The following is a 57,671-nucleotide window of genomic DNA, read 5'->3' as shown; positions in this document are numbered from 1 at the left end:
CGGCGACGGGAATGCGTAACCCCAACAACCTGATTGCCGCTATTTTGTTCGGCGTTCAGCGTAAAACCGCAGACGGTGACGTCCTGATGCCGGGTTTTAGCTCGCCTTCTTACGTTGATAAGCTGACAGATCAACAAATCGCAGAAATCAGTAACTTTGTCCTGCACAATTATGGAAATGCTGAGGTTCGCGTAACGGCAGGTGATGTCGCCTGGATTCGCAAAGGTGGGCATCCACCGGTACTGGCACAAGCACAGCCGTGGATTTTGCCGGGCATTATCGTCGCTATGGTGGTGCTACTCGTGGTTATCGTGCTTTGGCGACGAGGCCGAGGCAGCAACATTAAATAAACTAAAGGTGTTTTCATGCCTCATTCTGACGAGGCATGAAACGCACTATTAAGATGCCAGACGAGCAGGCAAGGGCGTATCCGCACGTAAAATATCTACGCATTGATTCACAATTTGGCTGAGTGAAGGTGCGATATTTATCGATATGACGTCGTTCTCCTCCTCATCTGGCGCTTCTAACGTGGCAAACTGACTTAAAAGTAACGCTTCAGGCATGAAATGACCTTGTCTGCATTTCAGGCGTTCAAGCACACATTCATAGTCGCCGTTAAGCCAGATAAAGCGCAGATTCGGGTTTCCCGTACGGAGTTTATTGCGATAGCGTTTTTTCAACGCAGAACAGACCAGGACACCCGATTCACTTTTCTGGTCAAGGCTAAAAATGACATCAGAGAGCCGCTCAAGCCAAGGCATACGATCATCATCATTTAATGCTTCGCCTGCTGCCATTTTCACGATATTAAAACGCGGGTGAAGATCATCACCGTCAATAAACTTGGCATGGACTGCTTCTGCCAGCGCCATACCCACAGTTGATTTACCTGTACCGGAAACGCCCATCACGATAATGCATTGTCCTGCCATCTCAGTTTCTCCTTAATAAGATCACACTGCCGCCAACATGCCGCCATCTACAAATAACAGATGGCCGTTAACAAAATCAGAGGCTTTTGATGAGAGGAAAACGGCAGCGCCAACCAGTTCTTCAGGATTACCCCAACGTGCTGCTGGCGTACGTTTACAGAGCCATTCTGAGAATTCAGCGTTATCGACCAGTGCTTGCGTCATCGGCGTTTGGAAATAGCCGGGTGCGATGCCATTCACCTGAATATTATGGCGAGCCAGCTCGACGCACATGCCGCGCGTTAACATTTTTACCGCACCTTTTGCTGCTGCATAAGGCGTAATGGTGTCTCTGCCTAATTCACTTTGCATTGAGCAGATATTAACAATTTTGCCTTTTTTACGTGCCACCATTCTTTTGGCTACACATTGCGAAACAATGAATACGCCGGTTTGATTGGTGGCAATAATATCGTTCCATTCGTTCAGCGGAAATTCAGTAAAGGGATGTCGCCGCTGGATGCCGGCATTGTTAAACAATACGTCAATCGGCCCAATATCATTTTCAATCTGCGTAATGGCCTGCTCAACGGCTGCTTCATCGGCAACATTAAACAACGAAATATGGGCAGTGAATCCCTCATCGCGTAATTTCATTGCCGCGTTTTCAGCACGCTCAGCATGGGTGCCATTAATAATCACCTCCGCCCCTTGTTCAGCTAAACCGCGCGCCATAACAAAGCCGATCCCCTGCGCTGAACCAGTCAGCAAAATACGTTTACCTACCAGACTGAAAAGTGTATTCATCGAAAACTCGCCTTGATTGCGAAATTGATGATGCTATCTCACGGTTTTACAGCTAACAAAACTGTGATGTAGATCACTTTAAATGATGTTACAAAACTCAGTTACACTTGCTGTGAGGCATCGCGTATTTTGCAGTTAAATCGCCGCATTACGCGGCTTCCAGGGATTCAATATTGCTGTTTCGCCGGGCATACTAAGCAGACGGGATGGACGTTCAACGGAAAGAGTCAATGAAAATGCAGCGCATTACGTTACACGATATCGCAACGCTAGCGGGTGTAACAAAAATGACGGTAAGTCGTTATTTACGTACCCCAGAGAAAGTGAAAGCTGAAACGGCTGAACGCATCGCCAGCGTTATTGAAGAAGTCGGGTATCAACCGGATGCTGATAATCCTGCCATGGCAAGTCAGGCTATGCCGCGCATTGGCGTATTAATTCCCTCTTTTCATAACCAGATATTTGCTGATTTATTAGCGGGCATAGAATCGGTTACGGCGACGCAAGGCTACCAGACATTGGTGGTTAATTATGATTACGATAGCCAGCGTGAAGAAGAACAAATTGCGACGGTATTAGCTTTCAATGTTAAAGCACTTTTGTTAACTGAATCGGCACATACCGTACGCGCAGAAAAATATTTAAAAGCCGCTAACATTCCGGTGGCAGAAGTGATGGGGCTGAGTCAAACCCCGGGACGTATCAATGTGGGTTTTGATAATTATCGCGCCGGGTTTGATATGACCAACATGTTGATTGGTAGCGGCAAAAAGCGCGTTATCTATTTTGGCTCGATGTCAGATATTCGTGATGAGCAGCGTTACGCAGGCTACCGTGCAGCGATGAGCGCTGCAGCGTTACCTGATGGCCGCATTGTGCCGAATAAAGTCTCTTCGGTGTCGATTGGAACCGGCATGATGACCCTGGCCCGCCAGATGTATCCTGATATGGACGCCATTCTTTGTACCAATGATGACTTAGCCGTAGGTGTGTTACAGGAGTGCCGGGCAGCAGGCATCAACGTGCCTGAAAAAATGGCAATTGCGGGTTTTCATGGTTTAGAAATTGGTCAGGTAACAACGCCAAAGCTGGCGAGCGTGATTACTCCACGTTTTGAAATGGGCAAGATTGCGACAGAGATTCTGATTAAAAAACTGCGTCACCAGCCAACCATTGAGCAGGTTGATCTGCATTATCGGTTATCGATGGGTGCGACGATCTGAACCCTTCCAACTACCTGAATAGTCAGCAAGATCACGACATCGGTAACACGAATTAGTAACACTATTTGACGTGACCTTAGTCACAATAAAAAGCTCAAAATCGCCTTTAATAGAGGTCATCTGCCGAACGTAACTGTTATGAGGAATGCTAATGACTTCATCTACCCGACACACTGTTTTATTAATCGCACCTGTTCTTGACTCACTGTTGGAAAAGCTGAGCAATAGCTTTGAGGTCTTTCGCCTTTACGAACAAGCTGAGCCACTGGCATGGCTTAATCAACATGGCAGCACAGTCCGCGCGGTGGTTACGCGTGGCGATGTCGGCGTAAGTAACGCGGTGCTTGAGCACCTGCCTGATGTGGGTTTAATCGCTATTTTCGGTGTTGGAACGGATGGCGTAGATTTGAATTACACCCGTCAGCATAATATCGCTGTCACTATCACATCTGGCGTTTTGACCAATGATGTCGCGGATATGGCGCTCGGCCTGATTTTAAGCGGGGCGCGTAATCTGGTTGCCGGTGATAAGTTTGTACGACAAGGTCAGTGGATTACACAGGCTCCGCCACTCGGCACTCAGGTGAGTAATAAACGTATCGGTATTGTCGGGATGGGCAACATTGGGCGCGCTATTGCTAAGCGTGCTGCAGCCTTCGATATGGCAGTCAGTTATTTCAGTCGAAGCGCTAAACCCGCGTTGCCGTATGTATGCCGAGATAATTTAATTTCATTGGCTCAAGAAAGCGATTTCCTGGTGGTTGCTGCATCGGGCGGTGAAGAGACGCGTGGACTGATTGACGATTCTGTGATGGCTGCAATGCCGAAACATGCCTGGCTGATTAATATCGCTCGCGGATCTTTAGTGGATGAGAAGGCGTTAATCACTGCCTTGCAAAACCGATCAATAGCAGGCGCTGCTTTAGACGTTTTTGAAGATGAACCTCAGGTTCCAGCTGAGCTTATAGCGTTAGAGAATGTGGTTTTACAGCCGCATGTCGGCAGCGCTACCCATGAAACCCGACAAAAAATGCGCGACGTGGTTTACGCCAACGTTGATGCCTTCTTCAAGCAGCAAACTCTACCAAACGCAATTTAACTCACTCAATTTTGCAATAACGATGAGCTTCTGGCCCATCGTTAAGGCTGCGTATTGCTTAAAACAGAGGGCGTGATATGAACAATAAGATACCCGGAACACGCTGGCTGCGCGTGATAGCCCCGATTCTGATTACCTGCATCATCTCCTTTATGGATCGCGTAAATATCAGTTTTGCTTTACCCGGCGGCATGGAGCAGGACCTTGCCATTACCAGTCAGATGGCGGGCATTGCCAGCGGCATCTTTTTTATCGGTTATCTTTTTTTACAGGTGCCCGGTGGCCGTATTGCGGTAAATGGCAGTGGTAAACGTTTTATCGCCTGGTCGTTAATAGCCTGGATGGTGGTTTCAATAGCGACTGGATTTGTGACCAATCACTATCAACTGTTGGCGCTACGCTTTGTCTTGGGTGTTTCTGAAGGTGGGATGCTGCCAGTGGTATTAACCATGGTCAGCAACTGGTTCCCGGAAAAAGAGCTGGGCCGCGCCAACGCTTTTGTCATGATGTTTGCGCCGCTGGGTGGCATGTTAACGGCACCTGTTTCGGGCATGATCATCAACATGGCAGACTGGCGGTGGTTATTTATCATCGAAGGCTTACTCTCTGCCGTCGTGTTGTTGGTGTGGTTGTTAGTGATCAGTGACCGACCAGAAGAAGCTCGATGGTTACCGGAACGTGAACGAGAATATTTGATTGAAGCGCTTAGCCGTGAGCGTGCCGCACGCCAGTCCAAACAACCCGTTAGCAAAGCGCCGCTTAAAGATGTTTTTCGTAATAAAGGATTGATGAAGCTGGTCGCACTCAATTTCTTCTATCAAACCGGTGATTATGGCTACACCTTGTGGCTGCCGAGTATTTTGAAAAATCTGACAGGCGCAAATATGGCGAATGTAGGCTTGCTGGCGGTGCTGCCTTTTGTCGCGACCATGGTGGGTATTTACCTTATTTCTCTGTTCAGCGACCGCTCAGGTAAACGTCGGATGTGGGTAATGATTTCACTGTTTTGCTTTGCTGCCGCGCTGTTGGCATCAGTGATTTTACGCAACCACATCGTGGCTGCCTACATCGCGTTGGTGGTCTGTGGATTCTTCCTGAAAGCCGCAACCAGTCCATTCTGGTCTATTCCTGGACGTATTGCCTCGCCAGAAGTCGCGGGCAGCGCACGAGGCGTCATTAATGGATTAGGTAATTTAGGGGGATTTTGTGGTCCTTATCTGGTCGGCATCATGATTTATCTTTACGGACAAAATGTCGCCGTCTGCGCTTTAGCGGCTTCATTAGTAATTGCCGGATTGATCAGCCTATCTTTACCCGCGTCATGCGATCTTCATGAATCATCGAAACGTGAAAAACAGGATCGTCGTCAGCCGCATCAGGTTTAAAATATATAATTTAAAACAGAACTCTTATTGTTTTGCTGTAATAGTCGCTAGCGCAATACTCATTTCTATTGAGTAATATCACTAACGGAAAGAAAGTTAGCCTCTGTTTTATCATAAAACGTGAGAAAAAAAGGCGTTTGCCGCAGCCTGATCCTGGGCTGCGGCTGTAGCGCTGACCAATAACCCAAAAAATAGAGAGAAATTTATTATTGGATTTTAAGTCAAGATGGCAACACTCTGCTCGAATGCCAGTGCTATGAGGATGCTATTACATTATCCCGCTTGGCTTATTATTGAAATATAAAAACTAATGAACCATTTCCTGCATTAACTGTTGCGCAGTCAACTGTTAGTATTAGGTGATAACCGTCCTGGTTAAGCCTGTTTTGCAGAATAGTTTCGTGATGGCAGGAGACAGCATGCGTTGACATTTTCCAGAACGGAATAAAGAAACGTTAAATTTATTTCTGTTGAAACCGCGCTAGCTAAAGAGAATTAGCGATCGGAAGCGGTTGTATACGTTAGCTTTCCACCTTGAGCATAACGATTCGAATTTCTTATATTTAAAAAAATCATACTTCAACCTGAAAAGTCTCAAAAAATTACCCTATTTAAGTTAAATCTCGATAAACTGCTTTAACCCTACGTTGATGCTGTTAATTGATGAATTACTACTCACCTGATGACAACCATCTAAAGCTGCGTTCGACACGCTTTGTACGTCGCATGTTTGCTATGCGCCAACTGGGTACATTTTTGTGTTTTCTGCCCATTTTATCCGTCTTGATGGAGCAGGGAAAAAGCCTGGGTGCCTGTGGATTACTGTTCATCAATGCTTTTGCCTGGCCCTATATTGCCTACCGCTTAGCGTTGAATTCACAGGATACCACCGGGCGCGAACGCAACAATTTAACTCTCGATGCCGCTTTTGGTGGTATCTGGGTTGGGCTGATGGCGCTCAGTCCGCTGCCTTCATTTGTGATTATAGCGGTTCTGATTTCTGACCGTTATTCTGCCGGGGGCTGGTCACAGTTGATCGCTGCTGTTCAGGCTTTTTTGTTTGCTTTTGCCTTGGTCTGGGCTTTGGAAGGCGCCCCGATAGAAACGGAATTTTCGACGCGCACCGTATGGTTAACGTTGCCACTGGCAACCGGTTATTTACTGGCGCTGAGTGTGGTATCGCACAACCTTACGCTAAGTTTAAGGAAAAAAAATAGCGAACTGGAGCGCATCGCGTTAATGGATCCAGGCTTAAAAATTCCTAATCGACGCCTGTTTGAACACCGTCTCGAAAGCGAGTTTCTGCGCACCAAACGTGGCGAAGGTAATGCGTATCTAATGCTGCTGGATGTTGATCATTTCAAGCATGTTAACGACACGTTTGGCCATGAAGCGGGAGATTTCTTGTTGGCAGAGATTTCGGGATCGCTGCGTGACAACGTCGGAATGAAGGACGTGCCCGCACGTTTTGGCGGCGATGAGTTAGGTGTTATCGTTCGGGATGCAGATGATGTCACCATTATTGCCATGGCAGAGCGAATCAAAAATCAGATCGAACTGATCCGCTTACCCGCTTCCCCTGACTATCAATGTACCGTGAGCATCGGTATCGCTGCGGCACGAGAGGCGGGTTCGATCCATGAATGGTTGCGTTATACCGATGAAGCACTTTATCGGGTCAAACGCGCTGGACGCAATGGCATTCAGCTACGGCAATCCACATCACAGCACTAATCTTTAACGGAAGCGCTTACGGCGCTTCCGCCTTATTTTCTCAGAATCAAATGGCCGGATAATCGCCGGTTCCTTCAGGCCACGGCGTTAACAGGTCAAAACCGTCTTCGGTCACGGCAACGGTATGCTCCCATTGCGCGGAGAGTGAACGGTCTTTGGTCACTACTGTCCAGCCATCGGAAAGCAAACTGGTTCCGGCTTTGCCTGCATTGATCATCGGCTCGATAGTAAAAATCATCCCTGCTTTAAGCGGCATGCCTTCGCCTGGTGTGCCGTAATGCAGCACCTGAGGATCGGTGTGATAAATCTCGCCTACGCCGTGTCCGCAATATTCACGCACCACGGAAAAACCTGCGCCTTCCGCGACGCGTTGGATTGCAGCGCCAATATCCCCTAAGGTTGCGCCAGGACGAACAGTTTTAATGCCCGCAACCATGGATTGATAGGTGATTTCTACCAGACGTTTGGCGCGTACGGAAGGTTGCCCAACAAAGTACATACGGCTGGTGTCGCCATACCATCCGTCTTTGATGATCGCGACATCAATATTCACGATGTCGCCATCTTTGAGCTTTTTCGCAGCGGGAATGCCATGGCAAACCACATGATTAACCGAAGTACAGGTGGTACGGGTATAACCGTGATACCCAATGTTCGCGGGCGTAACTTTTAGTTCATTGACGATGTAATCATGGCAAATATCGTCAAGTTCTTCCGTCGTGATCCCGGGTTTGACGTGTGGAGTGATCATCTCCAGCACTTTAGCGGCAGCATGACCCGCTGAACGCGCCATTTCAATTTCCCGTGCCGTGTGAATTTTTACTGTGTTCATTACACATCTCCTTGTGAAGTGAGATTGTCGCTAACGACTAAGTTACGAATATCTGAACTGCCATCCAGTTCGGCGCGAATTAACATTTGCGCCAGTTCATGCTGATTCAGCTGTGGATAGAGTTCGGCCATCATGCCCAACTTCAACCAATGCTCTGCTTGAGAGTTAATGGAGCGACTCATCGCCTGACTGGCGATACGCAAATTCTCATGCATAAGGTCGGAAATTTTTACAATGCCCATATTATGCCTATATGAAACGTATATGCTTTGTATATTTGCATGCTGAGTGAAATTTTTCAAAGGAAATATAGGTGACGTTGTCACTAAAGGAGGGCGTGCTCTCTAGAATCATTATGTTCACAACCTAAATCTGAAAAGACCCACGCCAAACTCTACGAATCTTCCTGATAAAATCGACGACAAAAACACAGTAACACTTATCTAATTGTTTTAAATAAAAAAAGCGCCTCATAAAGAAGCGCTTTTTTGAGAATAGCCCGTAATCAGAAGGACATTGTTAAGCCAGCATAGTATGCGCGACCGGGCTCATTATAGGTTGAAGCACCTTCCGCTTCGCGATAAATACGCTTATCCAGCAGGTTGCTGATGCCGGCATTAGCCCGCAAATTTTTGGTCAGGTCGTAATTGAAGTTCAGACCGAAAACAGAATAGGCACCCACTTCTTTGGTCGATAATGAGCCTGCTTCGGTACGTGATTCTGCATATTCACGCGGCTTTTGACGACCATACATTGTCCAGTTCAGGTTACTGGAAAAATCTTGCGTAACCTGCCAGTCCAACATGGTGTTGATGGTGTACTCGGGAATGATCGAAAGCGGATTCCCCGTATCCTTGTCTTTTGACTGAATCATGTACGTTGCGTTAGTACGCCATTCCAACGTGTCACGAATGACCGGGATCGTCATGTTACCTTCCAGTCCTTCAACCACAGCTTTGCCGCCGTTGCTCCACTGCAGAATGTTATTACCATTCGAGGCATAGCCAATGATATCGGTACCGGCGACAATTTTGTTTTTGTAATCATTACGGAACCAGGTAATACCAGCGACGTAACCTTCATTGATGAACTCAATCCCCAACTCTTTGTTTACGCTAACTTCAGGATCCAGATCTTCGTTACCCAATAAATAGCAACTGCCGGTAGCGATACCGATTGGACAACCATTGCCGCGCGTTGAAAGGAGATAACCCTCTGTGGATTGATAAAGGTTGGGTGCTTTAAATGCACGTGCAATACCGGCCTTCAACGTGAAGTGATCGCCTAAGCCCTGTGAAATATTCAGGCTTGGGCTCCAGTTAGCACCAAAACTATCGTGATAATCAAAGCGCAAGCCGGGGATTACTTCTGTACTGTCAGTCGCAGCAATGTTGTCTTCAAAATAGAGTGAACTGATGGTTGCGGTGTTTTTACTGTTTCGGGCTGAAGCATCGCCGCTTACGTCACCAATGACAACACCGGATGCGTTGGTTGCCTGCATGGATGCCGGATCGTTAAGCTCATCACGATTCCATTCAGCACCGAGAGTAACCGTTTGATCCCGCAATAATTCCATCGGGAAACTGACTTCGCTGCCAGCGCGGTAACTTTCAAATCGGCTGGTGGTGTAAGTATTGCTGTTAATGCGGCCTTCACTGCTGCCGGTGGTTCCTTCCTGCAAACGCGTATTGTTGGTTTTTTCGTAGTTGAAAGTCAGTTTCGACTGTCCCCAATCCCAAATACCATTATGCGCGATGCCATAACTTTGGCGGTAAAGGCGATTGGTTTCATCACCTTGCAGAGATTCAATCAGCGCGTTGCCGCCACCGTTACTGTATTGCGTATCACCAGCGTAGATATTGCCTTGTCGGCTATAGCCATAACTAAAATCCAGAATTTGCTCTGGCGTCATTTTCCACGAAAGTACCGAGTTAATATCTTTGTTACGCACACCTTCGCGCCCAGCTGCGGCAGAACCATTTTCTGCGGTGTTGATGTCGAAAGCATCAGCATCGGTTTTATTGATGTTGCCGTACAAGCGCATCGTTAATGCGTCGCCTGCCAGCGGGCCGCTCAAATTAAAGTTGGCGCGTTTCGTTGCACCTTCTTTGTCATCTTCCGGTTGATTAGTGTAAAGCGATAACGATCCATGCCAGTCATTAGTGGGCCGTTTGGTAATAATGTTAACGACGCCGCCCGCTGCGCCAGAACCGTAACGTGCAGCAGCAGGACCGCGAATGACTTCAATACGTTCCACCATTTCTGGCGGCACCCAGTTAGTGTCGCCGCGGGAATCACGTTCGCCGCGCCAGCTATAACGTACAGAGTTGCGCGAAGAGGCGGGAACACCATCGATCAGGATCAAGGTATTTTCTGGTCCCATCCCGCGAATATCAATTTGGCGATTATTGCCGCGACTGCCGTTAGCCGTATTACCGGTAAGATTGACGCCAGGCATTTTGCGAATGATGTCGGAAAGGTCATTTACAGGCGGGCTTTTTTCAATATCCTGCGCCGTAATGGTTGAGACGCCAGGTTGTTGTTTTAATTCCTGTTCGGCGGTGACTAACATGGTTTCACCGTCAGCCAATTTATCCGTTTCTTCTTCATTAGCGCCGTAAGCAGAAGTGCTCAACAGTCCAGCCAGCAAAAGCGCGATGGGACGCTTCTGGACATGCGTAGTTACATTCACTTAATCAATCTCCCTAATACGTTAACGTTTGTAAGTAAATGCGTATGATAATGATAATAGTTATCATTGTATATATTGGCGTAGCACCTTTACATTCCTCCACAATTGGTTAAATAAACAGCAAAAAAACGCTGCTCCAATCTAATTTTGAGCCGGTAATCGGTCGATAAGGTGAATAAAATACGTTAAAACGCGTCTTTGTGACTCCAGACCTATTAAGTCTGGAGTCACAAGCAATTGGACAGTAAAATGCGTCGTTTAGCATCTGTGTAGCTGCGCGTTGGAAAGGGGAAAGTTTGCAAATGACACTGTCTTCATCACACGTTGGTCGTCATGTTTTGGTTTGGCTGGACGACATCAAAACCTCTTCACTTGGCCAACTCGATAATTTTGGTGATGAAGGCTCGGTAGAGCAGGTGATGAAAGTGTGGGTAAAACTTTCGTTACTGGTTACTCGACGTCGACCCGAGATCGCTATCTCATCTTTACTCAAACATGTGCTGCCGCAGATCGGCTCACTTCCGCTGAAAAGCATTACCCGGTTACGATTGAATCGCCTTTACAACATCCTGATCGCTGACGGTAAAAAAGAAGAAGCGCGGCGCGTTTTTGCCTTAACTAAACAGTTTTTAGCCTGGGCGGAAATTCAGGGTTATCTCGATCATTCGCCAATCGCCTCCATGAAAAAACGCGATGTGGCCGGGCGCGCTACGCCGCCTCGAACCCGACAATTATCTGACGCCGAAATCTGGGTTTTTTGGCATGGGCTTGATAACTGGGCGCTTTCTGAACAAGCGCGCTGGGCGCTGCGTTTGTGCCTGGCGAGTGCGCGGCGTCCAGATGAAATTATTCAGGCCCAGAAATCTGAGTTTGATCTGCAATTGGGTTTGTGGAAGCAGGGCACGCGTAACAAGTCGCAGCGCGAACACATTTTGCCGATTTCACCGCTGATGCGTCTTTGTATCGAACAGTTAATAAAATCATCGGATTCGCGATCGCCCTGGCTAGTTCCCGCGCCGCGTGATGCGCAGCAACCGCTATCGAAAGGCGCACTTAACCAGGCATTGCGGCGGATGATTCGGGCACCGCGCGGATTAGGGCTTGAGCCATTTTCACCGCGAGACCTGCGTCGAACCGCACGTTCGAAGTTATCTGCATTAGATACGCCAAACGATGTCGCTCGAAAAATCATGAACCATGCACTGGAAGGAATTGACCGCGTTTATGATACACATAATTATTTGGACCAAATGCGTGAGGCGCTAAATAACTATTCAGATGCTTTACTGCAAATTACGTCCTGTGAAAGTTATTATGCATTGCGGCATCGATTCGAAGGTGAAAAGTTAGCCTTGAGTGATATGTCACTCATGTTCATGTCATCATGACTATAATTAAAATAAGCAGTAAATAATAAATAAGCGTTAAGATTGATGTGAGTGACTTAAAATAGATTTTAAAGGTTATATCTAATAACTTAACGGAATACCTATAACGATATTGCTTTAATTCTTTAGAGCAATAAAGGGTTGATGCATCGCGATTAATCTTATGTCTGGCGGTTGGATTGATCGGCTGTTTTATGTCGAATTGCATCAAACTTATTGTATGTATTGATTTTTTTAGGCCGTCTTACCTGGCTTTACTGTTTGATTTAATTAATGACTATAAACACGACTTTCTCTTTTAAAAGTATAGGGTAATAACCCCCGGCATAGCTTTATTCCTAAATACCCTTCCTAAAGTCATTTTTAGCAAAAGCTTAGATGTTTTTCGCATTTGTTATAGATGCATATATTCACAGACAATGATCTGCGTCAGCGACAGCCAATGAATTGGCGGCGGTGTAACGTTATAAACGATTTACTTTGATGATGTTAATTCTCCCATTTTGGAGAATATTTGATGATTCTTATCAGGAGAAAGGTTCCAGTGAAATTAACTAAAGGAATGACCTTATTAGCGCTCGTAATGGCCACTCACTTCGCTAACGCTGCCGATGTTTCTGTTCCCACTGACAGTTCGCTGCATGTCGATGCCGATGCCAAACTAAAGAGCCTGCTGCCGCCAGATATTACTCAGCGCGGATATATCGTCGCTGGAACCAACCCTAATACGCCGCCAACCACCTTCTTTAAGGAAGACAATAAAACCCTGGCAGGCCGTGAAATCGACATCATGAATGCGGTGGGTGAACGTCTGGGTATCAAAGTGCAATGGCGCGATACCGGCGGTTTCGACAATATCATTCCGGGTTTAAAAACCGGTCGCTACGATGTTGCCTTATCTAACATCAATGCCACGCAAACGCGCCTGAAACAGGTCGATTTTGTTGGCTACTATAACGCCAGTCGCCTCGGCATAATTTCTCTGAAGTCTGCCAACATTGCCCCTTTTACCGCCTTTGATGCCGTATGCGGTAAAGAGGTCGGTGCAGGCGCGGGAACAACGCAAATCATGCGACTGGAACAAGCCAGCAAAGCCTGTGAAGCCGCTGGTAAGCAGCCGATCAAAGTGGCGGTATTTCCCGATCGTCCTGCTGGTGTTCAGGCTGTTGTAAGTGGTCGCGTGCCGATGTTTTTTGGCCCTTATGAGGGCCTGAGCTGGCAGACCAAGCTGATCAAACCTTTGGCGTTGAGCGGTGAAATCCATGTTGATGACGCGCCGGTTTCCGTTGCTTTCCCGAAAGATTCTCCGCTTGAACCTGCTGTCCAGACCGCGCTGAATTCTCTGATCAAAGATGGCAACTACCAAAAAATTCTCGATCATTGGGGCATTGGTTTCGGAGCAGTAACGGAAGCCAAACGTAACGAAGAGATTTTCAAATGAGTTCACATTCCGAACACACTGATGATTTACGCATCGTAAGTAAACGCTATTACGGTCGTTGGTTCAGCGCCTTGGTGGTGCTGTTCTGCGTAGTGGCAATGGCGCATTCGATGATGAACAACCCACGCTTTGAGTGGGGCGTTATCGCAGAGAGTTTTACTGAAGCGTCAATTCTGCAGGGCGTTTTGATGACGCTACAGCTCACCGCCATATCAGTCGTGCTCGGTTTTGCTTTCGGAACCGTACTGGCCTTGATGCGACTCTCATCCAATCCAGTATTGGTTGCGGTGAGCTGGGCTTACACCTGGTTCTTCCGCGGTGTGCCGATGCTGGTGCAACTGTTTCTGTGGTACAACATCGCGGCACTTTACCCCACAATTGCGCTCTCTTTGCCGGGAGTCGGTGAGCTTTGGAGTGCGCAATCTAACGCGTTAGTGAGTCCGTTCAGTGCAGCAGTGATCGCCTTAGTCATGCACCAATCTGCTTATGCGGCTGAAATTGTGCGAGCCGGCATCCAAAGCGTAGGAAATGGTCAGCTTGAAGCGGCCCGTGCGTTGGGTTATCGACCAGCACAAATTTTTCGTCATACCGTTTTACCGCAGGCGATGCGCGCCATTCTGCCGCCTGCGGGTAACGAAATTATCGGTCAGCTTAAAACGACCGCCGTGGTTTCAGTTATCTCACTTCAGGACGTTCTGTTCTCTGCGCAGATTATTTACCAGCGTACTTATGAAGTGATCCCGCTGCTGTTAGTTGCCACCTTGTGGTATCTGCTGATGACCTCGGTGTTGTCGATCGGACAATATTATGTTGAACGCTACTTCTCCCGTGGCGTCACGCGCCAGGAAAAGCGTGGTTGGCTGAGCATTATTACCGGTTTTACGCTGCCTAAAGCCGCAAGGAGTGTCAGCAATGGCTGAAGCAATTACGTTACGTAAAGTCACTAAGCGCTTTTCCGGTAACACGATTTTGGATGCGGTAAACCTTGATATTCCAGCGGGTTCGGTCACGGTGATCCTCGGCCCATCCGGTTCAGGCAAATCAACCCTGTTACGCTGCATTAACCATCTCGAAAAGCTCGATGGTGGCACCATCCGTATTGGGGGCGAAATGGTGGGATATAAGCAGAAGGGCCAGGCGCTGCACGAACTCAATAGCCGAGACGTAGCGCGGCAACGCAGTCAGATTGGTATGGTGTTTCAGCAGTTCAACCTTTTCCCGCACCGTACCGTGTTGCAGAACATTATTGATGCGCCCATGCGGGTGAAAAAACAGAGCCGTCAGCAAGCAACCGAGAAAGGCAGAAAATTGCTGCAACAGGTGGGACTGGCGGGGCGCGAAGATGAATGGCCGCAAAATCTGTCGGGTGGACAACAGCAGCGCGTGGCGATTGCCCGTGCCTTAGCGATGGATCCCGGCGTAATGCTGTTTGATGAACCCACTTCCGCGTTAGATCCAGAGCTGGTGGGGGAAGTACTCCAGGTCATTCAGCAACTGGCACACTCCGGCATCACTATGGTGATTGTTACACATGAAATCGGCTTTGCGCGTGAAGTGGCCGATAACATCGTGTTCATGGAGGCGGGGGCGATAGTGGCTGCAGGCCCAACCCAGCAGGTGCTGGATGATCCTGAAAATGGTCGCGTACGTAATTTCATTTCAACGGTGCTTTAGGCACCGTTTTAACTGGGAATATTATGTCCAGTATGCACAGTTCGCACTGGGGTGCTTTTCGCGCGCACCCTAACGGCAATTCGTTAATTATTGAGCCCTTCCGCGGCGATCCCGATCCCAGCCCGCTACTTAGCAACTTTACGCAGGTTCTCGATCATCCGGCGCGCGTGACGCAACCGATGATCCGTCGCGGCTGGCTGGAGAAGGGGCCTGGCGCAGACTCACGCCGTGGCGATGATGAGTTTGTGGCGGTGAGTTGGGATCACGCTTATTCCCTGATCGCCGCTGAGCTCACTCGCGTTAAAAACAGTTATGGGCCGGAAGGGATTTTCGGTGGATCGTATGGCTGGTCCAGCGCTGGCCGCTTTCACCATGCCCAAAGTCAGGTTCATCGCTTTCTGAACACCACCCTTGGCGGCTACGTTCGTTCGGTTAACAGCTACAGCTCAGGTTCCGCATCGGTGTTGTTGCCGCACATTGTGGGCGACATGAATGAAATTGCCCGGCGTGGGGTCAGCTGGCAAGAGATTGCCGAACACAGCGACATCGTCCTGGCATTCGGTGGCTTAGCATTAAAAAATTCACAGGTTGCCAGCGGTGGCGTCAGCGAACACACCGAGCGCGGCTACATGCAGCAGGCTTCCACACGTGGCGCACGCTTTGTTTCAGTTAGCCCGCTAAAAAGCGATCTCCCGGCTGAAGCCCAGGGTGAATGGATAGCGCTGAATCCCGGCACCGATGCGGCCTTTATCCTCGGTTTGCTTGCCGTGCTGATTGAACATCAGTTAACCGATGAAGCCTTTCTGGCGCGTTACTGTGTCGGTTGGGAGACAATGAAAGCGTATATCCTCGGTGAAGAGGATGGCGTGAAACGCGATGCAGAATGGGCAGCGCAGATTTGTGGTCTGTCAGCAGATCATATTAGGGATATTGCCCGCTCGTTACAGGGTCGACGCGTGCTTGTCACGGTGGCCCATGCGCTTCAGCGCGCAGAATTCGGTGAACAGCCGGTGTGGCTTGGATTAGTGTTAGCGGCGGCATTGGGCCAACCGGGTTTACCGGGCGGCGGCTATACCTATGCACTTGGCGCGCTGGGTCATTACGGTAAACAACATAATCTGGTGAGCTTCCCGGCGTTGCCGCAGGGTAAAAATGGTATTGATCGCTTTATTCCTGTGGCGCGCATCGTTGATATGTTGCTGCATCCAGGTGAAAAGTTTGATTATAACGGACGCCGTTTAACCTATCCCGACATCAAACTGGCCTACTGGGCAGGCGGCAATCCGTTTCATCATCATCAGGATTTAGCGCGTTTACGACGTGGATTCTGTCGGCTTGATACGTTGATCGTGCACGAAATTGCCTGGACCGCCACTGCTCGTCACGCAGACATTGTGTTGCCAGCGACCATGACGCTGGAGCGAGAAGATATTGGCGGCGCCCCAACCGATCGCCACTTGATTGCCATGCAACCGGTTGCCGCGCCTTATGCCCAGGCAAAAGATGATTATGTGATCTTCACCGAGCTGGCTAAACGTTTAGGCGGCGAGCAGGCGTTTACCGAAGGGCGCGATACACAAGGTTGGTTACGTCATCTCTATGGTCAAATGCAGGAAAAATTAGCGGCGCACCGCGTCAGCACCCCCGATTTTGATGACTTTTGGCAACAAGGTTTCTTAACGCTGCCGCAGTTGAACGATGCCGGACGCATGATCAACGCTTTTCGCGCCGATCCCGATGCTAAGCCGCTGCCTACGGCAAGCGGAAAAATCGAAATCTACTCGGCGACCATTGCCAGTTTCGGTTACGAGAGCTGTCCTGGACATCCGGTTTGGCGTGAGCCGCGTGAAAAACCGAATGCAGAATATCCGCTTTGGCTGATTGCCAATCAACCCGCAACGCGACTGCACAGCCAACTCGATTTTGGAGCCTACAGTCAAAGCGGTAAACAAAATGGACGTGAGGTGTGCAGCCTCAACCCGACAGATGCCAGTCGGCGCGGCATTAAACAGGGTGATGTTATTGAGCTGTTTAATCTACGCGGACACGTACTGGCCAGCGCTCGCGTGACCACAGATGTTATGCCTGGCGTTATTCAGCTTCCGACCGGCGCTTGGTATGACCCGGTAGATGTGCATGCAGCCCGGCCTTTGTGTCGTCACGGCAACCCGAATGTCTTAACCAACGATATTGGCACATCTTCGCTGGCGCAGGGGTGTACCGGCCAGATCACGGTGATAGAGGTGAGGAAATTTTTGGGCGATGCGCCTGACGTTCGCGCTTTTCTACCGCCTGAAGCGGCTATTTCAAAGCCGTTCGAGGCTTACCGGCACGTTTGAGACTTAGCGTTGAGTTTCAACAAATAAATAAGAGAGGCTCAGGCGCTATATCACGCCTGAGCCTCTTGTTTTCATTTTTTGATTTCAATGTAATGCGTTAAAAACGGCAGCGGTTAATTGGGTTAAATCAGCGTCATTGCGCAGTTCACAGGCTTTCAGCATGGCTTCACATTGTTCAGGTGATCCCGCTTCCAGCGCTCGCTGCAATTTACCCTCAACGTCAACCGGCGTGGCCAAAGATTGTTGACGTGTTTGTTGGCAACGTAACGTCTTTCCATCACTACGTTGAACAGCAACGTCATGAAATCTCAGCCCGGGGTTTAAGGCATCCGGCGGGGCGGTTTCGTCAGGACAGCGATGCACCTTTGCAGCCAATGCGAGCACGTCAGTATTCACGTCACCTTCGGCAAAGTCAGTCATGCGCAGCTCGTTATAAATCAGCATGGCAGCAATAACGTATTCGAGACTAAAACGCGCCTCGATACCATTTTTGGGCACGCGCACGGATGCAGCGATATCGCCGCCCGGAGGAAAGGCCACGTCAATCCGTTCAATTTTACGCAGAAAACTCTCCAGCGATTCACCGTTGGCAAGTCCTTGTTCGCGTATTGCACGTGCGGCCTCGGCTGCGCTGTGCGTGCCGCTACAGGTGGCAAAAGGTTTATATTCAAGCCCTGGCGAGCTGATCCGCCAGGGATTTCCCCAGTGAGTAATCAGGCGTTCAGGTTGATGCTGACCCTGGCTGCTACTGGCTATAAAGGCTTCCAGCACCGTACTGGCTTGCCCGTGGAATTCGGCCAGCGCCAGTTGCGTGGCACTCACGGCTCGTTCAGCGGCTAAGCCTGCGTGTAAAGGTTTAACTGCCGATCCAAATTGTGCTCGTAAGCCGCTGGCCTGCGTTGCCGCGATACCCAGCAGCACCGCGGTTTGGGCTTCGGTGGCTTCTGTTAATCGCGCCAGGGCAGCAGCAGCGGCCAGCGTGCCAAGCGACGCGGTATTGTGATAACCCAATGTGTAATGCTGTTGCGTAACGGCCAAACCGAGACGGCCTGCCACTTCAACACCCAAAATGTAAGCATCCAGAAAACGGTTCAGATCCACACTTTCAGCCTGGTATATCCATGCCATCAGTGCAGGCAGAATAACGGTGCTGGGGTGCCCACGGAAATCCGCATGAAAATCATCAAAATCCAGGGCATGTCCGGCGTATCCCAGCAACAGCGCGCGCGATCGCGGCTCTTTCACATCATAAAGAGTGCGTAGCGTAGGCAAACCGCTGTCAATTACGTGACGTTGTAACACCGGCCAGGCGACGGCGATAAAATCTTTCACGCCTCGTTTAGCAGCCTGATGTGCCTGCTCATCAGGCTGAGAATGCACAACTAAATGGGCTAAATCAGCGGTTAAATTCATGAAGCTTTTACCAGCGCTTTCACAGCAAGTTCAGACAGATAACGAGCGGTTGGCGCTAAAACATCATCATTTACACGAAAAGCGGGATGATGCAGCGCGTAGGGTTCGCCGGTGCCAATCATCATAAAAGCGCCAGGCAGCGCCTGTTGATAGAAAGCAAAGTCTTCACCAATGGGGCTGGCTTCCACTACACGTGCCTCGAAGCCGCTTTGGCTTGCCTGTTCCAGCGCAAACTCAACCCAGTTTGCATCATTGACCACCGAGGGTGGCCCCGCTTGCCAGTCAATCTCAACCTGAGCATTAAACGCAGCAGCAATGCCATTAATGATCTGATGAAAACGTTGAGAAAGTAATTCACGTGTTTCGGCTGAAAAGGAACGCACCGTTCCTTCGAGCCAGGCGCTATCCGGGATCACATTCCAGGTGGTGCCGCTGTGAATTTGCGTAACTGACACCACCGCATTGTCATTTGATGGCGCATTGCGGCTGATCAGCGTTTGCAGGGCCGTAACAATTTGCCCGGCGATGACAATGGGATCGATGCTTTCATGGGGACGCGCGGCGTGACTGCCGATGCCGCGAACCGTCACCTTGAAACGATCAACTGCGGCGGTCAGCGGGCCAGCCTTGCTGCCGATGACGCCTGGCGGCAAAGTCGGATCGTTGTGAATGCCAAAGATCACTGCGGCATCGTGTAATGCGCCGGTCGCCAACAAAACGGGTGCGCCCTGTCCGGTTTCTTCTGCTGCCTGGAATAAAATACGCACCCGCCCGGCTAACTGCGCTTCCTGCTGTTTTAGTAAGATAGCGGCACCCAACGCGGCGCAGCTGTGAAAATCATGACCACAAGCGTGCATCACGCCGGGGCGTTCAGAACGGAATGACACATCAGATTGTTCTTCAATTGGCAAAGCATCGATATCAGAACGCAGCACCACGAGCGGGCCTTCGCCTGAACCAATCTCTGCCACTAAACCCGTGGCTAAAGGCAAATCGAGAATTCGGATTTCATGGTGCTCCAACTGCGCCCGCAAGCGCGCAGTGGTTTCAAATTCCTCGTTGGAGAGCTCTGGGTAACGGTGCAATTCATGGCGAAATGCAATTAACGCCTGTTCATCGAGTGTGCTCATTTAGCGACGTCCTGTAATTGATGACTTTGACGCGAAAGCCATGTCTCGTGTAATGCGCTATTAAGCACTTTTTTCATATAAAGCGTGATGTGGCCTTTACCGAGATCGGTGGTGTGCATCGGCATAAAACCGCGCTTTAGGTACATCTCTTTTAACCAGGGATGGCGGGCGGCCGTGCCCAGAGAAACGGCAGGCGCGCGAAGTTGACCAATAAGGATATCCTGCTCGAGGTGCTGCAGAATTTGCTGACCAAATCCCTGCCCGGCGTAATCGGGATCTGCACCAAACCAGCCGATATGCGGTAAACCAAAAGGCCCCGGCAGCGGGCCCCACGGATAACGCACCGTCACGGATGAAACCATTACCTTGTCTTTATAAAGCGCGTAAACGCCATGACTTTGCAGATGGCGTAACGCTTTATCGCGATCGGCAGTGGCTGCATCGAAATGAATGCCTAACGCTTTGACTGCAGCATAAGCCGCGAGCATGAGAGATAAATATTCATCGACTTCATCTTCTTTAACCTGGCGAAAAGTAAGTGGCATAATCAATCCCGATTTAAATTTTAAACAGTTGTACTTTTTATTTGTTGGTCAGATTAACAGTAAACGTTTCGCGGGCTATATGTGAAAAGTGAATATAGTAATGCTTAAATGTGAAAAGCGATTTGTCGGTTTCAGATTGCGTAACGGCATATTTTACGTAATATGAAGCCATCGATGAAATTTAGCTAAGTGTCATTTATCCTATTGTTTATGTTAGTTATTTAAAACATAAAAATCACTCAGGACGTTTACGTGTTAGCGATCAAATCCCCGCAAGCTTATATCCAACAGTCCGGCATTCGAAAAAAATTAGGGGAATATCTTGCTCCTTACGGAAAAAACATTCGTATCTTGACGTCTGAAACAGCCTGGCATGTGGTTAATTCAGAATTAACGCAGGCGTTAAACAATGCTGATATTAAATGGCAGCTGGAATATTTAAACGGTGAATGTACCGATGCGGCGATTAATCGCTTTAAGAATAATGTTATTGAGCAGGACGCCACGGTTATTTTTGCTGTGGGTGGCGGTCGTGTATTGGATTGTGCAAAGGCAGCCGGAGATGCGTTAGACAATGTGGTGGTCATCAACTTTGCGACTGTCGCGGCAACATGTGCAGCCTGGTCACCGATCGCCATCATTTATAATGAGCAAGGCGGTCATTTACGCAGCCAGCCGTTACGCAAAATGCCAGTGCTGGTCTTGGTTGACAGCGAAGTCATCGCCCAAAGCGATGTGCGTTATTTAAAAGCGGGCATCGTTGATGCGCTGGCGAAGTGGTATGAATTCCGTCCTTATCAACGTCACAATCCAGAAAGCCTGGCGCTGGATCTCAAAGTCATGGCTGCGCAACGGGCGGTTGAGGCTTATCGCCAATGGGGCCAACAAGCGATTGAAGCCAATCAGCAAAAACAGATTACGCCCGCGCTGGAAAAAGTCATTGACGCCAATATTGTGTTGGCAGGCTTGGCTAACAGCATGCGCGATGATTTACCGACGCCGGGATTCGCTCACGCCATACATAATCAATTAACCCATCTACCCGAACTGCATCACTGGCTGCACGGAGAAAAGGTGGGTTTTAGTTTGCTGGTGCAGTCGATTATGGAACACGCAGAAGGTCAGCCAGACGCTGATTTGGTGGCGTTATTAACATGTTTTGACACGCCGTTAAGGCTGCCGGCGTTCCATCAGAATCGTCAGCAAGTCATACGTCAACTTGCACAGGCGATTCGCTTTCCTGCTGCCAGCGCTGCGCGTTTACCCTTTACCGTGTCGCCGGAAGCGTTAGAACAAGCACTGCTCGCCACCGACACCCTTTCTTAATTGCACATTTTTTTATCGCGGCTACGCGGTTTTACATCATTCAAGGGAAAAGTATGAGTAACCAAAACAGTAATACGCGTTTGCGCCTCGGGCTTTTTGTCCAGCCGGTGGGCCATCACGTTAGTGGCTGGCGCTTGACCGAACAGTTAGGAGCGCCTACGGATATCGACTGGCTGATTACGCTGGCAAAGAAAGCGGAAGCGGGTCGGTTTGATCTGTTTTTTGTCGGTGATGCCCTTGCAACAAGCATGTATCGCTTACCCTCAACCATGGCGCGGCTTGAGCCGCTCACGCTGCTTTCGGCATTGGCGACGCACACTAAGCGTATTGGCCTGGCAGCCACCGCATCAACGACGTTCAGCGATCCGTTCACGTTGGCTCGCGCATTTTCGTCACTTGACCATATCAGCCGTGGACGTGCTGCATGGAACGTTGTGACCTCGTTTTCAGCCGACGTAGCACGTAATTTCAGTCGTGAAGATATGCCAGATCACGCCGAACGTTATGGACGCGCACGCGAATTTTTAGACGTCGCGAATAAACTTTGGCAAGGCTGGGAAGAGGGCGCGGTGCAACCTGATAAAGCCAGCGGCCGCTACTTTGTGGATGAGAAGATTAAGTCAGTGAACCATCAAGGTGAGCATTTCCAGATTCAAGGCCCCCTGAATATTACCCGATCACCACAAGGACGCCCGGTGATTATCGAAGCAGGTTCTTCAACGGATGGTCAAAAACTGGCGGCTGAAACGGCCGAAGTGGTGTTCACCGCCGCGGCAAGCCTGGAAGAGGCTCAGCAGTTTTATCAGTCACAGAAAGCGCAGGTTGAAGCGGCCGGTCGTGATCCTGCACATGTGGTGATTATGCCTGGCGTAATGCCGATTGTCGGGCGCACGCGTGAAGACGCCAAAGCGCTGTGGAAAGAGCTCAACACGCTGGTCGATATCGATAACGGTTTGAAGCAACTTTCGCTGCGTTTCGGGCTGGATTTGTCAACCTATCCGCTGGATGGGCCTGTGCCTGAAGTTCCGCTGGGTGAAGGTAATCAAAGCCGGGTGAAATTACTGACCGAGATGGCAAAGCGTGAGAACCTTACTCTTCGTGAACTGGCAGCCATCGCCGCGGGATCACGCGGTCATCGTGTGATTGTGGGTACGGCAGAAGATATTGCAGACGATTTTCAGCTATGGCTGGAGCAGGGCGGCGCGGATGGATTCAACATCATGCCTGCCATTATGCCGGAACAGCTCGACTTGTTTGTTGAGCTGGTAATACCTGAATTGCGCCGCCGGGGCTTATTCCCAGAAGATTACGCTTATCCTACTTTGCGTGAAAACCTCGGTTTACCGGTGGCGTAACGCCTTGGCCCGCGTTGTGAATGTGCAACGCGGGTATTGATTCAAGGTTGTCAGTAACCGGTGCCGCGTGCTGAAATCAGAGTTTCTGTTCATAAGCGCGAATTTCATCATGACGACTGATATCAGAACGCTGGATTTGAATTTACTCAAGGCGCTGGACGCCTTGCTAGATGAACGCAGCGTGACGCGTGCAGCCGATCGTCTGGCGCTGACCCAACCTGCGGTGAGCGGCATGTTAACGCGGCTGCGTGACTGCTTTGACGATCCTTTATTTACGCGCACTCAGCGCGGTATCGTACCCACCGTTCGTGCGTTAGAACTGGCCACGCCCATCAAGCAGATATTGTCTGAAGTTAACGTGCTGCTTCAACCAAAAGCCTTTGAACCATCCCGTGCTGAAATGACATTTACCCTTGCTGCGACCGATTATGCGTTACGCGCTGTGGTTGTTCCGTTTATGGCTGCGCTTCGACAGCAGGCACCAGGTATACGTGTATCTGTCGTGCCGGTGGTTTACGATCAAGTGAAGTTACAGATGGAGCGCGGTGAAGTGGATGTCGCCTTGCTGACCCCTGATTCCACGCCTGTTGAATTACATAGCCGGGCGCTATTTGATGAAGAGTACGTTTGCCTGATACGTGAAGATCATCCTGCGGCGACAGAAGAGCGTCTTTCGCTAGAAACCTTTTGTTCACTCGATCACGCCTTGGTCTCTTATCAGGGGGGGCATTTTCACGGTGTCACAGATGATGCGTTGGCAACGTTAGGCTATAAACGACGCGTGACATTATCGGTGAGTAGTTTTTTGGTATTACCGGAAATATTGCGTGTCAGCGATCTTATCGCGGTGGTGCCGCGCCGGTTGGCGGTGAATATGCAGGGGTTAAAGATCATGAATCCGCCGCTGACGCTTGCGGGTTTTACTAAAAGCGTGGCATGGCATGAGCGTACGCATCGTGATGCCGGTTATCGTTGGCTACGCAACGTATTGTTTACGACCAGCGCGATACAGTAAAGCAGCGCGGCGCCTGGAATAAGCGCCGCGATGATGATTAAAGCAGGAAGTCGTTCAATGAACCGCCTGCTTCCAATGCTTTTTTGATTGGAGAAGGCGTGCGGCCCTGACCGGTCCAGAACTTAGTCTCACCGTTTTCATCGGTGTATTGGTATTTAGCCGGGCGTGGTGCACGCTTGGCTTTACTTTTAGTTTCAACAGATGCCAACTTGGTTAAATCAGAAATATCGATGCCGTCGTTTAACAGCATTTCTTTATATTTCGCCAACTTGTCTGCTTTTTCACGCTCAGAGGCTAACGCAGCTTCTTCTTCTTCACGACGCTCAGCGACCACGACAGAAAGCTTTTCAAGCATTTCATTTAACGTGTCAATGTCAACTTCACGGGCTTGAACACGTAATGTACGTAGGTTATTCAACGCCTTTAGCGCATCACTCATTGATTAATCCTTAAAGATGAAACGAATATTTATAAAGCAATGCAGTTTACGAAAAATAGATTCAGAAGGAAATATCTTAGCGAGAGGAAAATGCGCTATTTACGTTGTTTTGAGAATGGGGCGTTTTAAACATTCCGCATAAAAAGACAAGACTTAAAAAAAGTGCCCGCAGCGATATCGTTTAAAATATCGCCTCACGGGCAGGTGTTCATTTTAGGCGTTTTGATAGAAGGGAAAGCAGCCCGCCAAGATACTCACAGAAAATAACACCATGCAGGTAATGAATGACCAACGCAGGGTATATCGCTGTGTTTGTGCATAATCGAGTTTAAGCATGCCGACTAATAAATAAGTCGAGGCGACCAGCGGGCTCAAAATATGTACCGGCTGTCCAACCAGCGCCGCTCGGGCCATTTCTAAAGGCGTGATGCCATAATGCCCGGCGGCCTTAACCAGTACCGGTAACATGCCGAAATAAAAGACATCATTAGAAACCATCCAGGTTACTGGAATACTCAACAGCGCGGTAATCACCGCCAAATAAGGGCCTAATGCATCGGGGATTACCCGCACAATGGCTTCTGCTAGCGTATTTGCCATACCGGTTCCAGAGAAAATCCCCGTAAATACCGCCGCTGCAAAAATCAGGCTCGCGACCGAAAGAATAGCGGAAGCATGTCGGGTTAATTGCGCTTGTTGCTGGCCGATCGATGGATAGTTGATCATGAACATAATGGCTGTCGCTAACATAAACAGATAAGCCATGGGCACCACACCCAACACCAACACCACCAGCAAGGCAATCGTAAGCAACCAGTTGGCCCAAAATCGCCAGGCTGGACAAGGCGTGATTTCAAACTCTAGCTTGTGTTCGACGGCGGCTGTAGTGGCTTGCCAGCCGATACGTTTGCGTTCGTGACGTCCCAAAATCCAGGCAAGAACAAAGGTCCAAATCACACAGGCAATTAAGGGAATCAACATCGGGACAAAAAGCGTTCCTATCTCAGCATGTATCGCTGTTGCTGCGCGCGCGGTCGGCCCACCCCAAGGAAACATATTGCCCAATCCGGTACATTGTAATAACAGACAAGCCGCTTTAAGGGTTGAAATACCCATACGTTTATAAATGGGTAGGAAAGCGGAAAGCACAATCATATACACCGTAGCCCCATCACCATCCAGCGCAACTATAAAGCCTAATAAGACCGTTCCACAAAATATCTTTACTGGGTCGCCATCCACAGCAGAAACAATACGTTTAATTACCGGATCAAACATGCCGGCATCGGTGACGCTCATAAAATAGATCATGGCAAAGATTAACATTACGCCGGTTGGTGCGACGGTGCGTAAACCTTTAATCACCATATCCCCCACGTCGGTATTGTGTCCGAGAAACAGGGCAAACAGCGTAGGAATAAATATTAACGCCGTTAGAGCAGAGAGTTTTTTGCTCATTAATAAGCCAATAAACGTGACTATCATAAGCAGACTGATTATCAGCAGCATGGTGATATCCTGTAGAGTAAGACATTGCCGATTTGCGTTAAACAAATCACATATGTATCGAAATTAATCAGCGCGATCAGGGGCGCCGAAATAGTTAATAACGTTTTGTAATTAATATTAAATGGCTAAGGCTGAGATTCACCGGTCTTTTCAGTTAAAAAAAGCAGGCCGTCGTTATGCCAATAAACGCCCTTATTTTCCTTAAAAATGAGGCGCGCCTTTTTCATTTCTGTGAGATGACTCGCGAATCTTCATTAAATATCCGCTAAATACTCTGTTATTCCCTTGTTAACGTGGGGTAAGCCTGGCATGAGAGAAAAATAAATAATATTCTCCAATCATTATCAATCGATTCCTTTGGGGAATGAATGGAGCTTAAAGATCTCACCTATTTGCTGGCGATTCGCGAAACGGCGCATTTAGGTAAAGCGGCGCAATCCCTTGGTATCACCCAACCGGCGTTAACTAAATGTATTCAGCGGTTGGAAAAATCGTCATCAACCAAACTGATTTTGAAAGTAGGGCGCGGGATCCAGCTCACGGAAGCCGGATTGTTACTTTGTGAACGCGCTCAAAAAGTGGTTCTGCTAATGCAGATGACAAAAAAAGATTTGCATGCTTTAGGCACCGGAACGGCGGGGGTAATCCGCTTGGGCGTAGCAGCGACAGCTGCTGAGTTCATGTTGCCTGAGTTGACGCACGAACTGCTGCAGCAAGCGCCCAGCGTTGTGGTGGAAATTCAGGTAGGGCTGAATGACTTTTTACAAAACCGGCTGCGTGAAAACAAGCTGGACCTGATTCTCGGTTTCCTGCCTGAAAGTAACAGTGAATTCATCACCCGTCCGCTGGTGGAAGATCCGGTGGTGGTCGCCGCCAGTCAATCACACCCGCTCGCTAATATTCATCCAACGCCCGAGCAACTTGGTCACTATCGCTGGCTGTTGCCCGCGCCACAGGTGGCGACCCGACAATGGCTTGAACAGCGCTTACGCAGCGGCGGCTATGCGGCGCCTCGCGTGCAGGTAGAAAGCAACACGCTTTCTCCGCTTCGGCGCATGTTGGCACAAACTGAACTGCTCAGTTTTATCTCGCGACGTTTGTTGCAAGGCGAAAGCGCCGGAGAGGCGTTAATCGAAATCCCTTTACCGTTAGTCATGATGCCACGCACGTTTGGCTGGCAATTTCGCTCCCTCAGCGAATTATCGCCAGCGGCACGTTTGTTAGTAGAGTTAGCGGAAAAGCGCTGGAAATGGTAAAGGTGCTGCGCTGTTAAGCGCTGAGTGACCTTTCCTTGCCTTCACCTTACAGCCTGGATCTTCTTGATTCAGGCCAAAAATCAGTAATATCCTGCTGCTATCTTGAAATAACATTAACCGAATCAAGACATTTCCCGCGCCTTCTGACTTAAAAGCCCTCCCATATTTCACAAAATATCTTTGATATCAACACGTTTAGTGAACGTTAAAAGTTCGAGAAATTTCGCATCATTTGCTAACAATTTCTTGCAATGATAATAGCAATGCGTATATTTCTCATTTGCTTTAAAGGCAACATCACGCCAGCGCGAAGACGTACGCAGAGAGGGTTTTCTGGGATAACCCCCAGAAAAAAGGCGAAACGCAGCGGTTTCGTCCGCCAGGCTGCAAGGCTGTGAACAGTGGCAAAAAATCAAAAATATAAATGAGGAATTACCGATGTCTTTTGATGTTAAGCGCGTCAGGGAATCTGCAACGAACATGCCTTCGCTTGCGCACAACAAACCTCTGCGTCTCTCCTTGCTGGCGGCTGTTGTCGCTACCGCCTTCACCAACAATGTGCAAGCAGCAGAAACGACTGTGCCCGCCGCCACTGATGATCAGACCATGGTGGTGAGTGCATCCTCTGCGGATGATGTTGCCGATACGCCTAACACCGATTACAGCGTGCCCGTGACACGTGCAGGAACAAAATTAACCTCTACCGTGCGTGATATTCCGCAGTCGGTCAGTATTATTACCCAGCAGCGTATGCAGGATCAGCAGCTGCAATCGCTGGGACAAGTGTTGAATAACACCACTGGCATTCAGGAAAGCACCGCTGACATGGATCGTAAAACCTACTATTCACGCGGCTTCCTGATTGATAACTACATGATTGACGGCATTCCCAGCGTATTTGAAGAGCGCTGGAACCTGGGCGATTCACAAACCGACTCGGCGCTGTATGAGCGTATTGAAGTCGTCCGTGGTGCGAATGGCCTGTTAGTCGGCGCGGGTAATCCTTCGGCAGCTGTGAATATGATCCGTAAACATGCGAACAGCAAAGTGGCAACGGGCGACCTTTCCGCCAGCTACGGCAGCTGGAATAAACAGCGCTATGTCGCCGATGTTCAGACTCCGCTGACTGAATCAGGTAACGTGCGCGGACGCGTCGTTGCCGGTTATGAAGATAAAAACAGCTTCGTTGAGCGTTACGGTGCTGAAAAGAAATTTATATCTGCCATCGTTGATGCAGACCTGACTGACTCAACCACCTTGTCGTTGGGTTATGAATATCAGGAAAATAAAGCCGACAGCCCAACCTGGGGTGGCTTGCCGCGTTACTACACCGATGGCAGCAAAACCGATTATCGTCGTGGCTTTAATACCGCGCCGGACTGGGCTTACAACAACAAAGAGACCAAAAAGGTCTTTGTCAATTTGCAGCAGGCGTTTGATAACGGCTGGCAGCTCACCTTAAACGGTACGCATAACGAAACCAATTTCGCCAGTAAGCAGCTCTATATTGATGGATACTTCGACAAAGTCACCGGTATTGGACAGTCGGAATATGCCGGTTATCCGGTAGTGGGTGGGACAGGTTATAACACCGGCAAGCGTAAAGTGGATGCAGTGGATACCTTTGCCAGCGGCCCGTATGAGCTGTTTGGGCGCACCCACGAATTGATGGCAGGCGTGAGCTACAGTAAGCAGCAAAATACGTATTACAGTGCGTTTGCCAATATTTCGCCGGAAGAGTTGGGTGACTTCAACAACTACAACGGTCAATTCCCTGAAACAGATTGGGGTCCGCGCTCGCTGGCGCAAGATGACACCACGCGCCAGAAGTCAGCTTACATGGCAACGCGCATTTCACTGGCCGATCCGCTGCATCTGATTTTAGGTGCCCGCTACACGCGTTGGATCAACAACACGCTGACCGGTGATTTAGAGAAAAACAACATCACGCCTTATGGTGGGTTGGTGTATGACATCAATGATAACTGGTCGACTTACGCGAGTTACACCTCGGTATTCAAACCCCAAACCAACCGTGACAGCAGTGGCGCGACGCTTTCACCGGTTGTAGGTAACAACTATGAAGCGGGTGTGAAATCAGATTGGTTTAATAGTCGCCTGACGACGTCATTCACCGTGTTCCGTACCGAGCTGGATAATGTCGGCGTCAGCACCGGTCGCATCATTGAAGGATCAACCGACACGGCATATGAAGCCAAAAAAGGCACAGTCAGCCGCGGCGTGGAGTTTGAAGTCAACGGCGCACTAACCGATAACTGGCAGATGACGTTTGGTGGCACGCGTTACATTGCGGAAGATCGCGATGGTGAAGCGGTTAATCCAAACCTGCCGCGCACCCAGCTGAAACTGTTCACCCGTTATCGCCTGCCGATGTTGCAGGATCTGACCATTGGCGGTGGTGTGAACTGGCAAACTCACGTCTGGAAAGAGAGCGCGGGCCCAAGCGGCAATGGCACCTTCTACTCTGAGCAGGGCAGCTACGCGCTGGTTGATCTCTTTAGCCGCTATCAGCTGACCAAACAGCTGGCGCTGCAAGCTAACGTTAACAACCTGTTCGACAAAAAATACGACACCAATATCAATGGTGATGTGGTTTACGGCGAACCGCGTAACGTCTCGGTAACGGCGAGCTACAGCTTCTGATTTTTTTGCCTTGGCTTATCCCGTAGTAAAAACGCCTCTTAGGAGGCGTTTTTACTGCAAACTTTACAATCCTCTTAAAAAACGTTCTCAAGCCTTATTACCTAAGCCGCTGATGAACGCTTCTGCTCGGCTTCATACTCCGCCACTTTTTGACGAATCACGGGTAGCAAATACTGGCCATACTCAGTGGCATCGCGCAATTGATCGAAACCACGAAACAGAAACGTCGTCACGCCGAGTTTGTAGTATTCCAATGCGGCATTGGCGACGGTTTCCGGCGAACCCACCAGCGAGGTTGAGTTGCCCGCAGCGCCTGAAAGCGCCGCAATCCCTGTCCACAGGCAGCTGTCATAAACCTTGCGCGCCGTCGCGAGTTGATACAACCGTTGTGAACCGACATTGCTGTCCGGCTGGATCGCTTTACCGCCTATGTTGGCCTGCGCGGCGGCCAGCAGCGATTCTGCCCGTGCCCACGCCTGTTCATCGCTGGCAGCGACAATCGGACGCAGTGACAAACTAAAGCGAATCTCATTTTCACGACCATATTTTTTCGCCGCTTCACGCACCTGTTCAATGCGGGCTGCAACCTGTTCCAGCGGTTCGCCCCACATCATGTAAACATCTGCATGTTGCGCTGCAATTTCCACCGCAGCATGTGAAGCACCGGAAAAGTAGATGGGCACCCGTGGTTTTTGCAGCGGTTTCACCTCAGTCAAATTATCCCGTACCTGATAAAACGCGCCTTCAAAGTCAAAAGGCTGGTCGGATTGCCACACCTGTTTCATGATCTGCACATATTCACCGGTGCGGGCGTAACGCTCATCCTTGGTCAAGAAATCGCCGTCGCGCTGCAAATCGCCGCTGTCTCCGCCGGTAATCACATTGATCGATGCGCGTCCCTGACTCAGCTGATCGAGCGTGGCAAACTGGCGTGCAGCAAAGGTGGGCGCTTGAAATCCGGGACGATGCGCAACCAGCAAACCCAACTTCTCCGTAAAGGCGGCGACGTAACTGGCGATAATCATCGAGTCTGGCGCGCGGGTATTGACCGCCAGCAACACTTTATCGAAACCTGCATATTCCTGAGCATGGGAAAAGGCTTTGATAAAAGGGATATCGACAATTTTACCGTTGCCTGCATCCGATTCACTCTGTTCATGCGCGCCGACCAGACCAATAAATTCGAGCGTCATTTGTGACTCCTGTTAAATGAGAGCGCCGTTTTACCGGCAGCTGTAAAAATGACATCATCCTGCGGGGTATGAATGCGGCCACACAGCACGTTACGTAAATGCCGTTCAAGTGGATTACTGCGCGTCAGGGCATGATTACCAATGCTTTCCACCATCAGCTGAACGCTGCGAATGGCATTTTCAATCACAACCTGTTTGATCTTCGGCGCCTGAGCGCTTGCAACCAGCCCGGACGTGGCAAAATCGAGCAGCGTCTGGCTGGTAAACAGCAAGGTTTCTACCCGGCCAACAATCTCCTGAAAGCGTGGCAAACTCGCCAGCGGCGCACCTAAATTTGCCGGGATGCGCTGCTGAAGAAAGGTGATAAACCAGTCGCGTGCGGCGTGGGCGATGGCGTCATAGAGCGATCCAAGCAAAACCGCCATCCACACCGTCTCCTCATCATTTAAACCTGCACGTGGTTCGCTCCAGCGGCTGACGTTGACGGCATTTTCAGCCGGGATCCATACCTCATCAAATACCACGCGATGGCTACACGTGGCGCGCATACCCAGATGATCCCACTCAGGTTCAATGCGAATGCCCGTTGCCGATGCTGGGACCAAATAACTGCCCACCAGCGGATCGGCGTCGTCGCTGCTTGCCCAAACCAAAAACCAGCTCAAGCCCACGCTGCCGGTGGCGTAAATCTTCTCACCGCTCAGGCGCCAACCATCGGGTTCACGGCGCGCGATGGTTTTGGGTAAACCGCCGCGTGCTGGCGTGCCGAGTTCCGGTTCAACACGCAGCGCATTAATCAACGCGCCCTGATCGCGCACGCTTTGCGCTACCCGCAGACGAACGGATTCTGGCCAGTCTGAATCATCACCTAAACGGCGTGAATTCAAATACTGCATAATCACAATCAAGGCGGTGGAGGGTTCGCCTTGTGCTATGGCGGCAATAATGGTGCGGGATTCCGTTAAATCAGCCCCGAATCCACCCACCGAAATCGGTAGCGCCCGGCTCAGTAATCCGTGTTGCTGCAACAGCGCAAAATTTTCGTGGGGAAATTCGCCCTGCCAATCAATCTGATCGGCTGATTCCTGGAGGGTACGCGTAATGGCGGGCAGACGTTCTCGCAAAAAGATGGATGAATTATCGCTGTCGTTAACGGACATAACGCAAGCCTCAATGAATAACCTGATTGTGACGCAATCTTTTATTTTTATGCCGCCAATGTAAAAGCAAAATACCAGATAACCTCATGCAGAATTGGCATAATTTCAATGCTGGTTGCTGAGCAAATTAATCATTACTCTGCAGAAGATTAATAAAAACGTTATTTATTTTAAGGGTCTCCAATTATTTGGGAGTAACATCGTGCCAGCTCAATATTCACTATCTCGTCGGCATTTTCTTAATTATTCGGCGGCGACATTAGCCGCCAGCGCATTACCCGCCTGGGCAAACCCTCATGACGCGATGAATATGTCGCCGGATATTTTACAGGGAGGTGCAGGGAAATGGGCGTTGGCAAAACCCGCGAAAATACGTCTGGCGGTGAACCTCAACGCTATTTGTCTGGCGCCGGTGATCGTCGCCGATCAGCATAATTTCTTCAAAGCACATAATTTGGAGGTCGAGTTCGTCAACTTTGGCAATTCAACCGAACTTTTACTGGAGTCGATTGCCACTGGCAAAGCCGAAGCCGCGGTGGGCATGGCGCTGCGCTGGTTAAAAGCACTGGAGCAGGGCTTTGACGTTAAGCTAACGGCAGGCACGCATGGCGGTTGTATGCGGCTGTTAACGCGCGACGACGGTCCACGCTCGCTTGAAGCGCTGAAAGGCACCACCATTGGCGTTACCGATATGGCCGGTGCCGATAAAAACTTTTTCTCCTTAATGCTGAAGCGGCACGGGCTTGATCCTAATACGGATGTAAACTGGCGCGTTTATCCGCAAGACCTATTGCCGCTGGTGTTACAGAAGGGTGAAATTCAGGCCGCAACCGGATCCGATCCGGTGATGTGGCGACTCTCTCAACAGCCCGGTTATCGCGAGGTTGCGACTAACTTAATTGATGAATATGCCAATCTGAGCTGCTGCGTCATTGGTACGCGCGGCAGTTTGATTCGCGATCAGCCTGAAGTGGCAGCGGCGATTACCCATGCGATTTTACAGGCGCATGCTTATGCGGCGCAGCATCCTGATACCATTGGCACCGAATTTAATGGTAAAGCGCTGAATACCACGCCACAGGAGATTGCCAGCGTATTGAAAACCCATACGCACGGCCACTATTCCGTGGGGAATGACTTTGTGAAGGAAATAGACGTCTATGCCCGCGATTTAAAAGCGATCAACGTATTACGTCCAGAAACCGATCCGATGCTCTTCGCCAAAGGTATTACTTCAGACGTATTGATATAACAAAAAAGGCAGCCTCGGCTGCCTTTTTTGTTTGTAACGATCAGCTTAAAAGCGGTTGCGATGTCTGTACCGCATTGGCGTTTTTTAAACTTTCTGCGGGACGATGGTGATCGAACAATTGCGTAGAAAGATAATTTCCACCGCCATCCGCCAGCAAAATGACGATACGTTTTCCCTGATTCTCTGGCCTGGCTGCCAACTGCCTTGCCGCATACAGCACCGCTCCCGACGAATCCCCAACTAATATCCCTTCGACTAATGCCAGCTCGCGCGCCGCCTGATACGCCTGCCAGGTTTCCACTGCAATCACCTCATCAATCACCTGATGATCGACATTGGCGGGGATCCGCTCCGGTGGTTGGCTGCTAAAGGCGTGAACGCCAGTGATCTCAAGCGGGTCAGGATTATCAGGTTGTGGCTGCGAGCCAATACCCGGTTCTACAGCAACCACATGAAGTTCTGGATACTGCGATTTGAGATAGCGCCCAATACCAGAAAGCGTACCGCCGGTGCCCACCGAGGCCACTAAAATATCAAGCTCACCTTGCGTATCGCGCCAGATCTCTGGCCCGGTTGTCAGCGCGTGCACACGCGGATTCGCCGGGTTCTCCAGCTGCTGCAAAAAGTGTACATGCGGTTCTGCTTCCCGCACCCGCGCCACCAGCCAGCGGGTTGCCGCGACAAAATCGCCGTCGGTAGAGGCATAGAAGTCGGCAAAGCCCGGCACCAGGCTAAAAGGGATCAGTTCTGCGCCTAAAGCCTGAATCACCTTGCTGCGTTCGATACTAACAAAGTCATTGATGTAAACACGAAAGTGATAACCTTTTGCCGCCGCAAACGCCGCCAGACCAATACCGGTATTGCCGCTGGTGGTTTCAGCAATCACATCGCCAGGCTTTATCAGGCCGCGGCGTTCAGCATCTTCAATCATCGCCAGCGCAATGCGGTCTTTCACGCTGTGATTAGGATTAAACAACTCCAGCTTCGCCAGCAGGTCAACATGCAACTGGTAGCGCTCACTAAAGCGCGTCAGGCGCAGCAGCGGCGTATTGCCAGTGAGCTCGGTTATTGAATTATAAATAGATGCAGCCATTTCTTGTCCTCACTGAGATAAAAGTGCGATCACCATTTCACCGCATTGCGCTGCCACGCCAACGTGCGATCGCGCACGATGAACAGCAGCGTAATCAGCGAAGAGCACAGCAGCGCCATGACGATCAATGCCGCATACATGTTGGCGTACGCCGCCCAGCCTTGCGCCCACTGCAAATACCAGCCAAGACCTGATTTAACACCCATCATTTCTGCAGCAACCAATACCGAGAATGAGGCGCCCAAGCCCATAAACAGCCCGACAAACAGATGCGGCAGAGCAGCGGGCACGGCGACACGCAGCACTAAAAACAATGCGTTCGCCCCCAGCGTGCGCGCCACATCGTAATAACGGTTATCAACGCTGGCGACGCCTGACCACGTCAACACCGTCACCGGGAACCAGGTCGCCAGCGCAATGAGAAAGACCGCTGCGGAAAAGCTTGAGGGAAAGAAATAGAGCGAGAGCGGTAACAACGCAGTGGACGGCACCGGCCCAAGAAAACGTAAAACAGGATGCACCCAATATCCCAGCCCGCGCGACCAGCCAATTGCCACGCCAGTAATGAATCCCACCACGCTACCAAAGGCGAACCCAATGGCCAGCAGACGCAGCGAATTCAGTACGCTGTCGAGCAGGCGGGGCCAATCTGTGGCGTAAGCTTCAAGTAACGCACGCGGTGGGGCGAAAAAGGGGGCGGGCAACAGCGCCTGCTTCGCGGTGACGTATTCCCAAATCCCCAACAGCAGGGCTAACACCACTAACCAGCGCGCACTGGTTTTCAGCGGTTGCCAGAGTTTCAAATGGGGTGCTGCGCTGGCTGCCAGCACTAACACCGTAAGAAGTGACGCAAGGGCGATAAAAAACGCATGGGTTTCATTGACAAAGCGTGGGGCCGCAAAGCCGATTTGTTTATCGGGCAGGCCGGTCATCAGCGCGACCAATCCCCACCAACAGAGTAATGCTGCCCATAAGAGGGGATCAATGTGACGTACCGCATTTGACGATCGCCCCAGTGCTAACGTTTCACTCACCATGTTTCTCTCCCGCTGATAACTGCAATATTTACTGTATTCGCCAGGCATTCATTAATTGATTGCGAATGCGCAAGCCCTGTTAGTCATCAATATTGATAAACCCGCATTTAAAGCAATATCGCAAAGCTGGAACCGCACACCAAATAACAATCCTGTATGAGGTAATGCGGTTTTTATTTATGAGTGATTAGCAAACGCTATGCTGCTATTAGCATAATTACCGGCGGGTTATTTGTGTTATTAATTTTTAAAATGCATTTTTAAAGTCATCCGCTTGAGGAATATGATATGGCATCACAGAATGTAGACGCTATTAATAGAGGCGCGAACAGTGCTGGCGTTAATATTGATATCGAAAATGTCAGCCACCATTTTACGCTGGAAGGAAACGATTTGGCGGTATTGGAAAATATTCACTTGCAGGTAAAAGCGGGTGAGTTTGTGGCGCTATTAGGCCCGTCCGGCTGCGGTAAATCGACCTTGCTGCGCTTGCTGGCTGGACTCGAACAACCCGCCAGTGGCTTACTGGCAGAAGAAGGTCGCGCCATTACTGCGCCACACCCTTCTCGCGTCGTGGTGTTTCAAGATCCTACGCTTTATCCCTGGCGCACGGTTTACGACAATGTAGGATTAGGACTGCAAATTCGGGGCGAGAAAAAGCAGGCGGCTGAAGAACGTATCAATGCCATGCTGGATCGCGTAGGTCTGCGTCAGTTTGCACGCGCCTGGCCACATCAACTTTCTGGCGGCATGGCGCAGCGTGCGGCATTGGCGCGCGCTTTAATCAATCATCCTCGCTTACTGATTCTGGACGAACCGCTTGGCAAGCTGGATTCATTGACGCGCTTACGCATGCAGCAGGAGATTGTCGATTTGTGGCAAGAGCAGCAATTCACGACCTTGATGGTGACGCATGATGTGGAAGAGGCGCTGTTTATGGCTAACCGCGTGGTGGTGTTTAGCCCGCGTCCGGCGAAGATAGTGGAGATTATTGAGGTTAAGCAGCCGTGGCCGCGTCGCCGTGATGATCCAGAATTAGTGGCACTGCGTAGCAAGGTTCTTTCGCTGCTGGGTAGCGAGCACGTCGCCGCCTAAAAGCAGGGAAGGCTGAGCCTTCCCTGCACGTTATAGATGAAAGCGCAGCGCCAGGTGAAAACCTGACGAGGCTTCCACCACAATCGCCTCCTCTTCCTCAATGAAATTCACATCGCCCAGCAGCAACGCCGCTTTGACCTTCGCCAAATCCTCTGTTTTAAATCCCAGCGCCGCCATGCGTGCACTGCCGTCATAATCTTCGGGTAAAGAATGAAAGCGACGTTTTGCATAGTCTGCCGAGGCGAAGCGAACTGTTGCTGCGCCAGCACGCAAAACAAAAGCCCCTTCAGGGCAGGCAAGAATGCGTGCGGCACCAAACAGATGGCTGTAAACCTGCGCCGCCAGCGCCGGATCCTGCGCTACGATCACAAACTCGCTGATGTTCTGCACGCCGTTGGGATGTTGCTGCCATTCCTTTTGCCAGACGTTTTCTGGCGTCAAATGCTGACAAAAGAAACTACGGCCGTTGGGAATTAACGACGGGCGCAGGCGAACGGTGCGAAATTGTGCCTCACCAACCGTGCCATCGGGTAAGTCGACAGGGCGATGAAAAGAGGCGGGCGCGTCACCGTCTAAATCCTGACGCTGTAAATGCAGGAATTCGCTGTCTGCATCGTCTGTTTTCCACACCAGTCCACTTAGACCTGGCGGTGCTTGCCAAAGGTCGGCACGTTTCTGGGCGTTACCTTGCTCATAACCCAGCAGCTCAAGGTAGTTTTCACCGAATATCGCCAGGTGATTACTGGAACCCAGCGAGTGATGACCGCGTTCAGTCAGCTGAAAACCGAGGCGACGATAAAGCGCACTCACCGCATCTAACTGATCGGCAACGTTGATCACCACATGATCCAGAACGGGTTGAGGAACAGGTACAGACATTAAGTGTCTCCTTCTTTTCGTCATTGCTGCGCCACAATCTGCAAAGCACGCGGAGCCAGCTCGCTAAAATAGTTAACGGCTGCATCGATCAGTGATTCATCAGGATCGAAAGCGGGATGGTGCAAACCAAAATCACTGGCGCTGCCGATACTGACAAAAACGCCAGGTAGCTGTTGCAGGTAAAAAGCAAAGTCCTCGCCACCCATTTGCGGCGATTCAGCGCGTTCAGCGTGATAACCGGTTTCCTGCGCCAGTGCCAAAGCGAAGTCTGCCCAAGCAGGTGTGTTGATTAATGCGGGTGGACCTTCAATCCACTCCAGCTCAGCCTGTGCGCCAAAGCCGCCGGCGATTCCCTGAATCAGAGAGGTGATCTTATGCGGGATCTGGGCACGGATGTCAGCGTTGTGGGTGCGCACGGTACCTTCTAGCTCAACGCTTTGTGGCAGCACGTTCCAGGTATTACCGGCGGTAAAGCGCGTTACGCTCAGCACCACCGATTCCAACGAACTGAATACACGACTCGGTAAGGTTTGCAGAGCGGTGACAATGTGGCTGGCAATCACAATAGAATCGATGCCTTCCTGTGGTCGGGCGGCATGTGCGCCTTTACCATGAATGCGGATCATAAAGCGATCGACATTGGCATAGAACGCGCCGGGACGCGTGTGCAATACACCCAATGGCAAATCTGGTGCGTTGTGCATGCCAAAGATCGCCTGAACGCCATCGAGTGCGCCTGCGTCAATCAGCTGCTTCGCGCCATCAAACGTCTCTTCAGCCGGTTGAAACAGAATGCGCACCCGACCCGGCAATTCAGCCTCGCGCTGTTTGAGCTGATGGGCAACACCCAGCATCACTGAAGTATGCAGATCGTGACCACAGGCATGCATAACGCCAGGTTGCTGTGATGCCCACGGTTGTCCGGTGACTTCTTCAATCGGCAGCGCATCAATATCAGCGCGCAGGGCAATTAACGGTTCGCCTTGGCCGATCTCAGCCACCACGCCGGTTTTCAACTCAAACGGCAGTAAACGAATATCACCTTGCTTCAACCAGCGCGTAATACGTTCTGTGGTGGCAAACTCCTGATTGGACAACTCAGGATGCTGATGTAATTCACGCCGCCATTGCACCCGCTGTTGTGAAAGCTGTTGTGCTGATAATGAGGTAGAACGTTGTTCAGTTAAAAGCGTAGTCATGATCATCCTTGAGACGTTGGCAGGAAAGGTTCACCCAGTGTGAGCATCAGGCGGTTGGCCCAGGCGAAGAAGGCGCTGGATTGGATCAGATCGAGCAGAGCCAGCGTGTCCAGGCCTTGCTCGCGTAGCACGATGATCTGATTCAATGATGCCTGCTGTGGCGTAACGGAGAGAGAAGCTGAAAAGCCGATCACCGCTGCCCAGCGTGGAGATTGACCATGCGACAACACCGCACCCGGTGAAACATTCAGCAGCTTTTGTACCGCTGCATCCTCTTTCGAGAGTTGACTGGCTTTGCGTGCATGTACGGAAGCACAGAATATGCAGCCGTTCACTTTACTTACCACTGCAGCGGCTAATTCACGTTCGGCACGCGGCAATCCACCGGCGGTATAGAAAATGCCTTTATCGGTTAAGGTTCGCTGCTCAAGCAGCGGCAGATTGCGCGCCAGCAGGCGGAAATAGTCGGAATCCGTGTGCCCAAAACGCGCCAGCGTGGCGTGTTCTTCTGGCGTAAACTCGGCCAGCGGTTTTGCAGCCAGCCAGGGTTCCCATCCCAGCGCGTGCTGTGTAAAGGCGGTCAACGCGGTTTTCCCGCTCGCGGTCTGCGGCGCATCATGCCAGCGGCCCGCCACTACAGCCGGACCCTCACTCGTTGGCTGCTGGCCCTGGAGCAGTAATAACCCTGCTAATAAACGGCTTTGAAAGCTGATAAAAGCGATTAACTGTGACAACGTCACAATGCCGCGTGCACTCCAGCCAGCTTGTTGAAGTTCAGTAAGATGTTCTGGCTTGGCCTCAACCGGCGCAAAGGTCAAGCGCTTTGCAAAGGCCAGGGCAACCTGATGGCGTGTGCTAACGCTCAGCGGTTCTGCCTGCTGCCGGTAATGCGCCTGCAAACCCGCTTGTGCGTGCCATTCTGCCACGTGCGCCGCGATTGCGAACCGTTCCGCCAAGGTAAAGTCTTCATCGGCCTGGCTAAACAGCACGTCGTAACTGCCTTGCGCATGTCGTGTAGCGGCGTCACGCGTTTGACGTGCCTGCGCCAGTTCAGAATCGGGAGCGATGTCTGCCAGCGCAGCCAGTAAATCGTTGGGTTGAGTCATCTTCTTCTCCAGTTAGCGTGCTTAACCCGCCGCTTTGAGCGCGGGTGCAATGGTTTCAGCGATCAGTTCGATTGAGCGCAGCGTGTCGCTGTGTGAAGGCTCAACGGAATGCACCTGAAACGAAATATCAGTAACGCGCGACAAAACGCTGTCTTGCGCTAGTGAAGCCAGAACGTCACTGGCGTCGCCAACGTGCGCATCAAACTGCGTCAGTAAATCGCTGAAACTTTCGCCACGCAGCGTATGGCCGCTGGCGAGATAGTGCGCCGCTTGCTGACGAATGCCCGGCTCGGCGATGCGCCGCGCATAATCAGTGGAATCGGCGACGAAGGCAGTTCGCGAAGCCAGAATGCGTGGTGCTACAAGGGTTGGAAGCGCCGCCAAATAAGCGTCAATAATCGGATTTTGAATGGCGTCCAGCGGCAATTCAGGTTGTCCAGCGGGACGCGGCTGAGTGCGGGATAACATCAAGCCGTGTCCCGCCTGGGCGGCACGAATCGCACCTTCAACCGAGAAGGTGGCAATCCATACCCGTTCGGCCAGTTGTGGGGCCGCCGGATAAAGGTGGTTATCCGGATGGCTTAGCGAATCACCGCGCCAGGCGCTGATCAGGGTGTGCAAATTGTCGTTGAATGCGCCGCTGCGATCGGCAAACGTCAGGCCAAACGGTAAAAACGAATTTGGCGTACCGCCTGAACCCAGTCCGATTTCCAGTCGTCCATCGGCCAGCAAATCCAATACGGCGGCATCTTCCGCTACGCGTAACGCGTTTTCCATTGGCAGCGTAATGATCGCGGTGCCCAGGCGGATGGAGCGCGTATGGGCAGCAACATGCGCCAAAAACAGCAGCGGTGCCGGCAAGCCGCCTTCCTGTTCATGAAAATGGTGCTGTGCAATCCACGCTCCGTCGAAACCCAGTCGCTCAGCGTGTTGAATCTGCTCTGTCGCCAGCCGATAGCGCTCTTTCGCCGGGACGTTATCCAGTAGGCGAGTAAAAAAGCCGATATTCATGCAGGTTCCTCTTGATGAGTCGGGTAAAGCGGGGGAATAGCCGCGATCAATTCTTGGGTATAGGCGTGTTGCGGTGATTCAAATATCGTGACAACGTCACCACGCTCAACCACTTCTCCCGCTTTTAATACCGTGACGCTGTCGGCGATTTGCCGCACTGTCATTAAATCGTGGGTGATAAACAGATAGGTCAAACCTTGCTCAGCCTGAAGCTGCTGCAACAGCGTCAGAATTTGCGCCTGCACGGTGACATCCAGTGCGGAGGTGGCTTCATCAAGCACCAGAATCGACGGCTGTAATATTAATGCTCGCGCCAGTGCGACACGCTGTCGCTGACCGCCGGAAAGCTCACGGGCGCGACGAGATAAAAACGCTAGCGGCAAAGCCACACGTGCAGTTACCGCTTCAACCCGCAGGCGACGTTCTGCACGACTCAGCTTTTCAAAGTTGAGCAGCGGTTCTTCAATGATCTCAAACAGAGTCTGGCGCGGATCGAGTGAGGCAAACGGGTTTTGATAAACAAACTGAATTTTTCGGCGCAACTGGCGTAGCGCTTCGCCCTTCATGCCGTTGACGACAATGCCATCCAGCTTCACGCTGCCGCTGTCGGGCTGCTCAAAGCCAAGCAGAATGCGCGCCAGCGTGGTTTTGCCGGAGCCAGATTCACCCACCAATGCATGTGTGGTGCCGCGCTGCACCTGAAAAGTCACATCATTCAACGCCTGCAAGCGCTGTTGTTTGCTCAGCCTAAAGCTTTTATTAATGGCTGTTGCCTGAATAGCCGGGGCAGAAAAGCGGGCCGCAGAGTAAGGCTGGCGCGGGCGCGGTGCGGCATCGGTCAGCAATTGCCGCGTGTACGGATGCTTCGGTGTAGTGATCACGTCTGCGGTTACGCCCGCTTCCTGAATCTCGCCGTGACGAAACACAATAATGCGATCGGCACGTTCGGCGGCCAGTGCTAAATCATGGGTGACAAATAACACCGCCGTGCCCGATTCACGACGTAGCGTATCAAGCAGATCGAGAATGCGTTTCTGCACCGTGACATCCAGAGCGCTGGTGGGTTCGTCGGCAATGATGATGTCCGGCTGCAATGCCAGGGCGATAGCGATCAGCACGCGCTGCTTCATACCACCAGAAAGCTGGTGCGGATAGTGATTAACACGCTGTTCAGGATGACTTAATCCCACCCGTGTGAGCAGGTCAATCACCCGCTGTTGCCGCTGAGAACGGCTAAGGTTGAGATGCAGACGCAAGATTTCTGCCACTTGTTCGCCAATGGTTTTTACCGGATTCAGGGAATTGCCCGGATCCTGCGGCACCAGGCTAATGCGCGCGCCGCGCAGCGAATCAAAACGCTTTTGCGACCATTGGCTGATCTCCTCATCATTGAGCAAAATCCTGCCGTTATCGCGGCGGCCATTTTCCGCCATCAAACCAATAATCGCCTGCGCGGTGGTGGTTTTGCCCGACCCTGATTCACCCACCAGCGCCACTATTTCACCTGCTTTCAGTTCAAAGCTGACGTTGTGCACCACCTGTTGCCAGGCGTTGGCGCTGCGATAACTCAGGCTGAGATTGTCGACCTTTAATAACGTGCTCATCGGCGGACTCCTGACAGTTGCTGGCTGATGCGATTCGCTGACAGCACCACGGCTATCACCACCACGCCGGGAAAGGTGGTTAGCCACCATGCGGTTGCCAGATAGTTTCGACCTTCGGCAATCAATAATCCCCACTCAGGCGCGGGCGGTGGCGTGCCGTAACCGAGAAAGCTCAGCGTCGAGAGCGCCAGAATGGCCTGACCAAACTGCAACGCGGCGTAGGCGATAACCGGCGTCAGCGCGTTAGGTAAAATGTGACGCCACAGCACCGTAGAGAAGCGTCCGCCGCTACCAAAGGCGGCTTCAACGTATTCGCTGTGACGAATGCGTACGACTTCACCGCGTGCCAGACGGGAAAAACTGGCGATAGACGCAACGCCGACTGCCAGTGCGGCATGCAAGGTGCCGAAACCCATGAGAATCAACACGCTTAACGACAATAAAAGTGACGGAATTGAGAGCAGCACATCCACAGCGCGCATTAGCCAGGATTCCGTTCTGCCGCCGATTGAACCTGCCAGCACGCCTAACGCGGTTCCCACGATCAATCCCATCGCTACCGCAATCAGTACCGCAGAGAGTGAATGTGATGCGCCGTAGATAATGCGTGCATAAAGGTCGCGTCCGAGTTGATCGGTGCCGAGCCAGTGTCCGAGTTGTGGGGCTAAACGTTGCGCACCGGCAACACCGTCGGTTGCGCTGTAGTCAGTGAACACTCCTGGCGCCACTGCGGCCAGCAGCGCAGCAATCATTACTAACCAGGCCAGCCATAAACCGGGTTGCACAGAGAAACTGCGGCGAGGTGTGGCCGCCGTTTTTTGACGTGCGCTGGCGTAATCGACCAGACTCATGCTGCACCTCCCACTGTTTGTAACCGGGGATCCAGCAGCGGCATCAGCAGATCGACCAGCAGGTTAATCACGACAAATCCCAGCGCTGAAATCATCACCACGGCTTGCAATACTGCCACATCCTGATTATTCACAGCCTGCTGCGTCAGTTGGCCCAAGCCATCCAGACCAAACACGGTTTCAGTAATCAGCGCTCCTGCGATCAGCTCGCCTAACAGCAAACCGGCCACGTTGAGCACCGGTAGCATGGCGTTACGTAACACATGGCGCCACAGCACATAACTTTCACTGGCCCCTTTAGCGCGAGCCACCGCGACAAACGGACGCGTCGCCACATCGTCAATGCTGCGTAATAGAATTTGTGCCAAAGGGGCCGAAATCGGAATGGCCACAGTGATAATCGGCAGGATCAAGCCCTGCCACGGCGACGGATTGATCACCGGAATCCAACGCAGCTGGAAAGAGAACAGCTGAATCAGGGCAATGCCGAGCCAAAAGGTTGGCACTGAAATGAACAGCGCAGGCAGCGATTGCAACAGATTGCGCAGGCTGCGTAACGCCGGAAAACGTGACAACGCCGCGAGCACGAACGCCAGAGCCATCGCCAGCAAAAAGCCACACAGCGCCAGGCGTAATGTGCCGGGCAGATTGCTGGTTAGCTGATCGCTGACCGGCACGCCCGCCTGCACGGAATAGCCAAAATCACCGTGCAGCATGGCGACCAGCGTATGCAGATATTGCTGCCACAACGGGTTGTCAGCACCATACGCCTCGCGCATCTCCGCGATCTGTTGTGGGCTGAGGCCAAGATCGGGATTTTGAAATTTAATCAAAATCGCGTCGCCCGGCAGCACTTGCAACAGCACGAAAGAGAGGGTGAAAGCGGCCCATAACACCAGCAGCCCAAGCCCAACCCGATGCAGCAGATAACGTCGCATCATTCACCTCAACTTAATGTTTTTCCAGCCATGCGCCATACAGCGCTGGACGGCCAACGGCTTCGAAATTGACGCCTTTTAACCAGGGCGCACCCGCAAAGACTTGCGGCTCTTCAAACACCGGGATCACGTAGGCCTGGTCCAGCAAATAGCGCTGCACGTCGCCGGTTAATTGCAGGCGTTTGGCCGGATCAACTTCAGCGGAAATATCCACCAGTAGTTGATTCAGCTTGTCGTCACGGAAGTTTTTCACCTTGTCGCTGGAGCCGCCTTTTTGCAGCAGCGCATCGCGGTTAGCAAAATAGAAACTGCTTTTAATCACATCAGGGTCGGCGCGGCCGACTTCGGTGACATTCAGCGGTGTTTTCTGCGGGTCGAGGCTGTCGATGGTTTTACTGCCTGCATCACCGGCTTTTACCGTTAACGCCACGCCAACCTGACGCCACTGCTGTGCAATGAGCTGAAGCACCTCTTTGTTCTGCGGCTGCGGCAGTGATTCATATACGGTCAACGCCAGACGTTGTCCCTGTTTTTCACGAATGCCATCGGCACCCGCTTTCCAACCCGCTTCATCCAGCAGACTTTTGGCTTTTGCCTGATCGAAGGTGAGCTTGTCAGCCAAATTAACGTAACCAGCGGCAGTGGTAGCAATCACCGATGTTGCTTGCGGATAATTTGGTGAGAACAGCGTTTCAACCACCTGTTTCGAGTGAGTGGCATGCAGCAGCGCCTGACGTACGCGAATATCGCTGACCAATGGGTTATCTGGACGGAAACTGATGCTGTCATTTACCCCACGCGTGGGTGCGGCATAAATAGGAAAGTTTTGGTCTTTGGCCTGCTTCTCATCGTAAGCCTGTACCTGACGAATAAAATCTGCCTGACCCGCCAGCAATGCACCAATACGCACACTGTCTTCCGGGGTGACGATCACTTTAATGCCGTCGAGATTCGCCGGGCCTTGCTGTTGACCATTTTTAGGGCCCCAGTCATACGTTTTACGGGCGGTTAAATCGACTTCGCGTCCTAACTTTTCAGCGCTGACCACAAAAGGGCCAGAACCAATGATATTGCGCGCATCACCCAGTTGATCAAAATTACGCGCCAGCGTGCTTAGCGATACCAGCCCGGAACCAATGGTTGCGGTGCCTTGTAAAAAGCCCGGTGACGGTTTTTTGAAATAAAACTTCACCGTGAGTGGATCAATGACTTCACTGCGATCGTAATTATTAATCACCTCTGAAACCGGCAGGCGTTGAGCTTTATTTCCTAATCCGTAAGTATCGAAGTTTTTAGCTACGGCATTGGCATCTAATGGTGTGCCATCAGAAAAGGTGACACCCGATTTTAATTTAAAGGTGTATTCGGTTTTATTTTCATTGGTGGTCCAGCTTTCTGCAATCCAGGGTTCAACCTGCAACGTCTTTGGATTCTGCCAGGTCAGTTTATCGGTAATTTGATTCAGTATGCCGCCATTAGGATAAAACCCACCTGCGGGTGGATAAAGATTGGTATGCGCCTGCTGTTCAAGATAGATCAGCGTGCCGCCTTTAACCGGCGTCTCAGCGGCATGGCTGGCAAAACTCCCGGCGAGTAAGGCAAAGGCCAAAGCGCGCGACAATGGCGAAATCGGTAATAACGTCTTCATGTTGAATTCCTTTGTTATTAATTGCCTTAGCAGGCTGGAATCATCATCGAATGACGGCGCTATCAGGTGAAGCAACGAATTGGTCAAAGCTTATCTGGAATTGACAAATACCCTCAATCCTTCACGTCGCAGAGGTGTTGGCTGCGCTTGTGCATGCCAGTTACCCTGAATTTTCTGTGGTGGGGATGAACAGGCTTGCCGCCTTTCCGCAACGCGAATAATTAACGGCGGAGTGATTACACTTTAATAAATATATTTCGCATTAAGCCTGTTTTTTTATTCGTAATTCATTTCAAGACACAATGCGCATTACGTTGCATTGCCATTTTTTAACTTCGTATTTTCATATTTGTTGTTTTACGAAATATAACCTCCGCTCCACACTAGCCCACAAATCGTATTTAAGAGGGAAGGGTGAATGTCATATCGACTGAGTCTGTTAGATAAATCACCGGTTGTAACGGGAGAAGCGCCCAGCGCCGCGCTACAGCGCACATTACAGCTGGCTCAGCAGGCAGAAAGCTGGGGCTTTCACCGTTTCTGGTTGGCCGAGCATCACAATACCGATCGCCTGGCGAGTCCTTCACCTGAAGTATTGATCGCCTGGATCATCGCGCAGACGCAACATATTCGAGTGGGCTCAGGCGGCGTGATGTTGCAACATTACAGCCCGTATAAAGTCGCCGAAAATTTTAACCTGTTGGCTTCACTGGCGCCGGGACGCATCGATCTTGGCGTGGGTAAAGCACCGGGCGGTTTACCGCTTTCAACCCATGCGCTGCAACTGGGTGTTCACGCTGACGAGAAGGGCAGTTTCGCCGAACAGTTGCGCCTGCTTGATAACTGGTTGCAGACCCGCGCGCAGGATGAAAATGACGACGAAGAGGTTTTACGCGCCACGCCACAACCGGCGCGACCGGCGAATCGCTTTCTGCTGGGTGCCAGCGAAGAGAGTGCCAAACTCGCGGCGGAGCTGGGCTGGCAATTTGTTTTTGCTGCCCACATCAATGGCGATCGCCCGTTGCTTGAGCATTCGCTGAATACCTATTCCACGCTCAGTAAGGGGCAACGTGCCTTGGTTGCAGTGCAGGTTGTGGTGGCGGATTCTCCTGCTGAGGCGGATCTGCTGGTGTCCGATCTCAAGCACTATCACGTGCAGGTCAAAAACGGCCCGAGCGTGAATGTCGGCAGCCTGGAACAGGCAGAGCGTTATGTGCGGCAGGGGGGATTTTCCGATTACCTGATCGAGCCGCGCACGCCGTCGCTGCTCAAAGGCACCGCGGCTCAAGTCCATGCTCAGCTAGAAGCGCTGCATCAGAACTTCAACATCGACGAATTCATTATTGATACACCGATTGCCGAACCCGTTGCGCGTCATGCGTCGCTGGCGTTGTTGGCGACGCACCATCTGGTCGAAGCCTGAGTGCAGACATTCAGCGGAGGTAAACCATGAAGCCGAATGAATCACAGTTGATTGCGTGGCGACGCGAACTGCACACCTGGCCAGAACTCTCCGGAAAGGAATTTGCGACCACTGCGCGTCTGCGTGAATGGTTGCAGAGTGCGGGTATTCGCTTACTGGACTTTCCGCTGGAGAGCGGTGTGGTAGCCGAAATTGGCAGCGGTGAAACGCGGGTGGCGCTGCGTGCCGATATCGATGCACTGCCGATTCACGAAGCCAGCGGTGTCAGCTTTCATTCTCGCCATCCTGGTGTGATGCATGCCTGCGGGCACGATCTGCACAGCGCGGTAATGCTGGGCGCAGCACTGGAATTAAAAGCGCAGGAAGCGCAACTGAAAGGGTGCGTGCGCATCTTATTTCAGCCTGCTGAGGAAATTGGCCGTGGTGCAAAACAGTTCATCAAGGCGGGCGTGTTAGAGGATGTACAGGCTATTTTTGGCATGCACAACGAACCGGGGTTGCCCACCGGCACCTTCGCCACGCGCGGCGGCGCGTTTTATGCCAATGCGGACAAATTCATTATCCACGTCAACGGCAAAGGCGCGCATGCTGCACACCCTGAGCAAGGCGTTGATGCGATTGTGGTTGCCAGTCAGATCATTCAGGCACTACAAACCTTAACCAGCCGCAGCTTCAATGCGCTCGATAGCGTGGTGCTGAGCATTACGCGCATTGACGGCGGTAAAACCTGGAATGTATTGCCGAGCGGGGTGGAATTTGGCGGCACCGCGCGTACTCACGATCTTCAGGTACGCGCCGAACTGGAACAGCGACTGCGTCAGTTGGTGGAGAGCATTGCCTTAGCCCATGGTGCCGACGCGACACTTCGTTGGCATCCTGGGCCGCCTGTGTTGATCAACGATCCCGATTGGGCGCGCTTCAGTAGCGAGATTGCGGCGCAGGTCGGCTATCACGTGCAAACGGCTGATTTGCACCTGCTTGGTGAGGATTTTGCCTACTATCTGCAAAAAATTCCCGGTGTATTTGTCAGTATCGGCAGCGCCAGCGATTTTGGTTTACATCATGCTGCCTTCACGCCGGATGAAGCCTCAATTGCCCCTGCCGCACACTATTTTGCCCAACTGGCGCAGCAGGCGCTGCAACATCTCAACGCACGATGTTGTGAACCCCTTCTGAATTAATCCCCCTTTTTAAATGGCGTCTGGACGCGAGGCAAATGCACTCTCGCCAGGCTCGCTACGACTAAAACAGAGAGAAGATCATGACAACGAGACAGCTTCGACTGGGTACGATTTTGCACGGTGCGTCAGGCAATATGTCAGCGTGGCGCCATCCGGCAGCGCAGGCTGATGCCAGCATCAACCTTGCGTTTGCCAAGAAGATTGCGCGTAAAGCTGAGCAGGGCAAACTCGATTTTTTGTTTGTTGCTGACGGGTTATTCATCAATGAAAAGTCGATCCCTCACTTTTTAAACCGTTTTGAGCCGTTAACCTTGCTGTCCGCGTTGGCCGGCGTGACGGAACATTTGGGGCTGGTCGGCACGGTTTCGACCTCCTACAGCGAACCCTTTACCGTGGCGCGCCAGTTTGCCAGCCTCGATCATTTGAGCGGCGGACGCGCTGGCTGGAATGTGGTGACATCGCCACTGGAAGGGTCTGCTAAGAACTTCTCACGCGCCCAGCACCCGGAACATGCGCTGCGCTATCGCATTGCCGATGAGTATTTGCAGGTGGTGAAAGGGTTGTGGGATTCCTGGGAAAAGGATGCGTTTGTTCGTAACAAAGAGAGCGGCCAGTTCTTTGATCCCAGCAAGCTGCATACGCTGGATCACCATGGCGATTTCTTCCAGGTGCAAGGCCCGCTGAACATTGGCCGCACGCCGCAGGGCCGACCGATTATCTTCCAGGCCGGTGCGTCTGAAGATGGCAAAAAGCTGGCCTCCAGCCACGCCGATGCAATTTTTACTCATCAACCGACGCGAGAAGAAGCGCAGGCGTTTTATCGCGACGTTAAGCAGCAGCTGGTGGAGAAAGGCCGTAAACCGGAAGATTTGCACATTTTCCAGGGGGTTAGCGTGATTGTTGGCGACGATGCCGACGACGTGGAACAGCAATATCAAACCACCGCTGCGCTGGTCTCGATTAAAGATGCGCTCAACTATTTGGGTCGTTTCTTTGATCATCACGACTTCTCGCAATATCCCCTTGATGAACCTTTCCCTGAATTAGGCGATATCGGACAAAACAGCTTCCGCAGCACCACCGATGAAATCAAAAGCAAGGCGCGTCAGTTTAATCACACGCTGCGTCAGGCTGCGCTGGAAGCGGCTACCCCGCGCCCGCTGTTCCACGGTACGCCTGAACAAGTCGCTGATGGTTTGCAACTCTGGTTTGAAACCGACGCCACCGACGGTTTCATTATCAACGGCGGTACGCCAGATACCTTTGAACGCTTTGTTGATCGCGTGGTGCCGATTTTGCAGGCGCGTGGTTTATCGCGTCGCGAGTATCCCGGAACCACATTGCGCGACAGTTTTGCCCTGAAACAACCCGTTAATCAGTTCACACAACAATAAGAGTCTTCGCTATGCAAAAAACGAAAACAGTGATCGCCCTGATGCTATTGGCTGCCAGCAGTAGTGCATGGGCTGAAGATACCAATGTGGATTACAACGGACAGCGCGTGAGCCTTGAGGCGAATAAAACACCGATCAACACCGGTAAAAACGCGCAGGCAGTGGCACAAATTCCGGCGGGTCACCGCTTTGCGGTTCCGGGATCCTTTACCGTAGCGGTCGCGGCACTCAATTCGCCGCCCTTAACGGTCTTTTCTGATGACAATAAAACCTTGCTGGGCAGCGAAGTGGATATCGCCCGTCTCGTTGCTGACAGCCTCGGTCTGAAGCTCAACGTGGTGCCCACTTCCTGGGAAGACTGGCCGTTAGGCGTGGCGTCGGGCAAATATGATGCAGCGATCACTAACATCACTGTCACCAAAGATCGCAAAGAGAAATTTGATTTCGCCACCTACCGTAAAGATTCGCTGGGCTTTTATGTAAAAACCAGCAGCCCGATTAAATCACTGAGCAAAGCAGAAGATATTGCCGGGCTGCGCATCATTGTTGGTTCCGGCACCAACCAGGAAGCGATTCTCCTGGCCTGGGATAAAGAGAACCAGGCCAAAGGCTTGAAGCCCTTTACCCCGGTTTACTCCAAAGATGACGCCGCCCAAACGCTGGCGCTGCAATCCGGTCGCGCTGATGCCTATTTTGGACCCAACGTAATTGGTGCATGGAAAGCGGCGTTGAATGGCAAAACCCGCTTGGTAGGCAGCGTTGATGGCGGTTGGCCGAAAGCGGCGCATATCGCCGTAACGATGAAAAAAGGCAGCGGTTTAGCGGAACCTGTTAGCACCGCGCTCAACGGTGTGATGCAAAACGGCGACTACGTAAAAGTATTGAACCGCTGGGGTGAAGGCGTAGAACGCATTGATCGTTCTGAGATCAACCCGCCGGGATTAGGCGATTAAGGAGGCGATATGAGCCAGCAACATTTTCGCGAAGTCTCACCAGAAGCACCAGAATTGCAGCCGATCCTCGCAGGTCTGTTTGGTGAATATGCGGCGCGCTATGGCGATTACTTCACCTCGCAGAAAGAGGTAGAACTGACGGAGTGGTATCTGCCGCCACACGGCCTTTTCATCGTGCTGGAGCGTGATGGCGAGATCATCGCAATGGGCGCCTATAAACCTTATGACGAGCAAACCGCTGAGCTAAAACGCATCTGGACACGCCGCGATCTGCGCCGTCAGGGCTTGGCCTTGGTGATGGTGAAAGAGCTGGAGCGGCGCGCCTTGCGTGCCGGTTATCAACGGCTTTTTCTCACCACCGGTTTTCGCCAGCCGGAAGCCGTGCGGCTTTATACCGGGCACGGTTATCAACCTCAATGCGATATCAGCGGCGATCTTGAGCGTTATGGGCAGCCGCCGCATGACGGCCGTTTGCGTTTTTTTAAAGTGATTGACGTTCAAAGCGTCGCCCAAGCCAGTTAAGGAGGCACGATGAGTAAGGAACCGCAATTGCAAGTGGTGCCGGCGCGCTATCCAGCACGTACCGTGGGGGCGATTATCGCCCTGTTTATTCTGGCTGGCGTGGTGCAATCGGTGGCGTTTAATCCGCGCTGGGAATGGGGCGTCTTTACCCGCTGGTTTTTCGATCCGGTAATCCTGCATGGTTTAGGGCAAACGCTGTTGTTAACACTACTCGGCACGATCTTCAGCTTGATGCTGGGCGGTTTGCTGGCGCTGGCGCGACTCTCCTCATCCTGGTTATTGAGTAGCTTAGCATGGGGTTATATTTGGCTGTTTCGCTCGCTGCCGCTGATTGTTGTGCTGATCATCTTGTACAACTTCTCCTATCTCTACGACACCTTATCGATTGGCGTGCCTTTTACCGCGCTGTCGTGGGGCAACTTCCAGACCATCAACGTGTTGGGGCAGTTTCCGGCTGCGGTAATTGGTCTGACGCTAGTGCAAGCGGCATACAGCGCTGAGATCATTCGCGGCGGTTTTTTGGGGGTTGATCATGGTCAAGTTGAAGCGGCTTCAGCGCTGGGTTTATCCGCCACGCGTCGTACTTTCCGCATCATTCTGCCGCAGGCGCTACGCGCAATTATTCCTACCGCGTTTAACGAAATCATCAGCCTGGCGAAAGGCACAGCGATGGTTTACGTGCTGGCAATGCCTGAGCTGTTTTACACCATTCAGATGATCTACAACCGCAATCAGGAAGTGATTCCGTTGCTGATGGTCGGTGCGGCCTGGTATTTGATTATCACCACCGTGCTGTCCGTGATTCAGCACAGCGTTGAACGCTGGCTGGCCCGTAGCGTAACCCGCGAACCAAAACCTTCACGCTGGCGTCAATGGCGCAATCGCGTCGCGCCGGTGATCGCAACTGAGGAAATTAGCCATGTCCGAAGCCATTGATTACCGCTCAGTCCATACCACAGGCGCTATTAGTATCACCAGCGTCAGTAAAAGTTTTGGTAAGCACAAAGCGCTGGATGACGTTTCGCTGGAACTGGCACCGGGCTCGGTGACGGTGATTCTGGGGCCATCTGGTTCGGGCAAGTCAACGTTGCTGCGTTCGATCAACCATCTTGAACGCGTTGATGCGGGTTTTATCCAGATTGATGGAGATTATATCGGTTATCAGCGGCGTGGCGACAAGCTGTATGAACTGAAAGAGAACGCGATTTTACGTCAGCGTATTAACGTCGGTTATGTGTTCCAAAACTTCAATTTGTTCCCCCATCTCACCGTGCTTGAGAACCTGATTGAAGCGCCGATTGCGCATCGGCAACTGACAAAACGTGACGCGGTCACGCGTGCCGGTGAATTGCTGGATATCGTTGGGTTGCGCCACAAAGCGGATGCGTGGCCGCGCCATCTTTCTGGGGGTCAGCAGCAGCGTATTGCTATCGCGCGCGCCTTGATGTTGAACCCACGCGTAATGTTGTTTGATGAGCCAACCTCGGCGCTCGATCCTGAACTCGTCGGTGAAGTGCTCGACGTGATCAAAAAACTGGCGCGCTCCGGCACCACATTGGTGATTGTGACGCACGAAGTGGGTTTCGCCCGTGAAGTTGCCGACAACGTGGTGTTCATGGTTGATGGCAAAATCGTAGAACAGGGCAATAGCACGCAAGTACTGAATAATCCACGACATGAAAGAACTAAACGGTTCCTCGCACGTGTTTTGTAATCACAGGAAGAGTCAGTCATGCGAAATTTCTGCGCAATAACCTTGTTAGCCGTTTTGCTGGTGAGTCAGGCGGCGGGAGCCGCCGAGAAGTTAGACGCGTCAAAAAATGAAACGCCCATTAACGCGCCTGCGAATCCAGATGCGATTAAAAAGATCCCCGCAAATTTTCACTTTATCGAGCCGGGCACGTTAACGGTGGCGACCTCCGCTACCCATTCACCGCCGCTGGCGCTGTTGGCGTCAGATAATCAGACCCGCATCGGCAGTGATCCTGATATTGCGCGGTTACTGGCGGACAGCCTTGGCTTAAAACTCAAGCTGGTTCCCGCTTCCTGGGAGGATTGGCCGCTTGGCATTACCGCTGGGCGCTACGATGTGGCGATGTTTAATATTGCCGTAACGGAAGAGCGGAAGAAGAAGTTCGATTTTGCCACCTACCGTGCGGACAACCATGCTTTTGTAGTGAAAGCTAACAGTTCAGTGACCTCAATCAACTCGCCGGAAGAGATTGCAGGCAAGCGGATTATTGTGGCATCCGGCACGAATCAGGAGCGGATTCTCCTGAGCTGGGATGAGAAAAATCGTGCAAAAGGTTTGCCGCCGGTGCAGCCAATTTATTTAACGGATGATGCCTCCGCGACGCTTTTGCTGCTTTCTGGACGCGCCGATGCGATGTTTGGCCCACATTCCATGGCCGCCTGGAAAGCGGCCTCACGCGGGCAAACCAAAATCGTTGGCACCGGGCCGTTTCGCGCGTGGGTCGCTGTGACCACCAAAAAAGGCAATGGCCTGGCCGATGCCCTACAAACGGCGCTGGATGGCACCATTGCGGGTGGTCAATACCAGCAGGTATTACAGCGTTGGGGCGAGCAGGATGAAGCGATCAGCCATTCGACAGTGAACCCGCCGGGAATCGTTTATTAATAAAAAGAAGCAAGGATGCTTCTGTTCGGTCCACTCTTTGCCTGCCGATTTGCGCTACACTTTCCAGCTTAACTGACCTGGCAATATCATAAAAAATGTCATCAGGACCTTAACCTGGACGTAGCATGAAAATCAGATTCCTTTCTGCCAATGAGCAAAAGCTGGCGGAGGTACGCAAAATTCTTGAGCCTGTCGGTGTTGAAGTTTTGCCTATTGCCCGCCGCATCGAAGAAATTCAAACTGAAAATGAGTTAGAACTCATCCGCGACAAACTCACCAAAGCTTTTTCCTTGATTGGGCGTCCGCTGTTTGTGGAGCATACCGGTCTCTATCTTGATGGCCTGAATGGCTTGCCTGCCGGTCTGACACGCATTTTCTGGAACCGCTTAGACGCTGAACGCTTCACTGCGCTGGTTCAGGGGCTGGATAGTCAGTGCGTCACGGCGAAAACCGTGCTGGGCTATTGTGACGGTCGAAAAATGTATCAATTTTCCGGCGAACTGCGCGGCACCATCGCGGCCAAACCTGCGGGTACGCGCGGCTTTCAGTGGGATTGTGTCTTTATTCCCGAGGGTCATGATCAGACCTTTGCCGAGATGGGTGACAAGAAAAATGAGATTTCCATGCGCCGCATCGCACTGGATCGCTTCGCCAACTTTTTAAAAACTGCGCGGGGAGTAGCATGAAACCTGAATTAAAACGCGCCTACGATTCTGGGAAACTGATTCTTTTTGCTGGTGCCGGTATCTCACGTAACCTTGGCTTGCCGGAATGGCATGAGTTAATTTCCCATCTCGCCAACGAGTTGGGCTACGATCCTAAAATATTCAACACCTACGGCACGCACCTTTCCCTGGCGGAATATTACAAGCAGAAAAAAGGCTCGCTGGGCCCGTTACGCAGTTGGATGGATCGTGAATGGCATCGGCCTGATATTGATGTTCGTTCTTCCGAAATTCATACCATGATCACGCAAGGCAATTTCTCTCGTATCTATACCACTAATTACGATCGCTGGCTCGAAGCGGCACACGAAGCGCACGGCGTCCCTTATTTTAAGGTCGCGAATGCAGCTGATTTAGTCTCTTTGACGGAAGATAAGCGCCACATCATTAAGCTGCATGGTGATTTCGACGATGATACGTCGATTGTGCTGGACGAAAGCAGCTACTTTGAACGGCTCTATTTTGATTCCCCGCTGGATATCAAATTGACGCACGACGTGATGGGCAACTCGGTATTGTTCGTTGGCTATAGCATCAGCGACTTTAACATTCGTCTGCTGTTTTATCGTCTGACCAAAATGTGGGGCCGCACCGGCCTGGCGACCGCGCGGCCTAAATCCTACCTGTTCACCAATCGCAACAATCCGGTAGCAAAAGAGGTGTTGGGACAATGGGGCATTGAGATGATCGTGTCGGAAGAGGATGATCCGCGCAAAGCGTTGGCGGATTTTCTTGAAGCGTTATTGGCCTAAAAATTCCATTAGCGCAGCCATTATAGAGATATGCAGGGCGTTTTATCGTATAAACCCTGCGTCTGATCATCATTGCGCAATCGGCGAGCACCCTGGGTTTTAGAAGATGCATGGGTGTGCCGTTTTAAGATGTTATTCTCTAGTGGAAAACAAAAAACGGCGTGTTATACTGTATATATTCACAGTATCAGAGAGGCAAGAAAATGGCTGTCGAAACAAAATTTGTAGTCGTCAGAAAGGGTGAAGAGAAGATGACGTTTGCCAACAAGAAAGAGGCCGATGCCTACGACAAAATGCTCGATATGGCCGAAGCCTTCACTGACTGGCTGTTGCAGCATCAACCTGGACTGGATGAAACCCAGGCTGAAACGCTGGGCCTGCTGATTGCTGAGCAAAAAGATGCGGTGCAGCATATCCTCCGTACCAGCAAACTGCCTGAAGCGGCGCCTTCTGCAGACATTACTGTCGCAGAGAAAGATGATCATGAAGAGGTTGCTGAAGAAGCAACCAGCACCAAAAAAGTTCGCGCAGTTAAAGCGGCTTGATGACCGAAACGCCGTGAGTAATAAGCTGACGGCGTTTTTGTTTCTGCCTTTCTAAACCCTGCGAACCTGATAACGCGTACTTCTACCTCCGCCTTCCAGCTTGTAAAGACACTCTTTTTCCAGCAGATCGGCTAAATGGCGTGTTGCCGTCGATTTACTCACTTTTGCAACTTTTTGATACTGACTGGCGCTAATGCCTAGCTCAAAACCCTGTTCGCCGCCGTCCAGTAATCGATTGAGCACTTTTACCTGTTCTTTACTCAAACCCAACCCTTGATGGCGCAGCCAGAATCGGGCTTTTAGTTGTGTACGCTCAACGCTGAGCATCGCCTGATTCAGGCTTTCTTCCAGAATATCCAGAAACCACACCAGCCAGCCGGTGATATCCAGATCGCCTTTCTGCGTTTTTTCCAGCACCCGATAATAGTCGGCGCGTTTTGCCAATATGGCTGAAGACATGGCATAAAGCCGAATGCTTTGGCTATCCGCTTGCGCTAGCGCCAAATCTGTTAATGCACGTGTAATGCGCCCATTACCATCATCGAACGGATGAAGCGTAACAAACCACAGATGGCAAATGGCAGCGCGTAACAACGGATCGAGTAATACATTCTCCCGGCTTTGGTTGAACCATGTCATAAACGCGTCGAGCTGAAGTTCCAGTCCCGCACGCGGCGGCGCTTCAAAGTGAACCGTTGGTCGGTCAAGGCGTCCCGACACCACCTGCATTGGCTCGCTGCCGCGAAGCGCACCGACGCTTAGCGAATGGATTGACCATTCATCCTGTGGAAAGAGCCAATGGTGCCATTGGTACAAGCGCTTGAGTGTTAAAGGTCGATCGCGATTATTGATGGCATCAAGCATCATCGCCGCCAATCCCTCAGAGCGATCGGATATGGGATAAGGTTGTTCTTCGGAAACACCTAAACGCCGCGCCAGCGATGAACGCACCGATTGCGCGTTAACGCGTTCTTCTTCGATGGCAGAAGAGGAGAGAATATTAGCCAGCAAGGTATCGAGCGTTTGCGATTCATCGTCCGATTGCAGGCTTGCGCGGCCCAATAACGTGCCACGCAGTTGCTGAGCATGGCGAAGCCGCGGCAGGAGTTGTGCATCTTGCCAGGTAAACTGTGGCCAATCGGGGTGTTGCCAAATCCATAACGTTGTCATCAAACGGCTCATCTTATCGGTATGAGCCGAATAGAGAGTGTCATTCGGCTCAAAATATGAGTCGATTATAGGGGCTTATTGGCTCATGTGCGAGCGAGAAAAATTCAAAGAGGAAAGAGAAA

51 protein-coding genes (1 of these 51 only partly in view) are annotated in these 57,671 nt (G+C 51.3%); 28 read left to right on the top strand and 23 right to left on the bottom strand.

Annotated features, from left to right (window positions below):
* Positions 1-350 carry the end of a cytochrome c gene (locus SC127_RS13335; protein WP_332626887.1) on the top strand. 1,048 nt of this gene lie to the left of the window's left edge, so 350 of the gene's 1,398 nt are visible here — the last part of the coding sequence; its start codon lies beyond the left edge, outside the window; its stop codon occupies positions 348-350.
* Positions 351-398: 48 nt separating this feature from the next.
* On the opposite strand, the gene SC127_RS13330 is transcribed toward SC127_RS13335, so the two are convergent.
* Positions 399-935 carry a gluconokinase gene (locus tag SC127_RS13330; RefSeq protein WP_332626886.1) on the bottom strand — a complete coding sequence of 179 codons (537 nt, stop codon included), beginning with the start codon at positions 933-935 and terminating at the stop codon, positions 399-401.
* Between the two features lie 21 nt (positions 936-956).
* On the bottom strand, positions 957-1,721 hold the full coding sequence (gene idnO / locus SC127_RS13325) for a gluconate 5-dehydrogenase (protein WP_332626885.1): 765 nt from the start codon (positions 1,719-1,721) through the stop codon (positions 957-959).
* A 230-nt stretch (positions 1,722-1,951) separates the two neighbouring features.
* On the opposite strand from idnO, the gene SC127_RS13320 reads away from it, so the two are divergent.
* The 4 genes from SC127_RS13320 (at position 1,952) to SC127_RS13305 (ending at position 7,162) form a co-directional block, all read left to right on the top strand.
* A complete protein-coding gene (locus SC127_RS13320) occupies positions 1,952-2,944 on the top strand; it encodes a LacI family DNA-binding transcriptional regulator (RefSeq protein ID WP_332627044.1) in 993 nt (330 codons plus the stop codon).
* 151 nt (positions 2,945-3,095) lie between these two features.
* Positions 3,096-4,043: a 2-hydroxyacid dehydrogenase gene (locus tag SC127_RS13315; RefSeq protein ID WP_332626884.1), complete on the top strand. Its 948-nt coding sequence runs from the start codon at positions 3,096-3,098 to the stop codon at positions 4,041-4,043.
* Positions 4,044-4,120: 77 nt separating this feature from the next.
* Entirely contained in the window at positions 4,121-5,428 is a 1,308-nt protein-coding gene (locus tag SC127_RS13310) for an MFS transporter (protein ID WP_243079351.1), read from the top strand.
* A 663-nt stretch (positions 5,429-6,091) separates the two neighbouring features.
* Positions 6,092-7,162, top strand: coding sequence for a diguanylate cyclase (locus tag SC127_RS13305; protein ID WP_332626883.1), 1,071 nt, complete (start codon positions 6,092-6,094; stop codon positions 7,160-7,162).
* Positions 7,163-7,208: 46 nt separating this feature from the next.
* On the opposite strand, the gene map is transcribed toward SC127_RS13305, so the two are convergent.
* The 3 genes from map to SC127_RS13290 form a co-directional block, all read right to left on the bottom strand.
* Complete coding sequence (gene map / locus SC127_RS13300) at positions 7,209-7,994, bottom strand: type I methionyl aminopeptidase (protein ID WP_215848457.1); 786 nt, start codon at positions 7,992-7,994, stop codon at positions 7,209-7,211.
* On the bottom strand, positions 7,994-8,236 hold the full coding sequence (locus SC127_RS13295; RefSeq protein ID WP_215848456.1) for a ParD-like family protein: 243 nt from the start codon (positions 8,234-8,236) through the stop codon (positions 7,994-7,996). Before SC127_RS13295 ends, map begins: the two co-directional genes overlap by 1 nt.
* Positions 8,237-8,499: 263 nt before the next feature.
* The gene (locus SC127_RS13290) at positions 8,500-10,686 is read right to left on the bottom strand and encodes a TonB-dependent siderophore receptor (RefSeq protein ID WP_332626882.1); all 2,187 of its coding nucleotides are present in this window, start codon (positions 10,684-10,686) and stop codon (positions 8,500-8,502) included.
* Between the two features lie 302 nt (positions 10,687-10,988).
* Here SC127_RS13290 and SC127_RS13285 point away from each other — a divergent pair, with 302 nt between their 5' ends.
* The 5 genes from SC127_RS13285 to SC127_RS13265 all read left to right on the top strand — a co-directional run bounded on the left by SC127_RS13285 (position 10,989) and on the right by SC127_RS13265 (position 17,528).
* Positions 10,989-12,074: a tyrosine-type recombinase/integrase gene (locus SC127_RS13285; protein WP_243079353.1), complete on the top strand. Its 1,086-nt coding sequence runs from the start codon at positions 10,989-10,991 to the stop codon at positions 12,072-12,074.
* Between the two features lie 562 nt (positions 12,075-12,636).
* Positions 12,637-13,515, top strand: coding sequence for an ABC transporter substrate-binding protein (locus tag SC127_RS13280; protein WP_442955754.1), 879 nt, complete (start codon positions 12,637-12,639; stop codon positions 13,513-13,515).
* Positions 13,512-14,435 (top strand): amino acid ABC transporter permease, encoded by a 924-nt coding sequence (locus SC127_RS13275; protein ID WP_243079355.1) that lies wholly within the window; start codon positions 13,512-13,514, stop codon positions 14,433-14,435. Before SC127_RS13280 ends, SC127_RS13275 begins: the two co-directional genes overlap by 4 nt.
* On the top strand, positions 14,428-15,189 hold the full coding sequence (locus SC127_RS13270) for an amino acid ABC transporter ATP-binding protein (RefSeq protein ID WP_243079356.1): 762 nt from the start codon (positions 14,428-14,430) through the stop codon (positions 15,187-15,189). The genes SC127_RS13275 and SC127_RS13270 overlap by 8 nt, the downstream gene beginning before the upstream one ends.
* Positions 15,190-15,212: 23 nt before the next feature.
* Positions 15,213-17,528 (top strand): molybdopterin-dependent oxidoreductase, encoded by a 2,316-nt coding sequence (locus SC127_RS13265; protein WP_332626880.1) that lies wholly within the window; start codon positions 15,213-15,215, stop codon positions 17,526-17,528.
* A gap of 84 nt (positions 17,529-17,612) precedes the next feature.
* On the opposite strand, the gene SC127_RS13260 is transcribed toward SC127_RS13265, so the two are convergent.
* Genes SC127_RS13260 through SC127_RS13250 form a run of 3 tightly spaced genes read right to left on the bottom strand, consistent with a single transcriptional unit; the run spans position 17,613 to position 20,616 of the window.
* On the bottom strand, positions 17,613-18,941 hold the full coding sequence (locus SC127_RS13260; protein WP_332626879.1) for an MmgE/PrpD family protein: 1,329 nt from the start codon (positions 18,939-18,941) through the stop codon (positions 17,613-17,615).
* Positions 18,938-20,071: an amidohydrolase gene (locus SC127_RS13255; RefSeq protein ID WP_332626878.1), complete on the bottom strand. Its 1,134-nt coding sequence runs from the start codon at positions 20,069-20,071 to the stop codon at positions 18,938-18,940. The genes SC127_RS13260 and SC127_RS13255 overlap by 4 nt, the downstream gene beginning before the upstream one ends.
* Complete coding sequence (locus SC127_RS13250; protein WP_332626877.1) at positions 20,068-20,616, bottom strand: GNAT family N-acetyltransferase; 549 nt, start codon at positions 20,614-20,616, stop codon at positions 20,068-20,070. The genes SC127_RS13255 and SC127_RS13250 overlap by 4 nt, the downstream gene beginning before the upstream one ends.
* 252 nt (positions 20,617-20,868) lie before the next feature.
* Between SC127_RS13250 and SC127_RS13245 the strand changes: the two genes are divergently transcribed.
* From SC127_RS13245 to SC127_RS13235, 3 genes are all read left to right on the top strand, one after another.
* Complete coding sequence (locus tag SC127_RS13245; RefSeq protein ID WP_332626876.1) at positions 20,869-21,942, top strand: iron-containing alcohol dehydrogenase family protein; 1,074 nt, start codon at positions 20,869-20,871, stop codon at positions 21,940-21,942.
* A 53-nt stretch (positions 21,943-21,995) separates the two neighbouring features.
* Complete coding sequence (locus tag SC127_RS13240; protein ID WP_243079362.1) at positions 21,996-23,297, top strand: LLM class flavin-dependent oxidoreductase; 1,302 nt, start codon at positions 21,996-21,998, stop codon at positions 23,295-23,297.
* Positions 23,298-23,406: 109 nt separating this feature from the next.
* Positions 23,407-24,312: a LysR family transcriptional regulator gene (locus SC127_RS13235; protein WP_332626875.1), complete on the top strand. Its 906-nt coding sequence runs from the start codon at positions 23,407-23,409 to the stop codon at positions 24,310-24,312.
* A 37-nt stretch (positions 24,313-24,349) separates the two neighbouring features.
* Here SC127_RS13235 and SC127_RS13230 read toward each other — a convergent pair whose 3' ends face one another.
* The gene (locus SC127_RS13230) at positions 24,350-24,751 is read right to left on the bottom strand and encodes an H-NS family histone-like protein (protein ID WP_332626874.1); all 402 of its coding nucleotides are present in this window, start codon (positions 24,749-24,751) and stop codon (positions 24,350-24,352) included.
* 213 nt (positions 24,752-24,964) lie between these two features.
* Positions 24,965-26,260 (bottom strand): CitMHS family transporter, encoded by a 1,296-nt coding sequence (locus SC127_RS13225; protein ID WP_215848449.1) that lies wholly within the window; start codon positions 26,258-26,260, stop codon positions 24,965-24,967.
* A 368-nt stretch (positions 26,261-26,628) separates the two neighbouring features.
* Between SC127_RS13225 and SC127_RS13220 the strand changes: the two genes are divergently transcribed.
* Together SC127_RS13220 and fhuE are read left to right on the top strand one after the other, a co-directional pair.
* Positions 26,629-27,516: a LysR family transcriptional regulator gene (locus SC127_RS13220; protein WP_243079364.1), complete on the top strand. Its 888-nt coding sequence runs from the start codon at positions 26,629-26,631 to the stop codon at positions 27,514-27,516.
* Positions 27,517-27,996: 480 nt separating this feature from the next.
* Positions 27,997-30,180 carry a ferric-rhodotorulic acid/ferric-coprogen receptor FhuE gene (gene fhuE / locus SC127_RS13215; protein WP_332627043.1) on the top strand — a complete coding sequence of 728 codons (2,184 nt, stop codon included), beginning with the start codon at positions 27,997-27,999 and terminating at the stop codon, positions 30,178-30,180.
* Positions 30,181-30,281: 101 nt separating this feature from the next.
* Here fhuE and SC127_RS13210 read toward each other — a convergent pair whose 3' ends face one another.
* Together SC127_RS13210 and SC127_RS13205 are read right to left on the bottom strand one after the other, a co-directional pair.
* Entirely contained in the window at positions 30,282-31,373 is a 1,092-nt protein-coding gene (locus SC127_RS13210; protein WP_243079365.1) for an LLM class flavin-dependent oxidoreductase, read from the bottom strand.
* Entirely contained in the window at positions 31,370-32,533 is a 1,164-nt protein-coding gene (locus SC127_RS13205; RefSeq protein WP_332626873.1) for an acyl-CoA dehydrogenase family protein, read from the bottom strand. Before SC127_RS13205 ends, SC127_RS13210 begins: the two co-directional genes overlap by 4 nt.
* A gap of 202 nt (positions 32,534-32,735) precedes the next feature.
* Here SC127_RS13205 and SC127_RS13200 point away from each other — a divergent pair, with 202 nt between their 5' ends.
* Entirely contained in the window at positions 32,736-33,785 is a 1,050-nt protein-coding gene (locus tag SC127_RS13200; protein ID WP_243079367.1) for an ABC transporter substrate-binding protein, read from the top strand.
* A gap of 40 nt (positions 33,786-33,825) precedes the next feature.
* On the opposite strand, the gene SC127_RS13195 is transcribed toward SC127_RS13200, so the two are convergent.
* Both SC127_RS13195 and SC127_RS13190 read right to left on the bottom strand, forming a co-directional pair.
* A complete protein-coding gene (locus SC127_RS13195; RefSeq protein ID WP_332626872.1) occupies positions 33,826-34,878 on the bottom strand; it encodes a PLP-dependent cysteine synthase family protein in 1,053 nt (350 codons plus the stop codon).
* 29 nt (positions 34,879-34,907) lie between these two features.
* Positions 34,908-35,915 carry an ABC transporter permease gene (locus SC127_RS13190; protein WP_332626871.1) on the bottom strand — a complete coding sequence of 336 codons (1,008 nt, stop codon included), beginning with the start codon at positions 35,913-35,915 and terminating at the stop codon, positions 34,908-34,910.
* A 288-nt stretch (positions 35,916-36,203) separates the two neighbouring features.
* On the opposite strand from SC127_RS13190, the gene SC127_RS13185 reads away from it, so the two are divergent.
* On the top strand, positions 36,204-37,010 hold the full coding sequence (locus SC127_RS13185) for an ABC transporter ATP-binding protein (protein WP_332626870.1): 807 nt from the start codon (positions 36,204-36,206) through the stop codon (positions 37,008-37,010).
* A gap of 30 nt (positions 37,011-37,040) precedes the next feature.
* On the opposite strand, the gene SC127_RS13180 is transcribed toward SC127_RS13185, so the two are convergent.
* Genes SC127_RS13180 through SC127_RS13145 form a run of 8 tightly spaced genes read right to left on the bottom strand, consistent with a single transcriptional unit; the run spans position 37,041 to position 46,246 of the window.
* The gene (locus SC127_RS13180; RefSeq protein ID WP_215848442.1) at positions 37,041-37,889 is read right to left on the bottom strand and encodes a VOC family protein; all 849 of its coding nucleotides are present in this window, start codon (positions 37,887-37,889) and stop codon (positions 37,041-37,043) included.
* A 20-nt stretch (positions 37,890-37,909) separates the two neighbouring features.
* Positions 37,910-39,088 (bottom strand): amidohydrolase, encoded by a 1,179-nt coding sequence (locus SC127_RS13175; RefSeq protein WP_332626869.1) that lies wholly within the window; start codon positions 39,086-39,088, stop codon positions 37,910-37,912.
* Between the two features lie 2 nt (positions 39,089-39,090).
* Positions 39,091-40,194: an alkylhydroperoxidase domain protein gene (locus SC127_RS13170; RefSeq protein ID WP_332626868.1), complete on the bottom strand. Its 1,104-nt coding sequence runs from the start codon at positions 40,192-40,194 to the stop codon at positions 39,091-39,093.
* Positions 40,195-40,215: 21 nt separating this feature from the next.
* A complete protein-coding gene (locus SC127_RS13165) occupies positions 40,216-41,205 on the bottom strand; it encodes a putative FMN-dependent luciferase-like monooxygenase (RefSeq protein WP_243079373.1) in 990 nt (329 codons plus the stop codon).
* On the bottom strand, positions 41,202-42,809 hold the full coding sequence (locus tag SC127_RS13160; protein WP_332626867.1) for an ABC transporter ATP-binding protein: 1,608 nt from the start codon (positions 42,807-42,809) through the stop codon (positions 41,202-41,204). Before SC127_RS13160 ends, SC127_RS13165 begins: the two co-directional genes overlap by 4 nt.
* Positions 42,806-43,660, bottom strand: a complete 855-nt coding sequence (locus SC127_RS13155) for an ABC transporter permease (RefSeq protein ID WP_332626866.1) — start codon at positions 43,658-43,660, stop codon at positions 42,806-42,808. The genes SC127_RS13160 and SC127_RS13155 overlap by 4 nt, the downstream gene beginning before the upstream one ends.
* The gene (locus SC127_RS13150; protein WP_332627042.1) at positions 43,657-44,598 is read right to left on the bottom strand and encodes an ABC transporter permease; all 942 of its coding nucleotides are present in this window, start codon (positions 44,596-44,598) and stop codon (positions 43,657-43,659) included. The genes SC127_RS13155 and SC127_RS13150 overlap by 4 nt, the downstream gene beginning before the upstream one ends.
* A 13-nt stretch (positions 44,599-44,611) precedes the next feature.
* Complete coding sequence (locus SC127_RS13145) at positions 44,612-46,246, bottom strand: TIGR04028 family ABC transporter substrate-binding protein (protein WP_332626865.1); 1,635 nt, start codon at positions 46,244-46,246, stop codon at positions 44,612-44,614.
* A gap of 418 nt (positions 46,247-46,664) precedes the next feature.
* On the opposite strand from SC127_RS13145, the gene SC127_RS13140 reads away from it, so the two are divergent.
* The 11 genes from SC127_RS13140 (at position 46,665) to SC127_RS13090 (ending at position 56,379) form a co-directional block, all read left to right on the top strand.
* The gene (locus tag SC127_RS13140) at positions 46,665-47,669 is read left to right on the top strand and encodes an MsnO8 family LLM class oxidoreductase (RefSeq protein WP_332626864.1); all 1,005 of its coding nucleotides are present in this window, start codon (positions 46,665-46,667) and stop codon (positions 47,667-47,669) included.
* 26 nt (positions 47,670-47,695) lie between these two features.
* The gene (locus SC127_RS13135) at positions 47,696-48,850 is read left to right on the top strand and encodes an amidohydrolase (protein WP_215848435.1); all 1,155 of its coding nucleotides are present in this window, start codon (positions 47,696-47,698) and stop codon (positions 48,848-48,850) included.
* Between the two features lie 80 nt (positions 48,851-48,930).
* Entirely contained in the window at positions 48,931-50,244 is a 1,314-nt protein-coding gene (locus tag SC127_RS13130) for an LLM class flavin-dependent oxidoreductase (RefSeq protein WP_243079378.1), read from the top strand.
* An 11-nt stretch (positions 50,245-50,255) separates the two neighbouring features.
* Positions 50,256-51,197, top strand: a complete 942-nt coding sequence (locus tag SC127_RS13125) for an ABC transporter substrate-binding protein (protein WP_215848433.1) — start codon at positions 50,256-50,258, stop codon at positions 51,195-51,197.
* Between the two features lie 9 nt (positions 51,198-51,206).
* Positions 51,207-51,719 (top strand): GNAT family N-acetyltransferase, encoded by a 513-nt coding sequence (locus tag SC127_RS13120; RefSeq protein WP_243079379.1) that lies wholly within the window; start codon positions 51,207-51,209, stop codon positions 51,717-51,719.
* A gap of 9 nt (positions 51,720-51,728) precedes the next feature.
* Positions 51,729-52,655, top strand: coding sequence for an amino acid ABC transporter permease (locus SC127_RS13115; protein WP_332626863.1), 927 nt, complete (start codon positions 51,729-51,731; stop codon positions 52,653-52,655).
* Complete coding sequence (locus tag SC127_RS13110; protein WP_332626862.1) at positions 52,639-53,433, top strand: amino acid ABC transporter ATP-binding protein; 795 nt, start codon at positions 52,639-52,641, stop codon at positions 53,431-53,433. The genes SC127_RS13115 and SC127_RS13110 overlap by 17 nt, the downstream gene beginning before the upstream one ends.
* Before the next feature lie 18 nt (positions 53,434-53,451).
* Positions 53,452-54,357 (top strand): ABC transporter substrate-binding protein, encoded by a 906-nt coding sequence (locus SC127_RS13105; RefSeq protein ID WP_215848432.1) that lies wholly within the window; start codon positions 53,452-53,454, stop codon positions 54,355-54,357.
* A 125-nt stretch (positions 54,358-54,482) separates the two neighbouring features.
* Entirely contained in the window at positions 54,483-55,043 is a 561-nt protein-coding gene (locus SC127_RS13100; protein WP_215848431.1) for a non-canonical purine NTP pyrophosphatase, read from the top strand.
* Positions 55,040-55,834, top strand: coding sequence for an SIR2 family protein (locus tag SC127_RS13095; RefSeq protein ID WP_215848430.1), 795 nt, complete (start codon positions 55,040-55,042; stop codon positions 55,832-55,834). Before SC127_RS13100 ends, SC127_RS13095 begins: the two co-directional genes overlap by 4 nt.
* A 203-nt stretch (positions 55,835-56,037) precedes the next feature.
* Positions 56,038-56,379, top strand: a complete 342-nt coding sequence (locus tag SC127_RS13090; protein ID WP_332626859.1) for a YebG family protein — start codon at positions 56,038-56,040, stop codon at positions 56,377-56,379.
* A gap of 51 nt (positions 56,380-56,430) precedes the next feature.
* On the opposite strand, the gene SC127_RS13085 is transcribed toward SC127_RS13090, so the two are convergent.
* Entirely contained in the window at positions 56,431-57,549 is a 1,119-nt protein-coding gene (locus SC127_RS13085; protein WP_243079383.1) for a Fic family protein, read from the bottom strand.
* Positions 57,550-57,671: the final 122 nt, after the last annotated feature.

The sequence above is a fragment of the Pantoea sp. T14 genome, assembly GCF_036663535.1.
GTDB classification, from domain to species: domain Bacteria; phylum Pseudomonadota; class Gammaproteobacteria; order Enterobacterales; family Enterobacteriaceae; genus Pantoea; species Pantoea phytostimulans.
This window is presented reverse-complemented; position numbering and strand designations above follow the sequence as displayed.

Coding starts and splice junctions, on each gene's coding strand:
- SC127_RS13330 (WP_332626886.1), bottom strand. CDS start 935: ATGGCAGGACAATGCATTATCGTGATGGGCGTTTCCGGTACAGGTAAA.
- idnO (WP_332626885.1), bottom strand. CDS start 1,721: ATGAATACACTTTTCAGTCTGGTAGGTAAACGTATTTTGCTGACTGGT.
- SC127_RS13320 (WP_332627044.1), top strand. CDS start 1,952: ATGAAAATGCAGCGCATTACGTTACACGATATCGCAACGCTAGCGGGT.
- SC127_RS13315 (WP_332626884.1), top strand. CDS start 3,096: ATGACTTCATCTACCCGACACACTGTTTTATTAATCGCACCTGTTCTT.
- SC127_RS13310 (WP_243079351.1), top strand. CDS start 4,121: ATGAACAATAAGATACCCGGAACACGCTGGCTGCGCGTGATAGCCCCG.
- SC127_RS13305 (WP_332626883.1), top strand. CDS start 6,092: ATGAATTACTACTCACCTGATGACAACCATCTAAAGCTGCGTTCGACA.
- map (WP_215848457.1), bottom strand. CDS start 7,994: ATGAACACAGTAAAAATTCACACGGCACGGGAAATTGAAATGGCGCGT.
- SC127_RS13295 (WP_215848456.1), bottom strand. CDS start 8,236: ATGGGCATTGTAAAAATTTCCGACCTTATGCATGAGAATTTGCGTATC.
- SC127_RS13285 (WP_243079353.1), top strand. CDS start 10,989: ATGACACTGTCTTCATCACACGTTGGTCGTCATGTTTTGGTTTGGCTG.
- SC127_RS13280 (WP_442955754.1), top strand. CDS start 12,637: ATGACCTTATTAGCGCTCGTAATGGCCACTCACTTCGCTAACGCTGCC.
- SC127_RS13275 (WP_243079355.1), top strand. CDS start 13,512: ATGAGTTCACATTCCGAACACACTGATGATTTACGCATCGTAAGTAAA.
- SC127_RS13270 (WP_243079356.1), top strand. CDS start 14,428: ATGGCTGAAGCAATTACGTTACGTAAAGTCACTAAGCGCTTTTCCGGT.
- SC127_RS13265 (WP_332626880.1), top strand. CDS start 15,213: ATGTCCAGTATGCACAGTTCGCACTGGGGTGCTTTTCGCGCGCACCCT.
- SC127_RS13260 (WP_332626879.1), bottom strand. CDS start 18,941: ATGAATTTAACCGCTGATTTAGCCCATTTAGTTGTGCATTCTCAGCCT.
- SC127_RS13255 (WP_332626878.1), bottom strand. CDS start 20,071: ATGAGCACACTCGATGAACAGGCGTTAATTGCATTTCGCCATGAATTG.
- SC127_RS13250 (WP_332626877.1), bottom strand. CDS start 20,616: ATGCCACTTACTTTTCGCCAGGTTAAAGAAGATGAAGTCGATGAATAT.
- SC127_RS13240 (WP_243079362.1), top strand. CDS start 21,996: ATGAGTAACCAAAACAGTAATACGCGTTTGCGCCTCGGGCTTTTTGTC.
- SC127_RS13235 (WP_332626875.1), top strand. CDS start 23,407: ATGACGACTGATATCAGAACGCTGGATTTGAATTTACTCAAGGCGCTG.
- SC127_RS13230 (WP_332626874.1), bottom strand. CDS start 24,751: ATGAGTGATGCGCTAAAGGCGTTGAATAACCTACGTACATTACGTGTT.
- SC127_RS13225 (WP_215848449.1), bottom strand. CDS start 26,260: ATGCTGCTGATAATCAGTCTGCTTATGATAGTCACGTTTATTGGCTTA.
- SC127_RS13220 (WP_243079364.1), top strand. CDS start 26,629: ATGGAGCTTAAAGATCTCACCTATTTGCTGGCGATTCGCGAAACGGCG.
- fhuE (WP_332627043.1), top strand. CDS start 27,997: ATGCCTTCGCTTGCGCACAACAAACCTCTGCGTCTCTCCTTGCTGGCG.
- SC127_RS13210 (WP_243079365.1), bottom strand. CDS start 31,373: ATGACGCTCGAATTTATTGGTCTGGTCGGCGCGCATGAACAGAGTGAA.
- SC127_RS13205 (WP_332626873.1), bottom strand. CDS start 32,533: ATGTCCGTTAACGACAGCGATAATTCATCCATCTTTTTGCGAGAACGT.
- SC127_RS13195 (WP_332626872.1), bottom strand. CDS start 34,878: ATGGCTGCATCTATTTATAATTCAATAACCGAGCTCACTGGCAATACG.
- SC127_RS13190 (WP_332626871.1), bottom strand. CDS start 35,915: ATGGTGAGTGAAACGTTAGCACTGGGGCGATCGTCAAATGCGGTACGT.
- SC127_RS13185 (WP_332626870.1), top strand. CDS start 36,204: ATGGCATCACAGAATGTAGACGCTATTAATAGAGGCGCGAACAGTGCT.
- SC127_RS13180 (WP_215848442.1), bottom strand. CDS start 37,889: ATGTCTGTACCTGTTCCTCAACCCGTTCTGGATCATGTGGTGATCAAC.
- SC127_RS13175 (WP_332626869.1), bottom strand. CDS start 39,088: ATGACTACGCTTTTAACTGAACAACGTTCTACCTCATTATCAGCACAA.
- SC127_RS13170 (WP_332626868.1), bottom strand. CDS start 40,194: ATGACTCAACCCAACGATTTACTGGCTGCGCTGGCAGACATCGCTCCC.
- SC127_RS13165 (WP_243079373.1), bottom strand. CDS start 41,205: ATGAATATCGGCTTTTTTACTCGCCTACTGGATAACGTCCCGGCGAAA.
- SC127_RS13160 (WP_332626867.1), bottom strand. CDS start 42,809: ATGAGCACGTTATTAAAGGTCGACAATCTCAGCCTGAGTTATCGCAGC.
- SC127_RS13155 (WP_332626866.1), bottom strand. CDS start 43,660: ATGAGTCTGGTCGATTACGCCAGCGCACGTCAAAAAACGGCGGCCACA.
- SC127_RS13150 (WP_332627042.1), bottom strand. CDS start 44,598: ATGCGACGTTATCTGCTGCATCGGGTTGGGCTTGGGCTGCTGGTGTTA.
- SC127_RS13145 (WP_332626865.1), bottom strand. CDS start 46,246: ATGAAGACGTTATTACCGATTTCGCCATTGTCGCGCGCTTTGGCCTTT.
- SC127_RS13140 (WP_332626864.1), top strand. CDS start 46,665: ATGTCATATCGACTGAGTCTGTTAGATAAATCACCGGTTGTAACGGGA.
- SC127_RS13135 (WP_215848435.1), top strand. CDS start 47,696: ATGAAGCCGAATGAATCACAGTTGATTGCGTGGCGACGCGAACTGCAC.
- SC127_RS13130 (WP_243079378.1), top strand. CDS start 48,931: ATGACAACGAGACAGCTTCGACTGGGTACGATTTTGCACGGTGCGTCA.
- SC127_RS13125 (WP_215848433.1), top strand. CDS start 50,256: ATGCAAAAAACGAAAACAGTGATCGCCCTGATGCTATTGGCTGCCAGC.
- SC127_RS13120 (WP_243079379.1), top strand. CDS start 51,207: ATGAGCCAGCAACATTTTCGCGAAGTCTCACCAGAAGCACCAGAATTG.
- SC127_RS13115 (WP_332626863.1), top strand. CDS start 51,729: ATGAGTAAGGAACCGCAATTGCAAGTGGTGCCGGCGCGCTATCCAGCA.
- SC127_RS13110 (WP_332626862.1), top strand. CDS start 52,639: ATGTCCGAAGCCATTGATTACCGCTCAGTCCATACCACAGGCGCTATT.
- SC127_RS13105 (WP_215848432.1), top strand. CDS start 53,452: ATGCGAAATTTCTGCGCAATAACCTTGTTAGCCGTTTTGCTGGTGAGT.
- SC127_RS13100 (WP_215848431.1), top strand. CDS start 54,483: ATGAAAATCAGATTCCTTTCTGCCAATGAGCAAAAGCTGGCGGAGGTA.
- SC127_RS13095 (WP_215848430.1), top strand. CDS start 55,040: ATGAAACCTGAATTAAAACGCGCCTACGATTCTGGGAAACTGATTCTT.
- SC127_RS13090 (WP_332626859.1), top strand. CDS start 56,038: ATGGCTGTCGAAACAAAATTTGTAGTCGTCAGAAAGGGTGAAGAGAAG.
- SC127_RS13085 (WP_243079383.1), bottom strand. CDS start 57,549: ATGACAACGTTATGGATTTGGCAACACCCCGATTGGCCACAGTTTACC.